Source organism: Pseudovibrio sp. JE062, assembly GCF_000156235.1.
GTDB lineage: Bacteria > Pseudomonadota > Alphaproteobacteria > Rhizobiales > Stappiaceae > Pseudovibrio.
In genome coordinates this window covers 453,826-509,312 of record NZ_DS996809.1, presented here as the reverse complement: position 1 = coordinate 509,312, position 55,487 = coordinate 453,826, and the positions used below count along the sequence as shown (strand labels likewise).

The 55,487-nt window shown below is 53.2% G+C and carries 55 protein-coding genes and 1 riboswitch (1 of these 56 running past the window's edge); of the genes, 31 read left to right on the top strand and 24 right to left on the bottom strand.

The features are described from left to right. Positions 1-29: 29 nt before the first annotated feature. Both PJE062_RS14775 and PJE062_RS14770 read right to left on the bottom strand, forming a co-directional pair. Positions 30-473, bottom strand: a complete 444-nt coding sequence (locus tag PJE062_RS14775; protein WP_008549830.1) for a VOC family protein — start codon at positions 471-473, stop codon at positions 30-32. Positions 474-964: 491 nt separating this feature from the next. Beyond that, on the bottom strand, positions 965-1,894 hold the full coding sequence (locus tag PJE062_RS14770; RefSeq protein WP_008549652.1) for a LysR family transcriptional regulator: 930 nt from the start codon (positions 1,892-1,894) through the stop codon (positions 965-967). Between the two features lie 235 nt (positions 1,895-2,129). Between PJE062_RS14770 and PJE062_RS26380 the strand changes: the two genes are divergently transcribed. Next, the gene (locus tag PJE062_RS26380) at positions 2,130-2,324 is read left to right on the top strand and encodes a hypothetical protein (RefSeq protein WP_008549501.1); all 195 of its coding nucleotides are present in this window, start codon (positions 2,130-2,132) and stop codon (positions 2,322-2,324) included. A gap of 140 nt (positions 2,325-2,464) precedes the next feature. Here PJE062_RS26380 and PJE062_RS14765 read toward each other — a convergent pair whose 3' ends face one another. The 4 genes from PJE062_RS14765 to PJE062_RS14750 form a co-directional block, all read right to left on the bottom strand. Then, entirely contained in the window at positions 2,465-2,857 is a 393-nt protein-coding gene (locus tag PJE062_RS14765; RefSeq protein ID WP_008549497.1) for a DUF302 domain-containing protein, read from the bottom strand. Between the two features lie 245 nt (positions 2,858-3,102). Continuing rightward, the gene (locus PJE062_RS14760) at positions 3,103-5,397 is read right to left on the bottom strand and encodes an FdhF/YdeP family oxidoreductase (protein ID WP_008549511.1); all 2,295 of its coding nucleotides are present in this window, start codon (positions 5,395-5,397) and stop codon (positions 3,103-3,105) included. 46 nt (positions 5,398-5,443) lie between these two features. After that, complete coding sequence (gene fdhD / locus PJE062_RS14755; protein WP_008549681.1) at positions 5,444-6,196, bottom strand: formate dehydrogenase accessory sulfurtransferase FdhD; 753 nt, start codon at positions 6,194-6,196, stop codon at positions 5,444-5,446. A gap of 30 nt (positions 6,197-6,226) precedes the next feature. Beyond that, entirely contained in the window at positions 6,227-7,072 is an 846-nt protein-coding gene (locus PJE062_RS14750) for a patatin-like phospholipase family protein (protein WP_008549989.1), read from the bottom strand. A gap of 213 nt (positions 7,073-7,285) precedes the next feature. Between PJE062_RS14750 and PJE062_RS14745 the strand changes: the two genes are divergently transcribed. Beyond that, positions 7,286-8,050 carry a LuxR family transcriptional regulator gene (locus tag PJE062_RS14745; RefSeq protein ID WP_008549802.1) on the top strand — a complete coding sequence of 255 codons (765 nt, stop codon included), beginning with the start codon at positions 7,286-7,288 and terminating at the stop codon, positions 8,048-8,050. 318 nt (positions 8,051-8,368) lie between these two features. Here PJE062_RS14745 and purD read toward each other — a convergent pair whose 3' ends face one another. Next, positions 8,369-9,649, bottom strand: a complete 1,281-nt coding sequence (purD, locus tag PJE062_RS14735; protein WP_008549970.1) for a phosphoribosylamine--glycine ligase — start codon at positions 9,647-9,649, stop codon at positions 8,369-8,371. 123 nt (positions 9,650-9,772) lie between these two features. On the opposite strand from purD, the gene PJE062_RS14730 reads away from it, so the two are divergent. Together PJE062_RS14730 and ubiA are read left to right on the top strand one after the other, a co-directional pair. After that, a complete protein-coding gene (locus PJE062_RS14730; protein ID WP_008549583.1) occupies positions 9,773-10,261 on the top strand; it encodes a hypothetical protein in 489 nt (162 codons plus the stop codon). Positions 10,262-10,332: 71 nt separating this feature from the next. Continuing rightward, the gene (gene ubiA / locus PJE062_RS14725) at positions 10,333-11,277 is read left to right on the top strand and encodes a 4-hydroxybenzoate octaprenyltransferase (RefSeq protein ID WP_083793256.1); all 945 of its coding nucleotides are present in this window, start codon (positions 10,333-10,335) and stop codon (positions 11,275-11,277) included. On the opposite strand, the gene PJE062_RS25830 is transcribed toward ubiA, so the two are convergent. Beyond that, complete coding sequence (locus PJE062_RS25830) at positions 11,274-11,882, bottom strand: DUF6101 family protein (protein ID WP_014284293.1); 609 nt, start codon at positions 11,880-11,882, stop codon at positions 11,274-11,276. The genes ubiA and PJE062_RS25830 overlap by 4 nt on opposite strands. Positions 11,883-12,199: 317 nt before the next feature. Between PJE062_RS25830 and PJE062_RS14715 the strand changes: the two genes are divergently transcribed. The 6 genes from PJE062_RS14715 to lpxK are packed head-to-tail and all read left to right on the top strand — an operon-like array spanning position 12,200 to position 17,691. Next, complete coding sequence (locus tag PJE062_RS14715) at positions 12,200-13,543, top strand: TldD/PmbA family protein (protein ID WP_008549721.1); 1,344 nt, start codon at positions 12,200-12,202, stop codon at positions 13,541-13,543. Further along, on the top strand, positions 13,530-14,324 hold the full coding sequence (locus tag PJE062_RS14710) for a 3'(2'),5'-bisphosphate nucleotidase CysQ (RefSeq protein WP_008550073.1): 795 nt from the start codon (positions 13,530-13,532) through the stop codon (positions 14,322-14,324). The genes PJE062_RS14715 and PJE062_RS14710 overlap by 14 nt, the downstream gene beginning before the upstream one ends. 49 nt (positions 14,325-14,373) lie before the next feature. Continuing rightward, a complete protein-coding gene (locus PJE062_RS14705) occupies positions 14,374-14,616 on the top strand; it encodes a DUF4170 domain-containing protein (RefSeq protein ID WP_008550012.1) in 243 nt (80 codons plus the stop codon). Positions 14,617-14,664: 48 nt separating this feature from the next. Then, positions 14,665-15,363 carry a lysophospholipid acyltransferase family protein gene (locus PJE062_RS14700; RefSeq protein ID WP_008549810.1) on the top strand — a complete coding sequence of 233 codons (699 nt, stop codon included), beginning with the start codon at positions 14,665-14,667 and terminating at the stop codon, positions 15,361-15,363. Positions 15,364-15,384: 21 nt separating this feature from the next. Further along, a complete protein-coding gene (locus tag PJE062_RS14695; protein WP_008549688.1) occupies positions 15,385-16,674 on the top strand; it encodes a 3-deoxy-D-manno-octulosonic acid transferase in 1,290 nt (429 codons plus the stop codon). Between the two features lie 3 nt (positions 16,675-16,677). Continuing rightward, positions 16,678-17,691, top strand: coding sequence for a tetraacyldisaccharide 4'-kinase (gene lpxK / locus PJE062_RS14690; protein ID WP_008549820.1), 1,014 nt, complete (start codon positions 16,678-16,680; stop codon positions 17,689-17,691). On the opposite strand, the gene PJE062_RS14685 is transcribed toward lpxK, so the two are convergent. From PJE062_RS14685 to PJE062_RS14665, 5 genes are all read right to left on the bottom strand, one after another. After that, entirely contained in the window at positions 17,688-17,909 is a 222-nt protein-coding gene (locus PJE062_RS14685; RefSeq protein ID WP_014284299.1) for a DUF2093 domain-containing protein, read from the bottom strand. The two genes, lpxK and PJE062_RS14685, sit on opposite strands and share 4 nt — an antisense overlap. Positions 17,910-18,076: 167 nt before the next feature. Next, positions 18,077-19,441, bottom strand: coding sequence for an MATE family efflux transporter (locus tag PJE062_RS14680; protein ID WP_008549987.1), 1,365 nt, complete (start codon positions 19,439-19,441; stop codon positions 18,077-18,079). 6 nt (positions 19,442-19,447) lie between these two features. Next, complete coding sequence (locus PJE062_RS14675) at positions 19,448-19,870, bottom strand: helix-turn-helix domain-containing protein (RefSeq protein ID WP_008549782.1); 423 nt, start codon at positions 19,868-19,870, stop codon at positions 19,448-19,450. Between the two features lie 146 nt (positions 19,871-20,016). Next, a complete protein-coding gene (locus PJE062_RS14670) occupies positions 20,017-21,795 on the bottom strand; it encodes a monovalent cation:proton antiporter-2 (CPA2) family protein (protein WP_008549816.1) in 1,779 nt (592 codons plus the stop codon). A 113-nt stretch (positions 21,796-21,908) separates the two neighbouring features. Then, a complete protein-coding gene (locus PJE062_RS14665) occupies positions 21,909-23,813 on the bottom strand; it encodes a monovalent cation:proton antiporter-2 (CPA2) family protein (protein ID WP_008549686.1) in 1,905 nt (634 codons plus the stop codon). Between the two features lie 218 nt (positions 23,814-24,031). On the opposite strand from PJE062_RS14665, the gene PJE062_RS14660 reads away from it, so the two are divergent. Continuing rightward, the gene (locus PJE062_RS14660; RefSeq protein ID WP_008549551.1) at positions 24,032-24,781 is read left to right on the top strand and encodes a transglutaminase family protein; all 750 of its coding nucleotides are present in this window, start codon (positions 24,032-24,034) and stop codon (positions 24,779-24,781) included. 65 nt (positions 24,782-24,846) lie between these two features. On the opposite strand, the gene tldD is transcribed toward PJE062_RS14660, so the two are convergent. From tldD to PJE062_RS14645, 3 genes are all read right to left on the bottom strand, one after another. Next, on the bottom strand, positions 24,847-26,271 hold the full coding sequence (gene tldD / locus PJE062_RS14655) for a metalloprotease TldD (protein ID WP_008550088.1): 1,425 nt from the start codon (positions 26,269-26,271) through the stop codon (positions 24,847-24,849). 116 nt (positions 26,272-26,387) lie between these two features. Beyond that, a complete protein-coding gene (locus PJE062_RS14650) occupies positions 26,388-26,990 on the bottom strand; it encodes a LysE family translocator (RefSeq protein ID WP_008549891.1) in 603 nt (200 codons plus the stop codon). Between the two features lie 142 nt (positions 26,991-27,132). Beyond that, on the bottom strand, positions 27,133-27,750 hold the full coding sequence (locus PJE062_RS14645) for a LysE family translocator (RefSeq protein WP_208982320.1): 618 nt from the start codon (positions 27,748-27,750) through the stop codon (positions 27,133-27,135). 193 nt (positions 27,751-27,943) lie between these two features. Here PJE062_RS14645 and PJE062_RS14640 point away from each other — a divergent pair, with 193 nt between their 5' ends. Further along, a complete protein-coding gene (locus PJE062_RS14640; RefSeq protein ID WP_008549990.1) occupies positions 27,944-28,522 on the top strand; it encodes a DinB family protein in 579 nt (192 codons plus the stop codon). 89 nt (positions 28,523-28,611) lie between these two features. Here the strand turns inward: PJE062_RS14640 and PJE062_RS14635 are convergent, their stop codons facing one another. After that, entirely contained in the window at positions 28,612-29,094 is a 483-nt protein-coding gene (locus PJE062_RS14635; RefSeq protein ID WP_050773929.1) for an invasion associated locus B family protein, read from the bottom strand. Between the two features lie 593 nt (positions 29,095-29,687). Here PJE062_RS14635 and coxB point away from each other — a divergent pair. The 8 genes from coxB to PJE062_RS14600 all read left to right on the top strand — a co-directional run bounded on the left by coxB (position 29,688) and on the right by PJE062_RS14600 (position 36,724). Beyond that, the gene (gene coxB / locus PJE062_RS14630; protein ID WP_008549512.1) at positions 29,688-30,611 is read left to right on the top strand and encodes a cytochrome c oxidase subunit II; all 924 of its coding nucleotides are present in this window, start codon (positions 29,688-29,690) and stop codon (positions 30,609-30,611) included. 82 nt (positions 30,612-30,693) lie between these two features. Further along, positions 30,694-32,286 carry a cytochrome c oxidase subunit I gene (ctaD, locus tag PJE062_RS14625; RefSeq protein ID WP_008549500.1) on the top strand — a complete coding sequence of 531 codons (1,593 nt, stop codon included), beginning with the start codon at positions 30,694-30,696 and terminating at the stop codon, positions 32,284-32,286. A 140-nt stretch (positions 32,287-32,426) separates the two neighbouring features. Further along, complete coding sequence (locus tag PJE062_RS14620; protein ID WP_008549593.1) at positions 32,427-33,359, top strand: heme o synthase; 933 nt, start codon at positions 32,427-32,429, stop codon at positions 33,357-33,359. Between the two features lie 23 nt (positions 33,360-33,382). Beyond that, the gene (locus PJE062_RS26555) at positions 33,383-33,538 is read left to right on the top strand and encodes a hypothetical protein (protein ID WP_008549643.1); all 156 of its coding nucleotides are present in this window, start codon (positions 33,383-33,385) and stop codon (positions 33,536-33,538) included. 9 nt (positions 33,539-33,547) lie between these two features. Then, positions 33,548-34,171 (top strand): cytochrome c oxidase assembly protein, encoded by a 624-nt coding sequence (locus PJE062_RS14615; protein ID WP_008549936.1) that lies wholly within the window; start codon positions 33,548-33,550, stop codon positions 34,169-34,171. A gap of 56 nt (positions 34,172-34,227) precedes the next feature. Continuing rightward, the gene (locus PJE062_RS14610) at positions 34,228-35,118 is read left to right on the top strand and encodes a cytochrome c oxidase subunit 3 (RefSeq protein WP_008549739.1); all 891 of its coding nucleotides are present in this window, start codon (positions 34,228-34,230) and stop codon (positions 35,116-35,118) included. Between the two features lie 249 nt (positions 35,119-35,367). Then, positions 35,368-35,664, top strand: coding sequence for a DUF983 domain-containing protein (locus PJE062_RS14605; protein WP_008549650.1), 297 nt, complete (start codon positions 35,368-35,370; stop codon positions 35,662-35,664). Then, positions 35,654-36,724: an SURF1 family protein gene (locus PJE062_RS14600; protein ID WP_008549794.1), complete on the top strand. Its 1,071-nt coding sequence runs from the start codon at positions 35,654-35,656 to the stop codon at positions 36,722-36,724. Before PJE062_RS14605 ends, PJE062_RS14600 begins: the two co-directional genes overlap by 11 nt. A 72-nt stretch (positions 36,725-36,796) precedes the next feature. Here the strand turns inward: PJE062_RS14600 and PJE062_RS14595 are convergent, their stop codons facing one another. Both PJE062_RS14595 and PJE062_RS14590 read right to left on the bottom strand, forming a co-directional pair. Then, the gene (locus PJE062_RS14595; RefSeq protein WP_008549580.1) at positions 36,797-37,282 is read right to left on the bottom strand and encodes a peroxiredoxin; all 486 of its coding nucleotides are present in this window, start codon (positions 37,280-37,282) and stop codon (positions 36,797-36,799) included. 193 nt (positions 37,283-37,475) lie between these two features. Then, positions 37,476-38,333: a protein-disulfide reductase DsbD domain-containing protein gene (locus PJE062_RS14590; protein ID WP_008549578.1), complete on the bottom strand. Its 858-nt coding sequence runs from the start codon at positions 38,331-38,333 to the stop codon at positions 37,476-37,478. Between the two features lie 194 nt (positions 38,334-38,527). Between PJE062_RS14590 and PJE062_RS14585 the strand changes: the two genes are divergently transcribed. The 6 genes from PJE062_RS14585 to PJE062_RS14560 all read left to right on the top strand — a co-directional run bounded on the left by PJE062_RS14585 (position 38,528) and on the right by PJE062_RS14560 (position 46,950). Further along, positions 38,528-39,121, top strand: a complete 594-nt coding sequence (locus PJE062_RS14585) for a YqgE/AlgH family protein (RefSeq protein WP_008549821.1) — start codon at positions 38,528-38,530, stop codon at positions 39,119-39,121. 190 nt (positions 39,122-39,311) lie between these two features. After that, positions 39,312-40,718, top strand: a complete 1,407-nt coding sequence (gene thrC, locus PJE062_RS14580) for a threonine synthase (RefSeq protein ID WP_008549679.1) — start codon at positions 39,312-39,314, stop codon at positions 40,716-40,718. Then, positions 40,718-41,989, top strand: a complete 1,272-nt coding sequence (locus tag PJE062_RS14575; protein ID WP_008549807.1) for a pitrilysin family protein — start codon at positions 40,718-40,720, stop codon at positions 41,987-41,989. The genes thrC and PJE062_RS14575 overlap by 1 nt, the downstream gene beginning before the upstream one ends. A gap of 64 nt (positions 41,990-42,053) precedes the next feature. Then, positions 42,054-42,701, top strand: a complete 648-nt coding sequence (locus PJE062_RS14570; RefSeq protein ID WP_008549877.1) for a GNAT family N-acetyltransferase — start codon at positions 42,054-42,056, stop codon at positions 42,699-42,701. 102 nt (positions 42,702-42,803) lie between these two features. Continuing rightward, entirely contained in the window at positions 42,804-45,692 is a 2,889-nt protein-coding gene (locus PJE062_RS14565; protein WP_008550026.1) for an EAL domain-containing protein, read from the top strand. Between the two features lie 229 nt (positions 45,693-45,921). Continuing rightward, positions 45,922-46,950 carry a D-alanyl-D-alanine carboxypeptidase family protein gene (locus tag PJE062_RS14560; protein ID WP_247643123.1) on the top strand — a complete coding sequence of 343 codons (1,029 nt, stop codon included), beginning with the start codon at positions 45,922-45,924 and terminating at the stop codon, positions 46,948-46,950. A 15-nt stretch (positions 46,951-46,965) separates the two neighbouring features. Here the strand turns inward: PJE062_RS14560 and PJE062_RS14555 are convergent, their stop codons facing one another. The 5 genes from PJE062_RS14555 to ispH all read right to left on the bottom strand — a co-directional run bounded on the left by PJE062_RS14555 (position 46,966) and on the right by ispH (position 50,884). Beyond that, positions 46,966-47,253: a PilZ domain-containing protein gene (locus PJE062_RS14555; protein ID WP_208982318.1), complete on the bottom strand. Its 288-nt coding sequence runs from the start codon at positions 47,251-47,253 to the stop codon at positions 46,966-46,968. A 265-nt stretch (positions 47,254-47,518) separates the two neighbouring features. After that, positions 47,519-48,448 (bottom strand): diacylglycerol kinase family protein, encoded by a 930-nt coding sequence (locus PJE062_RS14550; RefSeq protein ID WP_008549656.1) that lies wholly within the window; start codon positions 48,446-48,448, stop codon positions 47,519-47,521. Positions 48,449-48,471: 23 nt separating this feature from the next. Continuing rightward, positions 48,472-48,924 carry a ribonuclease HI gene (gene rnhA, locus PJE062_RS14545; protein WP_037036996.1) on the bottom strand — a complete coding sequence of 151 codons (453 nt, stop codon included), beginning with the start codon at positions 48,922-48,924 and terminating at the stop codon, positions 48,472-48,474. After that, positions 48,921-49,886 (bottom strand): homoserine kinase, encoded by a 966-nt coding sequence (locus tag PJE062_RS14540; protein WP_008549485.1) that lies wholly within the window; start codon positions 49,884-49,886, stop codon positions 48,921-48,923. The genes rnhA and PJE062_RS14540 overlap by 4 nt, the downstream gene beginning before the upstream one ends. 2 nt (positions 49,887-49,888) lie before the next feature. Beyond that, positions 49,889-50,884: a 4-hydroxy-3-methylbut-2-enyl diphosphate reductase gene (gene ispH / locus PJE062_RS14535; RefSeq protein WP_198136866.1), complete on the bottom strand. Its 996-nt coding sequence runs from the start codon at positions 50,882-50,884 to the stop codon at positions 49,889-49,891. A 210-nt stretch (positions 50,885-51,094) separates the two neighbouring features. Between ispH and PJE062_RS14530 the strand changes: the two genes are divergently transcribed. From PJE062_RS14530 to gcvPB, 5 genes are all read left to right on the top strand, one after another. Then, positions 51,095-51,682 (top strand): hypothetical protein, encoded by a 588-nt coding sequence (locus PJE062_RS14530; protein ID WP_008549995.1) that lies wholly within the window; start codon positions 51,095-51,097, stop codon positions 51,680-51,682. Positions 51,683-51,804: 122 nt separating this feature from the next. Further along, a riboswitch (glycine riboswitch) is annotated at positions 51,805-51,899 on the top strand. Positions 51,900-52,094: 195 nt separating this feature from the next. Continuing rightward, on the top strand, positions 52,095-53,237 hold the full coding sequence (gene gcvT / locus PJE062_RS14525) for a glycine cleavage system aminomethyltransferase GcvT (RefSeq protein ID WP_008550050.1): 1,143 nt from the start codon (positions 52,095-52,097) through the stop codon (positions 53,235-53,237). A 69-nt stretch (positions 53,238-53,306) separates the two neighbouring features. Further along, complete coding sequence (gcvH, locus tag PJE062_RS14520; protein ID WP_008549930.1) at positions 53,307-53,678, top strand: glycine cleavage system protein GcvH; 372 nt, start codon at positions 53,307-53,309, stop codon at positions 53,676-53,678. 167 nt (positions 53,679-53,845) lie between these two features. After that, entirely contained in the window at positions 53,846-55,195 is a 1,350-nt protein-coding gene (gene gcvPA / locus PJE062_RS14515) for an aminomethyl-transferring glycine dehydrogenase subunit GcvPA (protein WP_008549942.1), read from the top strand. Further along, a protein-coding gene (gene gcvPB / locus PJE062_RS14510) for an aminomethyl-transferring glycine dehydrogenase subunit GcvPB (protein ID WP_008550097.1) crosses the window boundary here: on the top strand, positions 55,192-55,487 show its start. 1,294 nt of this gene lie beyond the right edge of the window; 296 of the gene's 1,590 nt are visible here — the first part of the coding sequence; its start codon is at positions 55,192-55,194; its stop codon lies beyond the right edge, outside the window. Before gcvPA ends, gcvPB begins: the two co-directional genes overlap by 4 nt.

Here is a 55,487-nt window from a genome sequence, read left to right as displayed (position 1 = left end):
GATAGCCCTAAGACTGCTCGGCTGCTGAATTAAGGCATTTGATAGAGCCCCAAAGCGTTTCCGAATGGGTCGGCAAACTCGGAATATGTTACGACCTCAGGTATCTCCACGGCCTCTCCCGTGTCGATTTTCAGTGCTGTGCGTGCGTTTTGGCTCGCTGCCATATCCTCCACCATAAAACGGACAATAGCGCCGCTTGGCTGAGTGTCATCGACCTCAAAGACTTGGAACCAAACCCCCGGCGCTACCTTGAACTCCACAATTCCGGGAACAGGTCTGAGCACCTCTGTGTCAGGGCCAAGAAACTTTGCGTACCACGCTTCTGCTTCCGCCAGCGAAGGCACCGGCACCCCAACAGTCACCTCTTGAAACGGCTCTGCCGAAACAGCGCCTGCAAACGCAAAAGAAGCAACAAAACCCAGAGCAAACCGACGCACAATAGCGCCTTTACCCTGCAATGAATTAAACAACATAACGACTCTCCATAACATAAATATAGCTACTATACTTTATGTGCATAAAGCCACATGTCAACATCTCCTCTTTTGACCTCGAAGTTTTGAGAGTGTCATTGGAACTGAAACGCACTCCTTGAGCCGAAAGAGGTAACGTAGTCCTTTGAGATATCGAGATGGCTGGAAGGTGTAATCCCGCGCAAACGCGATGGATCAACAGGCACTAACCTTTCCGTGGCTTATGCATTGGCCAGGGAGAGGATGGAGCATGATCAGGATGGCACTACCGTAATCCCTACATGCACAAACTCATCGAATTCACCAAAATTGGCAGCATCAAGTGGGGAAGCAAAATTTCATTCACAGCTGTCGACAGATAGGTTTGATCTGCTCAGGCAAGCTAGTGCCAATGCTTGCTTGGATACAGGCCGGAAAGGATAGCTTGAGCTTCATTACGGCCATCTGTTGGAACACAGTGCTTTCTAAGTGGCTGTGTTGTACAACGCAACTTAATCTACATCTGTCCCTAATGCTGCTTCAGCTATAATCCATTGGCAAAACTGCTCAACTTCAGGTCTGCGTCGGGCTTTGGGTAGTGTAACGATATGGTAGTGTAGATCTGAGGTAACGGTCTCAATGAAGCAGCGCTTGAGTTGTCCGGAGGAAAGCGCATCCGCTACCAGCGACGAGCGAACAAGCGCAAAACCTTCGCTTCGCTGGCAGGCAGCTAACATATCAGGAAATGCATCAAATACCGGACCATATTCAATTTTGCGGCAAATCCCTTCCTCAGCGAGTGAGACACCGTATATTTGCTGAAACCAGCGCTCCCAATCGAGAACTGTGTGCCGAGCTCCAGCATACTGAAGCAATGGTGCGGCGGACATTGCATTCTGATTAGGCAAATCTTGAGCCAGTACTGGTGAACAGACAGCAAACTCTTCTTCGACACCGAGTTTAGTCGCGGATAAAGTTTTATCACCTGCTCCAAGCCATACCGCGGCATCGACTTTCCCCGAATTGAGGTCAGCCCGTCGATACTCAAGGATCATGTTCAAGCTGATCGACGGAAACAAATTGAAGAATCTTTCAAGTCGAGGTGCCAACCATTGCGTGCCAAATTCGGGTGCGACTGAAATCACGATACTCTGTGTTTTATCGGAGTTCTGTGCCTCTTTGAATGCATCCCAAATATCGCCCAATCCGGTTTCTACCTTAGGAAGAAGTTTTTGTCCGAGGGCAGTAAGCTGTACGTTTGGCCGATTGCGAACAAAGACCGGGGCGCCAATATGGGTTTCCAACTGTGATATCTGATGACTAACGGCTGTTTGAGTAAGCCCCAAAGCTTCGGCCGCGCGGGTGAAGTTTCCAAGCTGGGCGACTGCTAGAAAAGCACGAAGGCATTGGAGAGGAGGTACCGCATTAGCTGGAATTATCATGAAAATCCTTCATAGTACTTTTAAATATGTTTCATTTCCATGATCGCTGTTTACATGGGCATATGACGACATGTTCATTCTTCAGTCAATCTACCGCATCATGAGAAAATTTGCTGTTGGTCAGTTGCGAGAGCCTGTCCAGCCGTTACCTCCTGAACGCAACGACCTTCGTCGCGACATTGGGCTTCCAGAAAACTGCAATGAAACAACGCATTGGTGGGAGCTTTAATGCAACATGCTGACACCAAATCTACCCATCTCTGCAATGCAAGAATGGTTGAGTTGGGTTTCTGGCACCAAATCGTTATGGGATACTGGTGCACTCTACGAGAATATAGCAGATCAGGCACTTATTGCGCGTGCTGTTGGCGTGCTGGATTGGTCTCTGGTGAGGGACAGCAGTACGTGCGCACTTATCCGTGGGAAGTAAGAGGCAGTTCAATCCTACGGAATATTTCGGTGCTGGAATGACTTTAGGAAAGTAAAGGTTTCAGTCTTTCTAGTCTTTACATATCCAGGGTCGTTCTACAGACCCTGGAATAGACTGAAGTTTCTGACGTGAAGTCTCGACTATTGGGCAGCTTTGGAGGTCAGCTTCGCCAAAACACCGCGCATTTTCTTGATTACTGGGGATTTATCGACATCATCCAGATCCTTCATTGTTTCTTTCGGATCCTCATAAGCCAACCAGACTTGACCTTCGGAATCCTCATAGACCTGCACTTTGAGTGGTAGGAATAGACCTGCCCGCGGATCGATTTCCATCGCAGGTGTGCCAAGAGCCGGATTACCGAAAATCAGCAACTGGTTCGCTGGAATGGACATGCCAACTTTTTTGGCTCCCGCTGCATGGTCAACACGAGCAAATATGGTTGCCCCTGCCTTTTGAGCAGTAGCCTCCAGTGCATCCATAGTCTCTTGCACTGCCTTATTGGTGTTGACCTTGATAATATCTTGAGCCATGGCGGGATACAAACTTCCAAGTATTAGAGCTGAAGCCAGAAACAAACTACGCAAAGCATCATCCTTCTTGTGAAACTTATTCGACTTGGGGGACATAAAGTTAAATGCAACAGAAGCCCAACATAAACTCCAAGCTGAAGAAATGGAGACTTTCCCTTACTGGAGCGTATTTATTTAACTACGGAAATATTCTGACTACATATAAATTATTTTCACATGATCGTGCTTCTCTCAAAGCAACACAATCACCCCCGCCGACGAGATTTCGACAGTGTCACCGGAATAGCCTTGCTTGTGGGTGTGTTGGATTGGTTGCCCGTGGAGTACACCGGAACGAGTACGTTCACCTCTGGGAAATAGGAGGCGATGCAGCCCTCAGGGATGTCGTAGGGCACCACCTGAAAATCCAGCGCGCGCCGGTTGCGGCCATCCTCACTAACAGTGCCAATATCAACCTTTTCACCTCTGGAAACACCAGCACGGCGCATGTCGATCGGGTTCATGAACACCACTTTACGTCCACCTGAAATGCCCCGATAGCGGTCATTCAGCGAGTAAATGGTGGTGTTGAACTGGTCGTTGGAGCGCATGCTCTGCAATGTGAAGGTGAGCTTCGGCGCCTTGGAGGTCAGCTGGGCAGCGGTTGCCAATGGTAGGGAGTAACCAGAAAACTCAGCCTTACCGGATTTGGTCGCCCACCGGCGGTCTGCAATCGGGTTGGCCAGATAAAACCCACCCGGTGTCCGCACCTGACTGTTGAAACCGGCAAACTCCGGCAGCAATTCCTCAATCTTCTCGCGAATGCGATCATAGTTCTCAATGAGATGCGTCCAGTTCACCACCTTGTTGCCAATGGTTGCTCTGGCAAGCCCGGCAATGATGGCAGGCTCGGACATCAGGAGATCAGAGGCTGGGGGATTAACCCCGGCGGAGCTATGGATCTTGGAGAGCGAGTCTTCCACGGTCACAATCTGATCGCCAGATCGCTGCTCATCATACTCTGTGCGCCCAAGGCTCGGCAGAATGTAGGAGAGGGAGCCAGTCATCAGGTGGCTCCGGTTCAGCTTGGTCGCAATGTTAATGGTCAGGCGACACTTACGAATGGCTTCTTCCGTCAGGCCTGTATCCGGTGCAGAGCGGGTGAAGTTGCCGCCAAGGCTCATGAACACCCGCAGCTTGCCCTCATTCATCATTTTGATGGCTTCAACCGAATCCACACCCGCGTGCATTTCCGGTTCAAACTCAAACACATCCTGCAGCGCCAGCAAAAACTCCTCGGATGGATCAGAGGTAATGCCCATCCGCCGGATGCCTTGCGTGTTCGCATGCCCCGGCATCGGACAGGCGCCTGCGCCCGGCTTGCCAACATTGCCGCGAATGAACAACAGGTTCATGATCTCGCGAATGGTCGCCACAGAGTGCTTGTGCTGGCTGATGCCAGTGCCCCACGTAATAATTGGACGATCCGCCTGCACATAGAGCAGGGCAGCCTTCTCGATTTCATCACGTGTCAGACCAGACTGATCCTCAATCTCTTTCCACGGGGTCAGCTCCAGCGCCTTCTCATAACTCTCAAACCCGCCGCAGTTCTCTTCAATAAACACACGGTCGATGATGCTATGGGTGAGAATGCGTTCGTTGTCCCACGCCAGAATGGCTTTCACCATACCGCGCACAGCAGCCATATCACCGCCCAGCTTGGGCGTGAAGAAGTGGCTGGCGACGGGGCGAGAGCCAAAGCGCACCATCTCCAGCTGGTTCTTCGGATCTGCATACCGCTCCAGCCCACGCTCGCGCAGCGGATTGAAGGACACAACCTGCGCACCACGCTTGGTTGCGTCACGAAGAACAGGCAGCATCCGTGGATCCGTCGCGCCCGGGTTATGGCCAAACACAAAGATCGCATCCGCCTTGGCAAAGTCTTCCAGCCGAACCGTCGCCAACCCGCACCCAATCGCTTCCTCCAGCGCAATACCACTGGCCTCGTGGCACATGTTGGAGCTGGAAGGGAAGTTGCTGGTGCCGTAAATGCGGCCAAACAACTGGTAGAGGAAGGCAGCTTCATTGCTGGCATGCCCGGAGGTGTAAAACACGACCTCCTTGCGATCTTTAATCGCCCGCAGCTCCGCGCCAATCTCCTTGAAAGCCTCAGCCCAGGTGATCTCGTTATAGCGGTCCGTAATCCTGTTGTAGCGCAAAGGGCAGGTCAGTCGCCCCTGGTCCTCAAGGTCGAAGTCAGAAAACGTCTGTAACTCAGAGACGGTGTACTCCTGAAAGAACGACTCAGTGATCCGCTTCTCGGTCATTTCCGCGGCCACAGCCTTCACACCGTTCTCACAAAATTCGATGGAAGTTGTTTTTTCCGGGTCCACCCACGCCACACCGGGGCCAATAAATCCGTCAGGCTGGTTGGTTTTTAAGACTGTTTTGATTCCTGAAGTGAGCGACGTGTTTTGCAGCAGAGCCTGACCACAGCTCCACACGGCACCCCAGCCACCAGCGGGAGCTGTTGATTTCTTTGCAATAATATTGTCGGACACGCCGGACTCCTCAGGCTCTTAAATCGCCCACGAACTTGATGAGTCGCTAGCTGTAGCGTGTGAAGCTGTATCCACGGTTGCAACTAAACAGATTTAAACAATTCTCTCGCGCCAGCTTGACAGCCAGATCGCTGGGCGTTGCCATAACAGCAAGCGTGCCCACACGGGCGCTGACAGCCTTCTGCACCAGATCAGAGCTGCACCGGCTCGTGGTGATGACAAGATCAACCGGCTCACCACTGCGCGCACCGGCCCCAAGCGCCTTGTCCATGGCGTTGTGACGGCCAATGTCCTCACGTACAGCCAGAATGTCCTCACCACAGCACACGGCAGCTGCATGCAAGCCACCACCGTAAATGTCGTTGAGTGTCTGCTTGGACTGCATCGCTTCAAACATGGCGCTGATGCTCTCCGTTTTGGGAGCAGGCTGCGGGGAAAGGGGAGTAAGCGCACGCAACGCCGCGCGAATGCTATCAAGACCACACAGCCCACACCCGGATGTCCCGGTCAGCAGGCGTTTGCGTTTCACAGCGGTGAAGAACTGCTCGTCTTCAATCTCCAGATTGACGCTGATGCCTTCCTCGCCATGTTCATGCAAGGCAATGGACTGCACATCCTTGATACCGGAGACGATGGACTCACTGATCGCAAATCCTACGGCAAAATCTTCAAGGTCTCTGGGCGTGGCCATGAACACAGCAAAGCCCTCTCCGTTCAGCGTGACCGCGACCGGAACTTCAGGAGGTAGCTTTCTGCCGTCATTGATAGGTGTTTGCCACTCAGGGTCTACAATAGACAACCCAGACTCCACTTCTTTCTATTCTTCTTATCAGGAGATTAGGTAGTTCTCGATCTTCTGGTCAAGCTCAACCTTCACACTATTCCTTAACCCAGAGCTATCTTCCAGAATTTCCCGCGCCTTCAGGAAATCAAGTACCTGATATTGCTTGATATTCGGGAAGATGGAAAGGTCCGGTGCCCGTATTCTCAATTTTTCCTGAGAAATGGTCTGCATCAGGATCTGGGTGGCTCCGAACACACTTTCGGTCGCGCTGGGCACAGCGCGCTTCTCATCCTTCTTCGGCGTACCAACCACATCCACGGCTATCACGATGTCACAATCGCTGGGCAGCACATCAAAGGGCAGGGGGTTCACCACCCCGCCATCAATCAGCACAGTGTTGTTCAGGTGCACAGGCTTGAAGACAAACGGAATGGCGATACTCGCAGAAACCGCGTCCACCAGATTTCCTTCCGCAAAGCGCACTTCCTCTGCCTTGTAGTAGTCCGCTGCAATGGCCTGAAACGGGATGGAAAGCTCAGAAAAGTCCTGCTTCAGCACATCACCGACAAAGACTTCCAGAACACGCTTGGAATCGAACTGGCCAAAACTGGACTTGCCGCCAATCAGGTCGGCAAAGCGTTTGGGCATGCTCACTTCCACCAGCTTACCCAGCACCTTCTTCCACTCGCCAAGCGTCTCCAGTGTGTACTCCTCAAGCTGGTCACCGCTCATCCCACCAGCATATCCAGCGCCAATCAAAGCACCGATAGAAGTGCCCGTAATGGCATGAGGGGTGAGGCCCATATCATCAAGAGCTTGCAAAACAGGAATATGGGAGAGACCGCGGGCGCCTCCGCCACCAAGGGCAACGCCGATCTTGGGAGTACTCATTGAAAGCCTGTTCCTTTAATATCTATAATAAAAATATAGGTGTTCCCCTCAGCTTTCCAATTGAAAACCGAGAAGAATACAGTGATAATCACCGCGACGAACATAGATAAACAATAGATGGGCGTTGGGGCAAACATATCATTTTATTTGGCGGCAGTTGAGCAAGGCTCGGCTGGCTGATGTGTAGCGGGGCTCCAATCTTGCGGTGTTACGATGAACTATTCCATGGGCTATCCGGCGGGCTTTGACCGAAATCTCCTGCAGTTTTCTCAAGAGCTATGGAACTGTTCATCCCTACAAGCACGCTGGGAAGAACTCACTCGATTTGCAGAAAAGCTCGGTTTTGAAAAAGGCGCCTACATCATCGTGCCCAAGATTGAGGGCCGTGTAGAGGATCGCCAGCCAATCTGCTTGTCCAACCATTCGCAGGACTGGGTCGAGCACTACAACTCCCATCACTACTACTTCAAAGACCCGGGTATGGACCACCTGCTCAGCGGCAGGAAGGTTGATCAGCTCTGGACGGATTACACTGTGCGTCCCACCAGCAAGGTGGACAGCGACTTCTTCAATGATGTCCGCTCCGCTGGTCTGAAGTTCGGTGTCACGATCCCTCTGGAGTGTTCCAACAAGCATTTGGTCGGTGGGGCCAGCTTTGCCTCATGCGAACGAACCCAGCTGGGCTTCGATGCGCAGATGACCTCCAACTACCCGGTTCTGAAGGGTGCAGTGCACCTTTTCCATACCTATGCGCAAGAACCCGAAACCCTAAGCGAGTTTTTTGGTTTCACGCCGCGGGAGCATGAATGCCTGCTTTGGTTGACGGCGGGGAGGGCAAATAAAGAAATCGCCCATATCCTGAATCTCTCTGAGAAAACTGTAGAACACCACATAAAACGGGCCTGCAAAAAGCTTAGAGTGACCAACCGTACGCACGCTGTGGCCCGTGCAATGACCTTTCAGTTGCTTTCACCTTAGGCACTTGCAACTTTAAGGCATCAGGGAAAATCCCCCATTGTTATGAGTTGTGCATTTATGCATACTCACATTTGCTAGAGGTTGCACTTTAGCTCCTGCATGGCACTTTTTCGCCTCGTGCAGTTGTTTGTGGTAGTTTATCAATTTGATCTGTTGGTCTGGGCACAGGCTGTCGTGGCCCGGCCGAATAGTGTAGATAAATACAACTCCTCCGAAGCCAGCTTCGGAGGATTTTTTTTGCCCACCCCCAAGCCACAAACAAAAAGAGCGGCCCTGCAGCCGCTCCCTTCAAAACTCAAAGATCAAAGCTGAACCGGATCAGCTCTGCTGCTCACGCTCAACAGCGCGCCAGCCGATGTCTTTGCGGTAGAACCCTTCCGGCCAGTCGATTTTTTCAATCGCAGCATAAGCTTTCGCCCGTGCTTGAGAAACAGTCGCCGCCCGTGCGGTGATGTTCAGAACACGGCCACCATTGGACAGCAGTTTCTCATCAGCAACCACGGTGCCTGCGTGGAAGATCTCTACGTCCGGATCAGCCGCAGCTTCCACCAGACCTTTGATCTCAGTCAGCTTCTCATAGGAACCCGGATAGCCCTTAGAAGCCATCACAACTGTGACGGCAGGATCACTATGCCATTCCGCATCGACTAGATCCAAAGTACCTTCCGCGCAACCAAGCAGAATTGGCAGCAGGTCGGTCTTCAGGCGCATCATCAGCACCTGACACTCAGGGTCACCAAAGCGAACGTTGTATTCAATCAGCTTCGGACCGTCCTTGGTGATCATCAGACCAGCATAAAGCACGCCTTTGAACGGGCAGCCCTGCGCCTTCATATCAGCGATGGTTGGATGGATGATTTCTTTCATCACCCGGTCCATCATCTCTTCGGTCATCACAGGGGCAGGGGAGTAAGCACCCATACCGCCGGTGTTCGGGCCTTCATCACCATCAAACGCACGTTTATGATCTTGTGCAGTGGCCAGTGGCAGCGCATTTACACCGTCAGACAGAACGAAGAAACTGGCTTCTTCACCCTCAAGAAACTCTTCTACAACAACCTCGGCACCTGCATCGCCAAATGCACCATCAAAGCAGCTGTCGACTGCGTCCAGCGCTTCCTGCTCGTTCATGGCGATGATCACGCCCTTACCAGCCGCAAGGCCATCTGCCTTCACAACAATCGGAGCGCCTTGCTCACGAATGTAGGTCTTGGCAGCATCTGCGTTGTCAAAGCGGCCATAAGCAGCGGTTGGCACATTCGCGCGGGCACACATGTCTTTGGTGAAGCCCTTGGAGCCTTCCAGCTGCGCAGCCGCAGAAGAGGGACCAAACACGCGCAGACCAGCATGTGTCAGGCTGTCGGAAAGGCCGTCAACCAATGGTGCTTCCGGACCAATCACAACGAAGTTGATGTCGTGCAAACGGCAGAACTCGATGACACTACGGTGATCAGTCAGGTCCAGTGCAATACATTTGGCAAACTGTTCAATGCCTGCGTTGCCCGGAGCAACAAACAGTTCATTGAGCACAGGAGATTTTGCCAAAGACCATGCCAGCGCATGTTCACGCCCGCCAGAACCGATCAGCAGAATATTCATGAGAGGTAGACCCTGAAATTAAGAAGGGAACAGGTTCCCGAGTTGTGCGTCTAGATTGTGATGCAGCGTGTAGCATGAGTAACGCTGTCAGTAAACGAACAACAGCTCCGGAGAGACCCAAAAATGCCTCGTCCATCAGTCGAATTGCTGCTGGTTACACCGCTGTTTATGAATGAGTTCTTCGAGCTGCTGGCAAAATGGGGAGAGCAGGACACGCTCTCAGAGCCAGTTCTCTCGCTGGAAGAAACCGCCCGCCGACTGCTGGTAGACCCAAGTGTAGGGCAGGCCTGGTTGATCAGAAGCACAGGAAAAAGCCTCGGATTTGTGCTCGTCAGCTATCGCTATAGCGTGCGGGCAGGTGGCAAGGTCGGGTTCATTGAGCAGATTGCTCTGGCCCCGATTGAAGGAATAGAGCGGCTGTTGCCCTCCATATTGCATGAGCTGGAAGATGATCTGGCGCAAAAGTCTGTCGTTAAAATGGAGGTTTCGCTCAAGAAGCCTCAGGGAAAGACCAGAAAACGGTTCTTCGAAGAATTTGGCTTCTTGACGCAAAGTGTCGATCTGTTGGAAAAGACCATTCACTACGAAGAGGAATTCCCTCTTAGCTTTTAAAGCGAATATGGAGTGTGCCGCGTCATCCTGATGAGATGCGGAGAAACTCCGGTCATGACGGTGAGGTGGCAATGTTCAATACCAAAGACACTGGGCCTGTTGCTGATGCGGTAAAGCGTCATTGGGTTGATACACGTCTGCCTGCGGGCCTTCGCCCGTTTGCCCGCCTTGCAAGATGGGAACGCCCGATCGGCTGGTACCTGCTCATGTGGCCATGCTTGTGGTCACTTGCATTGGCTTCTAATGCAGCGGGTGCGCCGATTCCAAACATCTGGTATGCCATTTTGATGTTCATTGGCGCAGTGGCAATGCGCGGCGCAGGCTGCACCTATAATGACATTGTCGACAAGGACATTGATGACAAGGTTGAGCGCACGCGCTCCCGGCCCATCCCATCCGGTCAGGTCACCAGCAAGCAAGCCAAGATCTTCATGATCCTGCAGGCTCTGGCTGGGCTCATTGTTCTTCTGCAGTTCAACACCTTCACCATCATTCTGGGCATGTCGTCCCTTGCCATTGTGGCGGCATACCCTTTCATGAAGCGCATCACCGACTGGCCGCAGTTCGTGCTGGGCCTTGCATTTTCATGGGGTGCTCTGATGGGCTGGGCAGCGGTCTTCGGCAGCTTGTCGCTGGCACCTGTGCTGCTCTATTGCGGTGGTATTGTTTGGACCATCGGCTACGACACCATCTACGCACATCAGGACAAAGAAGACGACGCTCTGGTCGGAGTGCGTTCAACGGCACGTCTGTTTGGTGAGAAAACCCGTCAGGCTCTGGTCATTCTCTACGGAGCCACTGTGGTTCTGTTTGCAGGCGCATTCGTTCTCGCTGGCAGCGGTCCGCTAGCGTTTGCAGGGCTGGCTATTGGAGCCTTCCACCTGTTCAACCAGATCCGTGTGCTGGACATCGATGACGGGGATCAGTGTCTGGAGCTCTTCAAGTCCAACTCCACCTTCGGTCTGATCCTGTTTATTGGATTGGTGCTGGACGGTCTGGCTGCCTATTATCTCTAAGAGTTCCGGCGACGCAGGGATGTGAAGCGGCGAGAGCTGGCAAAAACCTTCTGCAGCTTCGTCGGCTTACCTGTCTCACGTCCCACAAGAAACCGCGGGCGACGTCCGGTGAGCGCACGCAATTTTCTGCGTGGCAGCGGCTCCCCTTTAGAACAGGTGTTCAGGCCAAGACGCGCAAGCTTGGATGTGCCATCACTGTCGATGGTCAACAACGGCAGCGCCAAAGCATCCGACCACGCTTCCCAGTAATCCGCCGTCAATTCCATATCAGTACCGGTAAGAAGGGGAATGCTCAGAGCATGATCTCGGTGCAGCAGAACCACCTGATACTCAAGCTCATCAGTGATCTCGTTGACAGTAACCTTAGCCGCGATACCTGAGTACGAACCAAGCGGGACCGACAGAGTAAGAGGCAAGCCCCCCATCTCCCGGCGGATCAGCACCTTGTCCGGATCAATGCGAATATCGGATCTGTTAACACCCGGTGTTTCAAGAAGATCATCCGGCAGGTCCGCTTGCATACGATACGGCAGCGAGACACGCACACGATTAATGTGGTTGTCATTGCTCGCAAGGCCCAAAAACTGCGATTTGTAGTTGATCACGGAACTGCCCCTCCCTCCACAGGTGTGGAGGTTTCAATTCATCTTCTTTTCAAACTAGAGGAAAATTACAGGGTAGAATCTGCGTAACTCCTTAACTCGAATGGTTAAAAAACTCTGATTTTAAAGAGGCTTAGCGAACCTCTTCCGAACTTGATAAAATTCTAACTATCTTTAGGTGGGGTCATCGGTAGGGCAGCGAACTGCAAGCAGAACCCCGCAATTTCTGCGTACAGCCCCGCGATTCTTGGCAGGTGTGCTTGCTCTTATGTCAGGCACGCCCTAAACACGAAGAGCAAGACAACAGGAGGTCCGCGCGAATGTCTGACGCAATTGCCAATTCAAAGCTTGAAGAACAGGCAGTCAGCTTGGTGGAAGCTGCAAAAGCAGCTGGAGCCGATGCAGCAGACGCAATCGCAGTTACGGGCATGTCACTGTCTGTCTCCGTGCGCGAAGGTAAGGTTGAAAACACCGACCGCGCCGAAGGCAACGACGTGACACTCCGTGTCTTTGTTGGCAAACAAGTCGCCAGCATCTCTTCCAACGCCAGTGATGACCCAGCCGAACTCGCTGCCCGCGCAGTGGAAATGGCAAAAGTCACTCCGGAAGACCCATATGCTGGCCTTGCTGAACCTGAGCGCCTCCTGAAAGAAATCCCGCAGCTGGACCTGATCGACCCACGCGAAGTGAGCCCGGATGAGCTGACCAAAACTGCTCTGGATGCGGAAGCCGCAGCACTCGCTGTAGAGGGCGTGTCCAAATCCGGCGGTGCTGGAGCAAGCTGGGGCCTCTCCGGCATCGTGCTTGCCACAAGCCACGGTTTTGTCGGTGCATACCAACGCTCCCGATCCGGTTTCTCCATGACCGCTATCGCGGGTGAGGGTACTGGCATGGAGCGCGACTACGAGTTCGATTCCCGCACGTATTGGGATGATCTGATGTCTGCGGAAGAAGTTGGCCGCATCGCAGGCGAGCGGACAGTTCGTCGCCTCAATCCACGCCAGCTGGAAACCCGCAAGGCACCCGTGGTTTACGAACCACGTACTGCACGCTCCCTTCTTGGTCACTTCGCAGGTGCAATCAACGGTGCATCCATCGCCCGCGGCACCAGCTTCCTGAAAGACAAGATGGGCCAGCAGGTGTTCGGCAAAGGCATCACCATCTCCGATGATCCTTTCAAAGCACGTGGTGGCGGAACGGCCCCGTTTGATGCAGAAGGCACCGGAGCTGAGTACCTCAACATGATTGAGGATGGTATTCTCGGTCATTGGTTCCTGGATGGTTACGCCGCCCGTGAGCTTGGCCTGACCTCCAACGGTCGTGCCCGCCGCTCCGGCTCAAGCACATCTCCAAGTGCAACCAACCTGACACTACAGGCTGGCGAGAAAACACCGGATGAAATCTTAAGAGATATCGGCGAAGGTTTGCTGGTAACAGACTTGATCGGTCACGGTGCAAACGGTGTCACAGGTGACTATTCCCGCGGTGCCTCGGGTTACTGGGTCGAAAACGGCGAAATCGCCTACCCGGTGAGCGAGATCACCATCGCAGGAAACCTCAAGGACATGTTCCTGAACCTGACACCGGCATCTGATCTGGACGAGCGATATGCAGTGGCAACGCCAACAGTGGTTATCGAAGGACTGACGATTGCCGGAAGCTAATACATATAGCCTGCAGGAAGATCTGGAGCTGCTGGTCACAGCAGCTCTGCAGGGCGGCAAGATCGCCCTTTCTTATTTTGGAAACTCACCAAAAAACTGGACCAAAGAAGGCGACTCGCCGGTATCTGTCGCAGATATCGAAGTTGACCAGTTCTTGGCTTCCAAACTGCGCGAAGCACGCCCGAATTACGGCTGGCTTTCGGAAGAAACTGAAGACGATCTAGCCCGCAAGGATCACGAAACCATCTTTATCGTAGATCCGATTGACGGAACCCGCGCGTTCCTCAATGGTCGCGATGAATGGTGCCTGTCTCTGGCCGTGGTCAAAAATGGCCGCCCCACCGTCGGCGTCATCTATTGTCCGGTTCGCGATGAGCTTTACACCGCAGTCAGTGGTGGTGGCAGTTACCTCAATCAGGAAAAAATCAGTGTTTCCGCTCGCCCATCTGTCACCGGATCCTACATTGCTGGTCCGGTCAGCTTCCTCGAAAAGGAAGGCGTAAAAAGCGAGCAGATTCGTTTTAGCCCCTATTTGGGCTCACTTGCCTACCGTTTTGCACTGGTCGCCTGTGGGAAATTGGATGCCGGTTTGGCCCGCGCCAGAGCCCGTGATTGGGACCTTGCCGCAGCGGATTTAATCATAAGCGAGGCTGGTGGGCAGTTAGTAGACTTGTCTGGATCAACGCTCTACTACAATAAAACTAGAACAAATCACCCCGGACTAGTGGCATCTTCTGCCAAATTGTTTAAAAGGCTTCAGGGAATATCCGTAGAGGATTAATCCTTACGGTATTCGGTCGGACTGTTTGTGGAGAAGGTGAGCGAACACCATGAGTGCTCAAGAAGAAAACCAACAGCTACTTCACCTCGTGTTTGGTGGCGAATTAGAAGATATCAGCAATGTTCGCTTTAAGGATCTTAAGGATCTGGACATTGTAGGAATCTACCCGAACTACGCTGAAGCACACGCAGCGTGGAAAGCAAAGGCGCAAAGCACTGTAGATAACGCTCTGATGCGTTACTTCATTGTGCACATGCACCGTCTGCTTGATCCGGGCGCAGAAACCAAGTAAGTACTGCGCCTCCCGGGAATTCCGCCCGAAACCAAATGGGCCTGTGAAATGTTGAAAAAACTCGGCAAACACCCGCTTGTGATGAAGCTGGTGGGCAATGCCATGGCGTATTATCTGCTCTTCGTGCGCAAGAGCAGTAAGTTCACTCTCGATCCTCCGAACTTCTATGAGGATCACGAGGACACTGTTCCATACGTTGTGTCCATGTGGCACGGTCAGCATTTCATGATGCCCTTTGCGCGCCCAAAAGACTGGGACGTGCGGGTGATGATTTCCCGAAGTGCTGATGGCGAAATGCAGGCGATTTGCGCATCAAAACTGGGGCTCGGTCTCATCCGGGCCGCTGGTGCGCAACGCGCCAGCCAGATCAGCAAACGTGGCGGCATGCGTGGCTTTATCGAAGCTCTACGCGCGCTCAAAGAAGGTGGCAACGTCGCTATGACGGCGGACGTGCCAAAAGGCCCTTCTCGTAAAGCAGGTAAAGGCATCGTCCAGCTGGCCAAACATTCCGGTCGGCCACTCCTGCCAGTCGCAATTGCGACCAGCCGTCATTATGACCTTGATACTTGGGATAAGGCTTCCATCAATTTGCCGTTCAGCCATATTGCGTTATGCTTTGGTGAGCCTATTCCGGTTCCGGCTGATGCAAGCGATGAACAGCTTGAGGAAATTCGTCAGCTTCTGGAAACCAGAATGAACGAAACGACTGACAAAGCTTACGCAATCGCCAAATCAGGCAAAAAATAATTACTGGCAGAACTGGGTCCCATGAGTTCAGTGATCTTCAGAGTCTATCAAGGTCTCGGTCGTCTGGCCGCGCCTCTGCTCGTTGGCTTGTACAAGCTGCGCGCCCGACAGGGCAAAGAAGATCAGAACCGCAAAGGCGAACGCTTCGGCGTCGCTTCAAAGGATCGCCCAGTTGGCAATCTGATTTGGATCCACGCGGCCAGCGTTGGCGAAGCCAATGCCGTTTTGCCGCTGGCCAAGCAGGTGGTTGATGGCGGATCGCATGTCCTGCTCACCACTGCAACACTGACATCTGCGCAAGTGGTAGAGGCATCTGCACCAGAAGGTGTGATCCACCAGTTTGTCCCTTATGATACCCGCGGCAACATCAAACGGTTCCTGAACCACTGGGCTCCGTGTCTGGCCATCACTGTTGAATCCGAGATCTGGCCTGCGACCTTCCATGAGTTGGAAAAGCGCCAGATCCCGCTGATCATCGTCAACGGACGTATGTCAGAAGGTTCCTTTGCAAACTGGAACCGTGTTCCATCCTTCGCGCACTCTGTCTTTGGCACTGTAGACTGTGTGCTCGCGCAGTCTGATGATGATGGCGCCCGCTTTAAGCAGCTTGGTGCCATCCGTGTAAAGGCGACAGGCAACATCAAGTTTGATGGCAACATTCCAGAGTGTGACCCGGTCGAACTCGCTGACTTCAAAGATCAGCTCGAAGGTCGACCAAGATGGCTTGCAGCCAGCACACATCCTGAAGAAGAAGCCGAAATCGGTATGGCTCATCTGGAGTTGAAGCAGAAGTTCGATCGCCTGCTCACAATCATTGTTCCCCGCCATCCGGTCCGGGCTAAAGAAATCCGGGAAGAGCTGGAGCAAATGGGTCTCGTGTGCACGCAGCGCTCAAGAGGCGAGGCAATCACCAATGCAACAGACATCTATATCGCAGATACGCTTGGCGAGTTAGGTCTGTTCTACCGCGTAGCTCCAATCGTCTTCATGGGTGGCTCTTTCGCTCCAATCGGTGGACACAATTTGCTCGAACCAGCTCAGATCGGCTGTGCGATCCTCTCTGGTGTTCATACTCAGAATTTTGCATGGATCTATCGCCACTTCTCTAAAGAAGAGGGCGTGCTTCTGGTGCACAATGCAAGTGATTTGGCTGCACAGGTCGAAGATTTGCTCCATAAACCAGAAGAGGTTCAGCAGCGTGCTGAGAAGGCGAAAGCTCTCGTGGAGTCCGGACGCGGTGCGCTCGCTGCAACACAGCTTGAGCTGCAACAGTATCTTCCGGTGAAACCAACAGAAATAGGGGAGGCTTAAGCTATGAACGCTCCTGATTTCTGGTGGACGCCAAATGGAACGTGGCAAGCAAAGCTCTTGAGCCCATTGGGTGCACTCTATGGCTTCTTGGCAGCACGCCGCTTCAAGTACAATCCACGTTACAAAGCCAAGCAGCCAGTGATCTGCATCGGCAATTTTACAGCTGGTGGAACAGGAAAAACACCTTTTGCACTCGCATTGAATGCACTGCTGCGTGAAGCGGGCCATACCCCAGGTTTTCTCCTGCGTGGTTACGGCGGCACCAACAAAGGCCCGCTGCTTGTGGAGCCTTCCAGTTATGCGGCTGCTGAAGTTGGAGATGAAGCCCTCTTGTTAGCTCGTCGTGGCCCGACGGTAATCTCGGCAGATCGCGCTACAGGTGCGAAGCTTCTGGAACAGCAAGACATCTCTGTCATTATCATGGATGATGGCTTTCAGAACCCGTCTCTGCACAAAGACTTTTCCATCGTGCTGCTGGATGCCAAAACCGGTATCGGGAATGCGAGATGCATTCCAGCTGGCCCACTCAGAATGCCTTTTAAGAAGCAACTGGGACGCGTCAGCCTGCTGATGGTTGTGGGTGAGGGGGATAAGAGCACACCGCAACAGGAAGCCGCCCAGCAAGCCGGTATCGACCTGATGCGCGCTGCTATCCGTCCAGTCTCAGCAGATGCACTGGAAGGCGAGCGGGTACTGGCTTTTGCAGGTATTGGCCGGCCTGAAAAACTCTTTGCCAGCCTGAAGGAAGCGGGTGCTGAGGTCGTTGAGACCATGTCCTTCCCGGACCATCACTACTTTACAAAGGAAGACGCGCGCCTGATTTTGCGCGTGGCAGAAGCGCAGGATCTGCTGCCGATCACCACAACCAAGGACTATGTGCGTTTGGATGGCCGCGAAGAGCAGTCCATTGCGCGGCTTGCAAATGTTGCAAGTGTTTTGGAAGTGGAGATGAAGATTGAAGAACCAGACGCCCTGCTTGAGCGCCTGAAACCAGTGCTTGGATCAGCGAAAGCTTAAGCCTTCAGATCATTGCTTTCATAAGCCTGCAGGGCAGCATCTGCATCCACATAGGCTTCCTGACGGGAAACACTCCAGTACTTGAGCTCTTCGAGCATAATCGTTTTGCCAGTGATCGCACACTTCACAAAGTTACCCGGTGCTTTCACCTGATAATCACCATCCATGTAGCGGATACGTGCTTCTGTTGGAATGCGCGGTTGTTCAAAACGGTTCATTATTTCTGCATCCGGAATTGTTTCATTTCTCTCTTCTTACCGCTCAAACTCTAAAAAGGCTACCGCGTATCTCCGAAAAATAGAGACGCAGTTTTTTGGTCAAATATGCCTTTTGAAACGGCAAAGCGGTAAGTCAGGATATCCTAAGCAATGAATTCTGGCAGCATTTAAGCTGCAGCCAGTTTTTCCCTGCGAATTTTCTCGATTGTCCGCCAGCACACATACTGAGCAAGAAAGGCAAAGACCACGCCACCAATGGCTTGTCCCGCCAAGACACCGTTTGCCTGATAGAAGTAAGCACCGGCAATGGTGAATGGAATAGTGCCCAGTGTTGCTCTGCCCCAGTTGAACAGCATGGAGTAGATTGGGAAACCGAGGTTGTTAAAGACCGCATTGGTCACAAACAGTGCTGCGTTGAACAGGAAGCCAGCTGCAGCAAAGGTGCAGAAGAAGAATACCAGAGAGGCACTGTCACCCTCTGCGTTGAAGAACTCAACCAGCGGCTCTTGCAGCATGAACAACAACGCCCAGGCAGCCAGCGTGTAGACCACGATCAGCAGAAGAGAATCCTTCACGATCTTGCTCAGGCGATCAAACTTTAAGGCTCCAAAGTTCTGCCCAATGATCGGACCAACAGCACCGGAAAGGGCAAAGAGCGCACCAAAGGCCACAGGGATGATACGGCCAACAATCGCAAAACCTGCAACAGCGCCATCACCAAACTGAGCCATCTCGGCAATGATCCAGGCGTTGCCTGCTGGCGTCGCGATGTTCGTCAGCATGGCAGGTGTTGCGACCTTGAATAGATCCACCGTATCACTCACAGCCTCTGAGATTTCTGGCTTGCCGATCATGTTGTGCTTCACAATCAGGATGTAAAAACCAACCCCAACCATCACCGCACGGGAAATGACAGAGGCAACAGCTGCGCCTGTGATGCCCATATCAAATCCGAAGATCAGGATAGGGTCGAGAACTGCTGTCACAAACCCGCTGGAAAGCGTCACAAACATCGCACCGCGCGCATCGCCAACAGATCTCAGCAGGGCGGAGAGGACCATGGCGCCAACAAGCAACGGCATGGAGGGCACGACGATGTAAAGGAAATGCAAAGTGTACTCGAGCGTGCGTCCGCTCGCGCCAAGCAGCATCGCCAGATCATCCAGAAACGCCAGACTCCCGGCCACAACAGCCAGTGAGATCAAAGTGGAGATGATCAACGACATACTAACGAGCCGGTTTGCACTTCTGGCGTCACCTTGTCCAATACGGCGGGCAACAGAAGCACTGGCGGCGATGGAAAGCCCGATGCCAATAGCGGAGTTGAAGAACATTACCGTACCGGCATAACCGATAGCCGCAGCCAGCTCTTCAATACCCAGCTGTGCAATGTAAAAAAGATTAGCAAAATCAACGAGGAAAATAGCAATCAATCCGACAGAGCCGGTAGATGTCATCACCAGCACATGGCGCATGGTCGAGCCATAGGTAAACTTTGCATCCCGTGCGCCGGATCTAGTTGGTTTGGACATAAAAACTCACTTTTCGCGTTGCTGATAGCAATCGCAGGAGAGGGCCTCGATGACCCTGCAATCATGTATCTTGCCGCTGGAACAATGAACCAGCATCTTTTTCAGTTCACTTTGCAGGCTTTGCAGACGAACAATCTTGTCTTCGACCTCAGTAAGGTGAGCCCGTGCGATCTCGTCTGCGCCCTCGCAGTCATCTTCCGGATGTTCCTTGAGCAGCATAAGGCTCTCGATCATCTCAAGAGAGAAACCAAGATCTCGTCCATGACGAATGAAAGACAGTCGGTTCAGGTGGTCTTCGCCGTATCGGCGCTGTCCGCCCTCTGTCCGCGGAGGTTCCGGTAGCAGCTTCTTCTGCTCGTAAAACCGGATTGTCTGGACTTTAACGCCAGCCTTCTTCGCCAGATCACCGATTGAATATTCACCAGCCATATCGAACCATAGGGATTAATGTGGACCTCGTGGGAATGCAGTGCCACAGATCACGAAATGTAGAAAAGAGGATGCAATGCACCCTCGCTCTAAATGTGCTTCAAATCAATAGAGGTCAAGAGTAGTGGGCTGATATCTTGACTAAATCAATCAGGTTTTTCTGATTTGCCTTCGTCACGCGGAGTGCGTTGATGCAGCATATCAGAACCGGCCAGATCACCACCAGCCAGCTGCATTGTTAGCCGTTCATCGTCCCGTTTGCGAACATCATCCTCAACCTCATCAATACGGTCCGCTGGCAAACCAAGGTACTCAAGTGCCTTACGGCCAAACGTGAGGCTGGACTCGAAGGTCTCGCGGATCTGATAGTCAACGCCCAGGCGGGTGAGATCCAATGCATGCGCGCGATCTGTTGCACGGCAATAGAGAGCTGCGTTCGGGAAGGCGGACCTGATCTGCAAAATGGCCTGCTTCATCACGCGGTCGTTCTCAATGCACAGCGCGATCAAGGTTGCATTCTCTCCGCCAGCAGCTTTCAAAACATCAGGCCGCGTCGCATCACCATAATAGACCTTGTAGCCATACTGACGTGCGTAGTTGATACGGTCCGGCTTGTTGTCGAGAGCAGTCACGGAAATGCCTTCAGAAGTCAGCATTTGCGCAACCATCATACCGAAGCGACCAAAGCCAACGATCAGTACGCTTGGGCATGCATCTTCAAAGGTTTCGATCTTGTTGGTGGTGTCACCATGCTTCTTCATGCGCTCGGCCACGAAATCCAGACCCACGGCGCCAAGTGGTGTCAGCAGCATGGTCAGGATCACAACGGCACTCAGGATGTTTGCTGTTTCCTCTGGCAATATGGCCGCAGCGGTCGCCGTTGAGAACAACACAAAGGCAAACTCACCACCTTGAGGCAGAGTAACAGCCACACGGAGTGCGTCAGAGTTGGAAGATCCAAACAGACGGGAGAGCCCCCAGAGCAACACACCCTTGGTGATCATAAGCAGGACCACTGCAGAAACGATGCGCTGCCAATTGGCGACAATCAAATCCAGCTCCAGCGCCATGCCCACGGTCATGAAGAACAAGCCCATCAGCATGGATCGGAATGGTTCGATATCGGCTTCCAATGTATGCCGATAACTGGATTCTGCCAACATCACACCGGAAAGGAACGCACCGAGAGCCATGGACAATCCCACAAGGCTCATCAGGCCTGCACTGCCAAGGGCAACCAGCAAGGCGGCTGCAATCATCAACTCACGGGCACCGGATGCGGTTAGAAGCTGGAAGAGGGGAGAGAGTAAGAAACGTCCGGCAAAGATCACGAAACCAACGGCGGCAATAACTGTGATCACCTGCATCGCAATGGAAGCTTCTTCCACGTCCGCTTCGGCAGGGGCAAGAATGCCGACCATGGCGAGCAAAGGCACAATGGCCATATCCTGAAGCAGCAAAATACCAAAGGCCCTCTGGCCATACTTGGTGCTTAGATGTCCACGCTCCTGCAGCATCTGCAATGCGAACGCGGTTGAAGATAGTGCAAGGCCAAGACCGGCAATCAGCGCCACCTGCCAGGAAAGGCCAAACATCAAAGCGCCCAATGTCAGCACAAGGCCGGAAATCAGCACCTGTGCTGTGCCAAGACCAAAGATGTCCCGCCTCATGGTCCATAATCGGGCGGGCTCAAGCTCAAGCCCGATCACAAACAACAGCAGCACCACCCCAAGCTCCGCAAAGCCCAGTATTCGCTCAGGCTCGTTGAAGAAGCTGATGCCATAGGGACCAATTGCCATGCCCGCTGCAAGGAAGCCCACAACCGCGCCAAGACCAAGCCGTTTGGTAATTGGAACGGCGATGACGGCTGCGGAGAGAACCACAATGGTTTCAATAAAAAACGGAGGGACGTGAGCTTCTGCCATTGGCACCCTAAAAACAAAAATTCAAATACTGAAACAGACTTTGCTGATTTCTGTCGATTCTGAGGGAAATACCTTAATTGTATCTAAGGGAAAATGTAGTTTTCCGTATAAAGCTAGTTAGATGATGGCTTATGTGTTGAAGTTTTTTCAGAATTGTCCGCTTGCTCCTTCTCCGCCTGTTTTTCAGCCTCTGCCAACCGCCGTGCAGGTTCGTTCAAAGCCGTGGATTCGGACTTCGGTTTGATCAGTGGTTTCACAGGCACTTCCGGCAGTTTGAACTGCTTGTAACCAGAGTAAAGCCCACCAACCTGTTGCAAGGCCAACAGCTCCGCATCACGGCGGCGAACATCAGCTAGAATTTCGTGGGTGTGATCCTCGTCTTCTCCAAGCTCCTCCAGTATCTCACGACCAAACTCCAGCGCTGACTCCAGTGTCTCGCGCAGCTGGTAATCCGCACCGGCAGTGACAAGTTGAATGGCATGGCGCCGATCATGAGCGCGCGCAAATATCTTGGCGAGCGGGAACTGTGTTTTGGTCATACGCACAATCTGGCTAGTCGTCTCGGCACGTTCCGTACACACTGCAATCACACTGGCATTTTCTGCCCCCGCTGCCCGAAGAACATTGAGCCGCCGCCCATCACCATAGTAGATCCGATAGCCAAAGCGCGAAGCCTCCCGAATGTGCTGGGCATCCATATCAAGAACCGTCACCGTAGAGCCCTGTGCAATCAGCATCTGGCTGGCAAGTTGTCCAAAACGCCCAAAGCCGATCACCAGCACATTGGTACGCCCGCCTTCTGTATTGGGAATATCCGGCTTCACCGGCTCCGGCCTGAGTTTCACTCCGAACCACTGTGTCAGCTTCACACTGAGCAATGTGAAGGCCATGGTGAAGGAGATAATCGCGGAAAGCAGGCTGCTTTGATGCGGGTTCAACAGGTCAACGGCAACAGACGCAGAGAAGATAACAAAACCAAACTCACCCGCTTGCGCCAGCAACCCGCCAATCTGCAAACTGTTCTCTGACGTGTGTCCGGAAACACGGGTCACAGTGAAGATGCTCAGGCACTTCAGTACCATGAGCCCAAAACTGCAAGCCAGCACCATCACCCAGTTCTGGAAGACAAAGTTCATATCAATGGACATGCCTACGGTGATGAAGAAGAAGCCCAGCAACAAGCCACGAAACGGCTCAAGATCCGCCTCCAGCTCATGCCGGAAGGAACTTTCTGCCAACATCACCCCGGCTATAAACGCCCCAAGCGCACTGGAAAGCCCAACGGCTTTCATCAGCGCTGCAGCTCCAAGCACCGTCAGCAAGGCAGAGGCTGTCATCATCTCTCTGGCACCAATGCGGGCAAACAGGCGAAACAACGGTGTCAGCAGATATCGTCCAACCGCGACCAACAGCAGCACGGTGGACGCCATAATCAATGCAGTCTCCCAACCGGGCCGTTGTCCCGTATCAATCGGAACCGGCGCCACAATCGCCATCAGGGCAAGAATGGGAACGATCATCATGTCTTGAAACAACAAGATTGCGATGGAGGTTTGCCCCATAGGAGTCGTCCGGTCCCCACTGCCTTGCAAAATGCGCAAGGAGAGGGCGGTTGAGGAGAGGGCGAGGGAAAGCCCGATTATGAGCGATTTCTGCCAGGTCAGCCCTGCAAAATAGATCGCCAGACCAATCAGAAGGGCAGAAAACCCGACTTGTGCAGACCCTGACCCGAAGATCTCACGCCGCAATGACCATAACCTGCCGGGATTTAATTCCAACCCAATCAGAAACAGCAGCATCACCACGCCAAGCTCACCGATAGGGCGAAGTTCATCTGGCGTGCTAAAGGGGCTGCCAAGATACTGCCCGATCCCCCAGGGGCCAAGAATGACACCTGCAATCAGGTAGCCCACAATCGTTCCGACCCGGATCAGCTTGGCGAACGGCACCACCAGAATCGCCATGCTCAAAAACAGCATGATGTCTGCGACAAAATCCAGTTGGTGGAGTGAGATCATGAAAAGGGGCGGCTCATTATTATTTTTGCAGGAAAAGCTACAGACCCATCGTAAATTCGGCTTCAACACAATGCAGACAAGCTAAGGCAAATCTTCAGGACCCTTAACGAACTGCAATTTCTGGAGATCAGGTTGTAGTGAAAAAAGATGCAATTTAGCTCTTGAACCTACAGTGACTAGAGCCTTTACAGTCGATTCATTCTCGATTGGAGGCGCATATGCTGGATAAACCGAACACTCAATTAGACGCCCTGCTCAAGGAAACCTCACTGCTAAACTTCCGGGCGCCAACCATCCGCAAGCTTGTCGATCAGCGAAAATGGAAGGACTTATCACCTTTTGACCGGGCAGGCGTTGTCTATGATTTTGTCCGCAACGAAATCATGTTCGGATACAACAAGGCCGACAACATCCCGGCCAGTCAGGTGCTCGCCGACGGTATAGGTCAATGCAACACCAAGGGCACACTGCTCATGGCCCTGATGCGCGCAGTTGGCATCCCCTGTCGCCTACATGGCTTCACCATCCATAAGGAGCTGCAGCGTGGTGTGGTGCCGGAGCTTGTCTATAAAATCGCACCAGAGAACATCCTGCATTCCTGGGTGGAGATCTGGCTGGAAGACCGCTGGATCAATCTGGAGGGCTTTATTCTGGATGAGGCCTTTTTGACAGCGCTGCAAAAAGAGTTTGCCCCAAACCGACAATCCTTGTGTGGTTACGGGGTCGGCACCAACTGCCTCAGTGTGCCTCAGGTCGATTGGCAGGGAGAAGACACCTACATTCAGAAAACCGGCATCAACAATGATTTCGGAATCTACGATAGTCCCGATGACTTCTTTGCGGATCATATGCAGGCGTTTTCGCCAGTGATGAAAGTGCTTTATGAAAACGGCATTCGTCATGTGATGAACTGGAAAACCAACCGCATCCGTGCTGGTAAAGTGCCAGCTATCCCATTGCGAGACTAAAGCGAACCGCAAAGAAAAAGGGGCATCACTGCCCCTTTAAAATTCTCAAGATGATCTGAAACCAATCAGGTCGCTGTGCCACCAATGGTCATCTCATTGATGCGCATGGTTGGCTGACCTACGCCCACCGGCACTCCTTGACCAGCCTTACCGCAAGTACCAATACCCGGATCAAGCTTCAGGTCATTACCAATCATGGACACGCGGGTCAGAGCATCAGGACCGTTACCGATCAACATCGCACCTTTCACAGGAGCTCCGATCTTACCGTTCTGAACGCGGTAAGCTTCTGTGCAGGAGAACACGAACTTGCCGGAAGTGATATCCACCTGACCACCACCAAAGGAAACAGCATAGATACCGTCCTCAAGGCTCTCAATGATCTCTTTCGGGTCTTTATCACCGGCTTCCATGATTGTGTTCGTCATGCGTGGAAGCGGCTGATGTGAGAAGGACTCACGGCGACCATTACCAGTTGGCTCAACACCCATCAAACGCGCGTTCTGGCGATCCTGCATGTAGCCAACAAGAATACCGTCCTCAATCAGCGTCGTGCGGCCAGTTGGTGTGCCTTCATCATCAACGGAAAGAGAACCGCGGCGCTTGGCAATGGTGCCATCATCAACAATCGTCACGCCCTTTGCGGCCACCTGCTGACCCATCAGGCCTGCAAAAGCAGAGGTCTTCTTGCGGTTGAAATCGCCCTCAAGACCATGGCCAACCGCTTCATGCAGCAAAATACCTGGCCAGCCGTTGCCAAGTACAACATCAAACGTGCCAGCCGGAGCCGGGATCGCTTCCAGATTGACCAAGGCCTGACGCAGCGCTTCATCAACTGCATGCTGCCAGCTGGTCTCTGCCACAAACTCACCAAACCCTTCGCGGCCACCAGAGCCATAGGACCCAGACTCTTGCTTGTCGCCATCTCCTGCCACAATGGAAACGTTGAGGCGAACCAGCGGGCGCACATCGCGAATACGGTGCCCATCAGCGCGTAAAATATCAACGGTCTTCCAGCTGCCTGCCAAAGAAACAGTCACCTGCTGAACGCGAGGGTCTTTCGCACGCGCATAGGCGTCAATTTCTTGCAGCAGCTGAACTTTCTCGGCAAAAGTCGGGCTGCCAATCGGATTTTCATCCGTGTAAAGCTTCTGGTTGGTGCGGGTCGGAGGCGCCGCATACGTGCCGGAATGTCCGCTTTGCACGGATGCCACAGCATCAGCCGCACGTTTCAACGCTGCTTCGGAAATGTCGTCGGAATGGGCATAGCCAGAGGCTTCACCAACAACAGCGCGCAGGCCAAAGCCTTGGCCGGTGCTGAAGCTGGAAGACTTCAGGCGCCCGTTATCGAACACCAGACCTTCGTTCTGGCTGTACTCCAGATAAAGTTCCCCATCATCGGCGCCTTTCAGCGCTGCCGCAGTGATCTGGCGCGCTGTCTCCTCGTCCAGTCCTGAGGTCTGGAGAAGATCAATCGGTTTATCGCTCATGGGTAAAACTCCGAAATAAATGGATTTGCTCTGTTGTGGCGAACAATCCGTGCACTTTCAAGGCTTACTCGTCAATAAAGGGGGAGGGAAGCCCATCGCTCCCAAGTATTTGAGGGTCAGTGCAGGAAGGCAAGCACCAAACCAGCGCAAACCAGAACCGCACCGGAAACCCGATCAAGCCTGAACTTAGCCGATGGTGCAGACATCCAGTTGCGCCAATACCCGCCAAGAATGGCAATCAACCCATCAATCAAAACCGCCATCACCAGATAAGTCGCGCCCATAAGAGCAAGCTGCGGATCGGGAGGGGAGGCCTTGTCGATAAACTGCGGAAAGAAAGCCGCCATGAACAGCAAGGACTTCGGGTTGGAGAGGCCAACCAGAAAGCCGATTTTCAAGTGTTTACGACCATGGCTCTCTATTTTGTCATGCCGCCCCGCACGTAGCCAGCTGGAAATCCCAAGAAAGATCAGATAGGCAGCACCGCCCAGCTGAATGATCTCAAATGCATCAGGATACGTGTGCACCACCCAGGAAAGACCCAGAATAACGGCAAGAATCTGTACTGCCTGAGCGATGGTCATGCCAGCCATGACAATCAATCCGGTTGCAGTACCTTCACGTGTCGATTTTGCCAGTATCATCATTATGTTGGGGCCGGGAATGGCAAGCAGTATGAAGGTTGCAGCAACAAACCCAAGATAAAGGCTGATAGTCATCATCTGGATCCAATACCCGACGCGATGTTCCTGAGGGCAGCTGGCGCAGAGCAAACTGCTGCAGGGAGATGCTCCCAACATGCATAGGTTCCACAATCAAACCCTTGGGATTTCTGCGAGAGTTTTAAGCAAGCTCTCTGTTTCATCTGAAAACCAGCAGCCCCATCAGAAAAACCCCCGCCGTCAAAAGCACGCCGCTGTTAAACCGCTTTAGTATGTCTTCAATCCGCGGCGACCGGATCAGGCGCTCCACCAATCCGCCCCCAAGAACAAGCGGCAAGTCCAGACAAGTGGCAATGAGTAGGAAGGTAGTACCAAGAAGAACAAACTGGCCGTCAACGGGGTGAGTATGATTGAGGAAATGAGGAAACAGAGCTGCGAGGAAGATGAGGGTTTTGGGATTGGCTATACTGATAGTGAAACCGGTGAGAAAATCTGAGCCTTGACCGCTGGGCTCCTGGATTTTCCCATCCGCAGCTCGCCACCTGCGGATGCCCAGATAAATCAGATAGGCTGCCCCCAAAACGGTCACAACTTCAAACACATAAGGATAGCTCACAATCAGCCAGGAAAGTCCGAAGGAGACCAATATCACCTGAATGGCTTCAGCAGCTTTCACGCCAATAAGGGTAAAGAGTCCAGCAAAAGTGCCACCGGATGCGGATCTGGAAAGAATCAGCATTTTGCTGGCGTCAGGCACGGACATAATCATTAATGTCGTGACAACAAACGCGATATAGACATGCATCGCTATGGGCACGGCTCACCTGCAATGGGCTGTTTTTTTGTTCTGACGGGCCGATGTAGCCGCAATCAATCAGAATGTGCCTTCATAAAAAACTGCCTATCGAATATAGGGTGCAAAAACCCTTTGCTCGGCCATCATCTTTTTAGGAAAACTAAGAGGGCTCTGGGTTCGATGGCGTTCTATTTCAATGTAATAAGATAATGTAATGACGACACTTCAATACTTTAAAGCACAGGCAAGGAACAACGCTTGGGCCAACTACCGGCTCCTCACCTGCTGTCAAAACCTGTCAAAAGAAGAGCTGACTGCAGAGCGAACCAGCTTTTTCCCCTCCATTTTGATGAGTTTGAACCACATCCTCACCGTTGACTGGTTCTATGTCAGCGCTCTGGAAGGAAAGCCACTCGGCATCCGTGCTTTCGATCCTGAGTACCCATTCGACGAGCTCGCACCGCTTTTCGAGGCGCAAAGAAAGAGCGATACCAAGCTGATTGGTCTTGTTAAAGCTCTGGAACTATCTGATCTTTCGCGAATGCTCGTGCTACGAGATGACAGGCCGATGAGTGAACAAGCGGACCGGATCCTACTTCATCTCTTCCAACATCAGATCCACCACCGCGGGCAAGTGCATGCCATGCTGAGCGGAACCTCCGTCAAACCTCCGCAGCTGGATGAGTTCTTCCTGGGGAATGAGTTGGAACAGGCCGCCCGTAAAGACGACTTTGCAGCTCTGGGCTTTACTGAGGCGGATATCTGGCCTGAGCCTGAAAAGCAGAAGGGCTGAGAAACGGGATCAATGCGCCCTTGAAAAGACAAAAGCCGAAGCGATCAACATCACATCGGCTTTCAGCTTACATTTAAAAGGGCAAGGGCTTATGGAAGAGCCGCAATCGCTTCTTTCAAACCAGTCAGGGAAATCGGAATACCGATGCCTTCTTCTGGTGTTTCAAAGATGATGAAGGTCGCAGTCTGGCCATTGGTCAGCTTGTCGATCAGGTCTTTTTCCAGCATCGCTTCAGAAACACAGCCGCTTGGAGCTGGCAGGCAGCGGATGAAAGGCATACGGCCAACATCTTTGCCATCGACATTCAGGCCAAGCTGCATAGGTAGCAGAACGCCCAGTGGAGCGAGAATACGCAAAACGGTTGCTTGCTGGTCAGCCGTCTTAAGAATGATCGCTGTCAGGCCCACGGTATCGCGCGCAGAATCTGTAACGCTTTGAATAAGAGCACACTGCTCGACGTTGGATCCCGGAGAAGTGGCGCAACGCTGCTGCCAATCACCAAACTCGCCCTTCAGTTCGCCGAGTGCCTGTTGCGCATAGCCTGCACCGGAAAACCCGACGGTGCCTGCCATTGTCATCGCAACTGTTAAAGTCAGCGTGCGTAAAAACTGCTTCAAAAAACCTTCCTCCAGTTCACTGGCTACGCAGTGCCTGTCTCCTCAACCAGTCGGCGAGGGGTGCTTCCCTAAAATATTGGAATACCGCTCCTGATGTCAAAGCGCAAACTGGCATTATTCGCTGTCCACTTAACTGACGGGGAAGGAGGGTTCCGACTCACTTTGTTCACGCCGAGGTAACGATCCTTTTTGCCGATAAAGTGACGATTTGGTGTGTGAAATTAGACGCGTGGATAGAAATGATCGATTTTCTTTATAGGGGAAAGTAACTAGGTGAAAACACCAGAGCGGGCTCAAAATCCCATTGCATCTGCGGATTTCTTATGTTTTTTGTCACCCACATTGATCAAAGTCAAATGATACTGCGACTTATAGTCGCTATAACCTAAGGGGAATCGCGTAGAAACCCTTATTGGGTTAATATGTCGCAGGGATTCACGCAGGTGTGAGGACTGGTCGGACGGGCCAAAGTGGGCACCCCACGTGCGTGAACAAGAAGAGGATTGCCGCTTCGGCGGCATTAAGAGGGACAGGGAGCGCAAGACGTGATGAAGCTCTTGAAGCATCACCTGGCGGCCGTTGCTGCGATTGTAGCAATTGGACTGACGGGTTTTATGGCAGGTGCGGCCAGTGCTGCACAGCCAACGCCGTGGCAGCTGGGTATGCAGCCTGCGGCGACAACAGTGATGGAAGACATTCGCTGGTTTAACGATTTTACCCTTATCATTATGGCCGGCGTGACAGTATTTGTAGCAATTCTGCTGCTCGTTGTGATGATCCGGTTCCGCAAGAAGGCGAACCCAACGCCATCTCGCACTTCACACAACACCATGATCGAGGTTGTCTGGACCGTTGTTCCAATCCTCATTCTGGTGATGATCTCAGTTCCGTCTTTCCGTTTGCTCTTCAAGCAGCTTGATATCCCTGAATACGAAATGACCATCAAGGCTACTGGCTACCAGTGGTACTGGGGTTACGAATATGCCGACGAAGGCATGGAAGACGTGTCTTTTGATGCGTTGATGATTCAGGACGACGAGCGCGCTGGCATCATGGCTGAAAAAGGCCTGACAGATGCAGAACTTCCTCGCCTCCTTGCAACGGACTACAACATCGTTGTTCCAGTCGACACCACCGTGCGTGTTCAGGTGACAGCAGCTGACGTGATCCACTCATTCGCTGTTCCTGCATTTGGCATCAAGATCGACGCCGTTCCATACCGCCTCAACGAAACCTGGTTCCGTGCTGATAACACCGGCATGTTCTACGGCCAGTGTTCTGAGCTTTGCGGTAAGGACCATGCGTTCATGCCAATCGCCGTTCAGGTCGTGACCAAAGAGCAGTACCAGGCTTGGGCCGAAGCTGCGAAGTCCGACATCGACGAAGCGAACACACTTCTCGCAAAATTGATTGCTGATGAGAAGAAGGTTGCTGCCACCGCAGCCACCGACGTGAAGGTTGCGTCCCGTTAATCGGGACCACTGATTTAGCCGAGTATGCGCGCGTCAAGGGCTGCTGCGCATACGAGCAAGAACTTTACGAGGGAGCACAACTATGTCTGCGTCTGAAACGCATGCACATGACCATCCAACCGGATGGGTGCGGTGGGTCTACTCCACCAACCACAAGGATATCGGTATCCTTTACCTGATCTTCGCGATCATGGCTGGCATCATCGGCGGTCTTCTTTCCATCGTTATGCGTATGGAACTGCAAGAGCCGGGAATGCAATACTTCGCAGATCCACACATGTTCAACGTGTTCACCACAGCGCATGCGCTGATCATGATCTTCTTCATGGTTATGCCAGCGTTGATCGGTGGCTTTGCGAACTATTTTGTTCCGATCATGATCGGCGCGCCTGATATGGCGTTCCCACGCATGAACAACATCTCCTTCTGGCTTCTGCCACCAGCATTCATCTTGCTGCTCATGTCCCTGTTCGTACCAGGGCCTCCAGGTGCAAACGGTGTTGGCGGTGGCTGGACCATCTATCCTCCGCTGTCCACCTCTGGTCAGCCTGGTCCTGCAATGGACTTTGCAATCCTGTCACTTCACGTTGCAGGTGCTTCCTCCATTCTTGGCGCAATCAACTTCATCACCACCATCTTCAACATGCGTGCTCCAGGCATGACCATGCACAAGATGCCACTGTTCGTATGGGCAGTACTGGTGACTGTATTCCTGCTGCTGATCTCTCTGCCTGTTCTGGCTGGCGCGATCACTATGCTGCTGACAGACCGTAACTTCGGCACCACCTTCTTTGAAGCTGCTGGTGGCGGTGACCCAATCCTGTTCCAGCACTTGTTCTGGTTCTTCGGTCACCCTGAAGTGTACATCCTGATCTTGCCTGCATTCGGCATCATCTCCCACATCATCTCTACCTTCTCCCATAAGCCAGTGTTCGGTTACATCGGCATGGCATACGCGATGGTAGCGATCGGTGTTGTTGGCTTCGTCGTGTGGGCGCACCACATGTTCACCGTTGGTCTGTCTGCTGACACTCAGGCGTACTTCCTGTTCGCGACCATGGTGATTGCGGTTCCAACCGGCATTAAGATCTTCTCTTGGATCGCGACCATGTGGGGTGGTTCCATCGAGTTCCGCACGCCAATGGTTTGGGCAATCGGCTTCGTGTTCTTGTTCACCGTTGGTGGTGTAACCGGTGTTCAGCTGGCAAACGCAGGTCTCGATCGCGCTCTGCATGACACCTACTACGTTGTGGCTCACTTCCACTACGTTCTGTCTCTGGGTGCCGTGTTCGCGATCTTCGCAGCCTGGTATTACTGGTTCCCAAAAATCTCCGGTTACATGTACTCCGAGTTCCTCGGAAACCTGCACTTCTGGGTGATGTTCATCGGCGTGAACCTGGTGTTCTTCCCGCAGCACTTCCTTGGTCTTGCTGGTATGCCTCGTCGTTACGCTGACTATCCGGATGCATACGCTGGCTGGAACATGGTTTCCTCCTATGGGTCCTATATCTCCGGCATTGGCGTGCTCATCTTCCTGTGGTGTGTTGCTGATGCATTCCTCAAGAAGCGTGTAGCTGGTGACAACCCATGGGGTCAGGGCGCAACCACTCTGGAATGGACACTGTCTTCACCTCCTCCATTCCACCAGTTCGAGATCCTTCCAAAGATCAAATAACTGGCCTGAAATTACCGGGGGCGCTCAATGCCCCCGGTGCTAGCCGAAGCACAAGACCCGGAAGTGCTCCAATGTTCCGGGAATGAAGCCAAGAACGCTGAAAACAGCATAGGCTTCTCCATCGCGACAGAGGTACAGGCATGACAATGCTGGATCAGACACAAGGACTTCAGGAAGACGCTACCGATCTGGGCGGTCGTGGCAGCGTTTCTGATTACATCGCGCTGCTCAAGCCGCGGGTAATGTCCCTTGTTGTGTTCACAGCAGCTGTTGGCCTTGTCATGGCGCCGGGCAACCAGCACCCCTTCCTCAGCTTCATTTCTATTCTCTGTATCGCCATTGGTGGCGGTGCATCTGGCGCGCTAAACATGTGGTGGGATGCAGACATTGATGCTGTCATGTCCCGCACCAAAAAGCGCCCGATCCCTGCAGGTAAAATCACGCGCGAAGAAGCCTTTGCATTCGGCATGGTGCTTTCTTTCGGTTCCGTCCTGACACTCGGTCTGGTCGCGAACTGGGTCGCAGCTGGCCTGCTGGCATTCACAATTTTCTTCTACGTTGTCATCTACACAATGTGGCTCAAGCGCAGCACACCGCAGAACATCGTGATCGGTGGTGCAGCTGGTGCGCTCCCTCCAATGGTGGGTTGGGCAGCCGTCACAGGCGACGTTACTCTGGTCAGCATCGCCCTGTTCATGATCACTTTCACCTGGACACCTCCACACTTCTGGGCACTGGCGCTGGTTAAAAACGGCGACTATCAGGAAGCCGGTGTCCCTATGCTGCCGGTCGTTGCTGGTGAAACCGCAACCCGTCATCAGATCGTTCTCTATTCCCTGCTGCTTCTGCCAGTTGGCATGTCTCCATACTTCCTGGGTTTCGCATCTGCCTTCTTCGGTGTTGGTTCTGCGATCCTTGGTCTGGTGTTCCTTGGCTACGCAATCCGCGTCTGGAAAGTGCGCGAAGGCGATGCAGCTAAGAAAGCAGCAATGTCTCTCTTCAAGTTCTCACTGTTCTATCTCATGCTGATTTTCGCTGGGTTGCTCGCTGAGAACATGATTGGTCTGGTCTAACGCACAACAGGAAAGAGAAGAAAATGAGCAAGCAAAAAGCAGTTCTTTCTGAAGAGCAAATCAAGACCCGTCGTGGCCGTTCTGTGGCGCTTGCAGTCACTCTGGCCGTTCTGGTTGCCATGTTTTACGTCGTCACCATCGTAAAGCTCGGCCCGGGCATCATTGATCGCCCGCTGTAAGAGACGCTGATGACTGATCAAAACTCAGAAACTGCAGAACAGGCAAAAGCGAAACGCAGCAACGCAACCGTTGTCGTGATTTGCGCTGGTGTGTTCTTCGGAATGGTTGGTCTATCCTTCGCTGCTGTCCCGCTTTATCAGCTCTTCTGTCAGGTGACGGGCTACGGCGGAACCACACAGCGTGCGGAAGAGGCATCCGAAACAATTCTCGATCGTGAGATCATCGTGAGCTTTGACGCCAACGTCGCTCCGGGTCTGGATTGGGACTTCAAACCGAAACAGAAGAAAGTCCGCGTGAAGCTCGGTCAGATGACTGAGATCATGTACGAAGCCAAAAGCCTCGCGCAGCAGGTTTCGACCGGAACTTCCACCTTCAATGTGGCCCCTTTCGAAGTAGGGGGCTACTTCAACAAAATTGATTGCTTCTGCTTTACCGAGCAACCGCTCCAGTCAGGAGAGTCAATCGATATGCCGGTCGTGTTTTTCATCGATCCGGAATTGGACAAGGACGAAAGCCTGAAAAACATCAAGGAAATCACCTTGTCCTACACCTTCTTTGAATTGCCGAAAGACGGCGAGGAAGAAACAGCTGCAGTGGCTTCTCCAAGCGACGCGGCCACTGACAAGCTTTAGGTCGCGAGACGGATCTGCTTTAGCAGAAGCGACCTTTTTGAAATGGGGAGAAAGATATGGCTGGTGCGAAGAACCACGATTATCACATTATCGAGCCAAGCCCATGGCCCTTTATCGGGTCTGTTGGAGCGTTGGTTATGGCAATTGGTGCCATTGCGTTTATGCGGATGGGCGAAGGCGGTATCAACTTTTCGTTAGACCTTTCCTACTGGAAAGGCTGGACTGACTTTCAGCCTGTCGGTTTCACATTAAGCGGTTGGGCGCTGTTTGCCATTGGTTTGGCGATCGTTCTCTACACCATGTTTATGTGGTGGCGTGATACCGTGCGCGAGTCCCGCGAAGGTCACCACACCCGCGTTGTGTCTCTGCACCTGCGTTACGGCATGCTGCTGTTCATCCTGTCAGAAGTTATGTTCTTCGTGGCGTGGTTCTGGGCATTCTTTGATGCATCCCTGTTCGCAGGTGAAGCAGCGCAGTTTGGCCGTGTTGAGCACACTGGCGGCGTATGGCCTCCACAGGGCATCGAAACCTTCGATCCATGGCATCTGCCTCTGCTGAACACCCTGATCCTGCTGCTGTCCGGTACAACAGTAACTTGGGCACACCACGCTCTGGTTCATGGTGATCGCGAAGGCCTCAAGTGGGGTCTGATTGCAACCGTAGTCCTTGGTGTTATTTTCACCATCTGTCAGGCCTACGAATACTCCCATGCAGCCTTTGGCTTCTCTGAGAACATCTACGGCGCAACCTTCTTCATGGCGACCGGGTTCCATGGCTTCCACGTGATCGTGGGCACCATCTTCCTCGCTGTGTGCATGTTCCGCGCTCTGGCTGGCCACTTCACCACCACCAAGCACTTCGGCTTCGAAGCAGCTGCCTGGTATTGGCACTTCGTGGATGTGGTCTGGCTGTTCCTGTTCGCGGCAGTTTACATCTGGGGCGGCTAAGCAGCCGGCATTAGCCAGGAGTAGGTCTGGATCTCAGGCCAAAAAAAAACTCGAAAAAGATAAGGGCGGCGCAAGCCGCCTTTTCTATATGTATATGACCTAGGTGTCTGCTGTGCGTTCTCACGGGCACCCTTGGATCCGAGGCTCCACATGAGTGAGAGGAAAAAGACAAAGGCCTTTCAAGGCCTTCCCGCTAATCCATTGTCCGCCGGCCTGCGCGGCAAATGTCCACGATGCGGGGAGGGGCCATTGTTTCAGGGCCTGCTGAAACTACGGGCGTCCTGTTCCAGATGCGATCTGACCTATGACTTCGCAGATTCTGGAGACGGACCAGCAGTCTTTGCCGTTCTCATTCTGGGGTTTATTCTTGTTGGTGGTGTGCTGTTTGTCGAGTTTGCGTATCAACCACCATTATGGCTGCATATGATCATATGGGCACCCGTCACTGTGGTGTTGAGCGTAACGCTTCTGCGCGTTCTCAAGGGCCTGTTGATCGCGTTGCAGTACAAGAACAATGCAGCGGAAGGAAAACTTGATGATCGCTGAGAGGGAGGTTGGCGATGTATCACCTGATGCAAAGCCTGCGCGCAAAAATGATGTCGAATGGCATGAGGAGCCTGAGCCGGTTCCGGAAAACCCATCACAACACACAAAAAATAATAAAGATAACGCCGTGACTGATGATCAATTAGAACATGACGATGAAGAGGCTGGAAATGCTGACGCGAGCAGGTCCAGACTCATACCGTTTCTGAAGCGCTACTGGATCCTGCACCTGTGCGCTGCAATCGGCCTGGCCATTCTAGCAAATCTGAGCTTGTGGCAGTTTGATCGGCTGGACCAAAAAGTTGCGCTGATCGAACGTGCTGAGGTGCGGGCAAAAGAAGCGCCTGTCGCCGCACCTGGACCAGCCACCTGGGAGGAGCTGTCCAGCGACGAGATCGACTACATGCCAGTCGAAGTCTCGGGGCAGTTCATCATAGGTGAGCTGTTCTACTTCGATACGTTGACCAAGCCAAACGGCCCGCTGGGAGGACAGGGGTATTTCGTCTACGCACCGTTCATCACCAATGATGGATGGACTGTGCTGGTCAATCGCGGCTTCGTCCCGATTGATCGCAAGGATTTCAGCACCCGTCTGGGCTCTGCTCCACCGCGCGGTCAGATGACCATTACAGGTCTCGCACGCCGCGCTGAAGTAGCAAGCATGTTCTCAGCTGAGCCGAACCTGAGCACCAATGAATGGTATGTCCGCGAACCAAAGGCCATGGCAGAAGCCATGGGCATGCTGGCTGATCAGACTGCGCCATACACCATTGACTTACAGGAGACAGTCAGTGTCGCCGGTGACCTGCCACAGGCGGGTGAAACGCGCATGACGTTCTCTAACAACCACCTGCAATATGCATTCACATGGGCAGGGCTGGCTCTCACCTTGGTAGGCGTCTATTTCGCGTTCCTGATCAAGGCTTGGTTTAATCAGGACAAGCCGGTCGTAAAAGACGATGATGAGGATGAAGATGACGACTACGATGCGGAAGAAGAAAAGCGAAAAGCGGATCGTTACAAGATGATCTCGGATGCTGCTCGTCGACCTCGCAGGTAGCTTTAGGTTCTTTGGGAAGACTAACAAAAAAGGGGAGCATCGCTCCCCTTAAACGTTCTTGGGTTGAGACCCTTAAAGCTGAGAGAGAATATTCTCAGCAGAAGAGATAGTAGCCTCGCCTGGAGCTTCTTCGATGTTGAGGGAAGACAGCACGCCGTCTTTTACGATCATGGAGTAACGCTTGGAGCGGATGCCCATGCCAAACGCGGATGCATCCAGCTCAAGGCTGATTGCCTTGGTGAAGTCCGCACTGCCATCTGCAAGAAACAGGATCTTATCGTCTGCACGAGTATCACGTGCCCATGCGCTCATCACAAAAGCGTCGTTCACGGAAACCACAGCGATGGTCTCAACACCCTTGGCCTTGATGGCTTCTGCATTGTCGATGAAGCCCGGCAGGTGGTTCAGGTGACAGGTTGGTGTAAATGCACCCGGAACCGCAAACAGCACCACAGTTTTACCGCCAAACAGCTCTTCACTGGTGACATCAACTGGCCCGTCTGCACTCATGGTTTTGAATGTGACAGTTGGCAGCTTATCGCCCACTTGAATGACCATGGAAAACTCCCCAATTTGCTCGTTTGAGGCGTACCTTTGAAAGTGCTTGGGCTTTCAGATCAGATACGCTCAGGACTCTGGATGACAAAATAGCAGACCCTTCCACTTAAGGTCTGCATCTGAAAAGAATCGGGCTCTAGTTGTAGCCGCGAGCTCTTCGTTTCGCAAATACAACTAAAGCCCTTAGAAAAGCTTAGTTTGAAGCTGTGGTTTGAGGAACAGAGACATTCTGCGTTTCCTCAAAGGCGCCATCTTTGGTCACCAGCGTCAGGCGAAGCTCAAGCTCACTCACATCTTCCGGCAGACCGATGTAAGGCAGCGTCCAATGGGCCTTGCCCTTCTTCACAGAAGTTAGTTTCGGCACGCCATGGTAGGAGCCGGCAGGGCCCTCAACAAAAAGCTCCGGGGCTTTTTCTTTGGCAGGCACTTTCGCGCTGATTTCAATCTGGCGTTCCTTGCCTTCACCAACAACCTTGATCTCAGGAAACTGGCTTGGCAGATCACCTTGTGCGATGGGCACCAGTGCAAACGCATCGTTGACCAGCTTGTCAGCAACTTCATCTTTCATGGTTACCGCTGGAAAAACGAGAGAAACCTCAGCCTGCCCAGGAATGCAGATATCCTTACAGATGCCAAAGGTCAGGTTTGCATTCAAAATGGCCGGACGTGCATCGTCCATCCGTTTGAGCAGCACAGGCAGCACCACTTTCTCTGAATAGATCAGAGATGTGGAAAATCCGTCTGAGTAAGCCTTGGGCGCCGGGAACATCAGCTCCGCGCTAGCTATGTTGACTGAATTAACAAAGCTGGCTTCTGTCGGGATACCGGCTTCACCCGGATATCTCCAGTAGGTATGCCAGCCATCTTCAAGGCGAAATTCAATCCCGCCGCGATACAGGCCATCAGGTGTTGGCTCGCTCGCACGAATAAGACGGACAGCACCACCTTGAACTATTACCCATTCAGACACACTTGATGACAAGGCGCTTGAAACAGAGGCGGATAGCACCGCAGCAGCGATGAGGGTCGATTTGAAGAATCTAGAAATCATAGAGTCTATTTAAACGGTCCCTTTTCGAATTCCCATTAAGATTGCCTCTCAGACAATCAATGATCCGTGAACAATCCCATGTTTTTCTCACTGATCATTGATCACCGGAAAAATCCGTGAGTACCTATAATATAATTGCCTCTACACTCAAGTAAGAGGCAATCCGTTCGAAGCATGAGGAGAGCGCCCCCAACATGTCTGGTGAAAAACCGGGTTACATTGACGGACAATATCTCATTGCCATGCCCACAATGGAGGATGGCCGTTTTGCCCATTCCGTCATCTACGTGTGCGCTCACTCTGAAGAGGGTGCGATGGGGATTGTGCTCAACCAGCCGGCCCCTAACATCACATTTGGGCAACTTTTAGGTCAGTTGAACATCATTGATGAGGAAGACGATGACCAGCTGGCCATCGACATTGCAGACCGCAAAGTGTACCGCGGTGGCCCGGTTGATGCTGGTCGTGGTTTTGTTCTTCATTCCGATGATTACTTCCTGGAAGAAACCAGCCTCAAGATTGAGGAGGGTGTTGTCCTGACAGCCACCGTAGAGGTGTTGCGTGCCATCGCAGCAGGTAAAGGCCCCAAGAAGTCCCTTCTGGCACTTGGCTATGCAGGCTGGGCGCCCGGTCAGCTTGAGGCAGAGTTGCAGGCCAATGGTTGGCTCACGTGCCAAACAGATCCTTCGCTGATCTTTGAAGGTGAAGGCGATCAGAAGTGGCACAATGCTCTTGAAATTCTTGGTATCGATCCGGGAATGCTGTCCAGCGACATTGGTCACGCATGATCTTACGTGCCTAAACGAGATTTCGCCGTGCAACTTCTTAAAATTTCTGCTATTTCCCTGTGCGCACTTGAAACACAAATGCGACTGATTTGGGAATCTGTGTTTGGGTTCCAGCTGAAAACCTGAAGAATACCAATAGGGTACGGCACGAAACTACTCTGATTCAGGTTAAGCGAGAAGGGATGTAACGGTGAGATATGTAAGTACGCGCGGCGATGCACCAGAACTCGATTTTTCTGAGGTGCTGCTCACGGGATTGGCACGCGACGGCGGTTTGTATCTACCAAAAGAGTTCCCTCAATTATCTACTGAGGAAATTTCAGGATTTGCTGGAAAGCCTTACAGCGAGGTTGCGCTCAAGGTGATTGCGCCATTCGTTGGCGACTCCATTCCGCATGACGATCTGAAGCAGATGATTGACGAAGCCTACGCAAGCTTTGCGCATAGGGCAGTCACACCTCTCGTCCAGACAGCTCCAAACACATACGTTCTCGAACTCTTCCACGGCCCGACACTCGCATTCAAAGACGTTGCAATGCAGCTGCTTGGTCGCCTGATGGATTATGTTCTTGCACAGAAGGGTGCTCGTGCAACCATTGTTGGCGCTACTTCTGGCGACACTGGTGGCGCAGCGATTGAAGCATTCCGCGGCCGTGAGCGCACCGACGTCTTCATTCTCTTCCCGGAAGGCCGTGTCTCTCCTGTTCAACAGCGTCAGATGACCACTGCGAAGGAAGACAACATCCACGCACTGGCAATCAAAGGCAACTTTGACGACTGCCAAGGCATCCTGAAGGATCTGTTTAACAACTTCTCCTTCCGCGAGCGTGTTGGCCTGTCTGGCGTAAACTCCATCAACTGGGCGCGTATCGTTGCGCAGGTGGTCTATTACTTCACCTCCGCAGTATCTCTGGGCGCACCGCACCGCAAAGTGTCCTTCACTGTTCCAACCGGCAACTTTGGTGATGTGTTCGCTGGCTATGTGGCACAGCAGATGGGTCTGCCAATTGAGAAGCTGGTGATCGCGACCAACACCAACGACATTCTGGCACGTACGCTGGAAACCGGTCGTTATGAGACACGCGGCGTGGTAGCTACCACTGCACCTTCCATGGACATTCAGGTGTCTTCCAATTTCGAGCGCCTGCTGTTTGCGGCGAACGATAAGGACAGCGCCACTGTGAAGAGCCAGATGGACAGCCTCAAGCAGTCCGGCGGCTTCACTCTCTCCGAAAAAGCCCTAGGTTTTATCAAGGAGAAGTTCTCTGCTGGTCGTGCAAGTGAAGAAGACACTGCACAGACCATCACTGATACGCTCAAAGAAAGCGGCTATTTGCTTGACCCGCACACCGCGGTCGCAATCCATGTAGCCAAAGAGCACAATGACGGCGTAACTCCGATGATCGTGCTGTCAACAGCGCATCCGGCCAAGTTCCCGGCGGCAGTAGAAAGTGCATCAGGTATCCATCCTGACCTGCCAGCCCACCTGTCTGATCTGATGGAACGCGAAGAGAAATTCTCTGTTCTTCCGGCAGATGCTCTGGAAGTTGCGAAATTCGTTGAAGGCAGTGCACGTGCCGTGAAAGCAGGCGTTTAATGGCGGTCAAACTAACAAAACTAGAAAATGGCCTGACTGTAGTTACTGATCAAATGGAGTACCTCAAGACAACGGCTCTTGGGATATGGGTGAAAGCTGGCTCCCGCTCAGAAGGTGAGCAAGAGAACGGCATCACACACCTGCTTGAACACATGGCATTCAAAGGCACCACCAAGCGGAATGCCCGCGAGATTGCCGAGGAAATCGAAGCCGTTGGCGGCGAGATGAATGCCTCCACAAGTGTTGAGCATACAAATTACTACGTGCGCACACTGGCCGATGATGTGCCTCTGGGACTGGATATTCTCTCCGATATCCTGCAGGACTCCATCATCGATGCTGATGAGCTCGCGCGTGAAAAACACGTTATCCTTCAGGAAATTGGCGCTGCACAGGACACGCCTGATGATCAGGTCTTTGATGTTCTGCTGGAAACCGCATGGCCAAACCAGCCACTCGGTCGCCCGATCCTTGGAACTCCGGAAACCGTAAACGGCTTCTCCGCAGACGCGATCCGCCAGTACGTTGAGCGCAAGTACACCGCATCCGACATGGTACTCGCCGCAGCAGGTGCTGTAGAGCATGAAGCGCTTGTAGATCTGGCAAGAGCCAACTTCTCCAAGCTTTCCAACTCTGCACCGGATGAAGACAATCTGGCTCAGTATGTGGGCGGGGAAGGCGCCATTGAGCGCGACCTGCAGGAACTGCAGATCATCCTCGGTTTCGAAGGCTTGCCTTACGAGCACGAAGATTATTACGCCGTTCAGGTGCTGGCTTCCATCCTTGGCGGTGGCATGTCCTCGCGCCTCTTCCAGGAAGTGCGTGAAAAGCGCGGCCTTTGCTACTCTGTCTATGCCTTCCATTGGGCCTTCGCAGACACTGGCTTCTTTGGCGTGCATGCTGCAACCGGACCGGAAGACGCCGCTGAACTGACAGAAGTGCTTGTCGATCAGCTGAAAGAGATCGCAAAAGGTGTTTCTGAGAAGGAAGTGTCCCGCGCTAAAGCACAGCTGCGCTCCGGCTTGCTGATGGCTCTGGAAAGCCCAGCAGCACGTGCAGGACAGCTGGCGCGTCAGGTGATGATCTACGGTCATCCGGTTGCGATCGAAGAGCTGGAGAAGCGCCTCAACGCCGTTTCTGCTGATCGATTGCAGGTGCTGGCTGAAAAGCTGTTTGCCACCGACAATCCCACATTTGTGAAGGTTGGACCGAAGGCACCTATGCTAAATTATGCTGAACTAAAAGAGCGTTTGGCTGGCATCAAGGCATAAGCCTGTTGCATTTCAGGCTACGCTTTCTGCATAATGGAGCTCTAGTTTAGAGGGGAGAGAAGCTGTGTCATTTTTTAAAACAAGCACATCTCCCCAGTCTCTTGCGACTCTGACCACCCAGCGCCTCTATCTGCGCGCACCCTCCATGGCGGACTTCGCCCAATGGGCTGATCTTCGCGCACGCAGCAGAGACTTTCTGCAGCCATGGGAACCGACATGGCCAGCCGATGACCTGACCAAGACGTCCTTTCGCAAACGCATCCGTCGCTACAATCGCAACATACGCGAAGGTTCTCACTATCCATTCTTCCTGTTCAATCGGGATACGGATGAGCTGCTGGGTGGCCTAAACCTCTCCAATGTCCGACGCGGTGTCGCGCAGGCAACCTCATTGGGCTATTGGATGGGCGCTCAGTTTGCAGGTAGTGGGTACATGAAAGAAGCGGTCACACGGGTCTGCTGCTTCTGCTTCAATGATCTGCACTTGCATCGTATCGAAGCCGCCTGCTTACCCTCCAATGAAGTCTCCAGAGCACTTTTAACAAAGGTCGGATTCTCTGAATTGGGTTACGCACCTTCCTATTTGTTCATCAACGGAATGTGGCAAGACCATATTTTGTTTGGCAAAATCCGGGATTCTGCGCCTTTACCAGCCAAAGTGCTGCCACAATCAGAGGCAGATGGGGATAAATTGCCTGTAACACATGCTTGAACCATGAAACTGGCGCCTTGACGATGTAATGATCTTGGCAAGGAATTCAGTTAATTTTTCGTTATCGTGGAGAAGCCGGTGTCAGGGACTTATTGTCAGCGCATGCAGAACGTTATTCAGGCTGTTCTGTTAAGCGCTCTCCTGCTCATTGTGGTTGCATCACAAGCTCTAGCTTTGGAGGCGATTGTCGTCCCGAAGGACGTTGATGCACTCGATCTGACCGGCTCTGTCGATATCTATCCAAACACCAGTAAAAGCATTCAGGTCTCCACCGCTCCAGATTCTGATGGCATCGTCCGCCGCATCGAGGTGCGCTCCGTTGATGATACCGCCAGCTCCTGGGCTGTGTTCGCACTCTCCAACCCGGGTGAAGAGCAGATCGACCGCTTGCTTGTTGCGCCGTACTACAAGATGACCGGCGGTGGTGTGCTGGTGCCGGACCTTGGACAGCGCCGCATCGTCTCCCTGACACCGAGTCAGGGCATCCCGCCAATCCGCGAGCGCAGCACCGAAGCCGACATCTACCGCATCACGCTGGATCCAGGTGCAAACGTAACTTTCATTGCAGAAGTGAACACCCCAAGCCTGCCGGAAATCCGCCTTTGGAAGCCTGAGGCCTACAAGGACAACATCAACGCCTATACGCTTTACCGCGGTATTGTGCTTGGTATCGCAGGCCTGCTAGCGCTGTTCCTCACTATCCTGTTTGTGGTGAAGGGAACCGTCCTGTTCCCAGCGACAGCAGCGCTTGCATGGGCTGTTCTGGTCTATTTGTGTATCGACTTCGGGTTCTGGAATTTGGTCTTCGGGCGAACGCTGGGGGATGACCAGCTTTATCGAGCGGTCGCGGAGATCAGTCTGACAGCCGCCCTTGTGGTTTTCCTTTACGCCTATCTCGGCCTTAACCGCTGGCACATTCATTACACGCACCTTGCCATTGGCCTGTTCATCACAGTGATCAGCCTGTTCGGTCTGGCCCTTTGGGACCCAACCATCGCAGCGGGTATCTCTCGTATCCTGATGGGCGGTGTGGCGATTGCTGGCTTTGGCGTCATTCTGATGCTCACCGTCCGTGGGTTTGAGCGCGCGATTATGCTGCTGCCGACATGGTTCCTGTTCCTCGCATGGCTGTTTGCAGCATGGATGGCAACAACCGGCATGCTGCAGAGCGATCTGGTGCAGCCAGCTTTGGCAGGTGGTCTCGTTCTCTTTGTTCTGCTACTCGGCTTCACGGTCATGCAGCACGCCTTTGCTGGCTCCGGTCTCTCCCACTCCGTGGTGAGCGATGTTGAGCGCCGCGCGCTGGCTCTGACAGGCTCAGGCGACATCATCTGGGACTGGGATGTGGACCGTGACAAGATTCACACCAGCGGCGGCCTTGAAGAAGCGCTTGGCATCAAGCCGGGCCTCCTGGATGGACCCGCGCGCCTCTGGCTCGAAATTCTGCACCCGCAGGATCGTGACCTGTTCCGTGGCACTCTGGATGCTGTAATCGACCACCGCCGTGGCCGCGTCAATCAGGCGTTCCGCCTCCGTGGAGAAGACGGCCATTACCGCTGGTTCAAGATGCGCGCCCGTCCGGTGCTCGGCTCTGATGGGGAAGTCATCCGCTGCGTTGGTACGCTGCTGGACATCACCTCGCAGAAGACCGCTGAAGAACGCCTGATGCACGATGCCGTGCATGACAATCTGACCGGCCTGCCAAACCGCGAACTGTTCATGGACCGTCTCGTCGCTGCGCTGGCTCGCTCCAGAGCAGAAGGCAGCGGCAACCCAACTGTGATCCTGATCGACCTCGACCGCTTCAAGCAGGTCAACGACAGCATCGGCCAGACCGCTGGTGACTCCATGCTGCTCACCGCAGCGCGTCGCCTGTCTCGTTTGATCAAGCCACAGGACTCCCTGTCTCGCATCTCCGCAGACACCTTCGCGGTGCTCATGATCTCTGAGCAGGACGCAACCCGTATTGCTTCCTTTGCAGATGAGCTGCGCAAGTCTCTGCGTACACCAGTCACCTTTGGCGATCAGGAAGTGTTCCTGACGGCGTCCATTGGTGCTTCAATCTTTGACGGTGGCCCTGAAAAAGCAACGGATCTGATGCGCGATGCTGAAATCGCACTCAACCACGCCAAGCGCCTTGGTGGGGACCGCATTGAGATCTTCCGCCCGACACTGAAGCCAGTGGCCAGCAATACACTTGCTCTGGACAACGACCTGCGCTCCGCTCTTGAGAAAGATGAGATCAAGGTTGTCTTCCAGCCAATCGTGCGTCTGTCTGATAAGACCACTGCGGGCTTCGAAGCTCTGGCGCGCTGGGAACACCCAAGCCGCGGCCTGATCCCACCATCCGAGTTTATTCCGGTTGCTGAGCAAAGCGGCCTGATCAACGAGCTCGGTCTACGTGTGATGGAAAAAGGCGCGCGTCAGCTGGCACAATGGCAACGCGAGTTTAAACACGCTCTGCCGCTGTTTGTCTCCGTAAACATCTCAAGCCGCCAGCTGCTGAAGCCTGATCTGATCAACGATGTGAAAGCTGTTCTGGCACGCACCGCGCTCACTCCGGGCTCCCTGAAGCTGGAACTGACCGAGTCTCTGGTCATGCAGAACCCAGAATTCTCCGTGCAGGTTCTTGAACGCCTGAAAGGTCTGGGTGCTGGTCTGTCTCTTGATGACTTCGGCACCGGCTATTCATCCCTGAGCTACCTGCAGCGCTTCCAGTTCGACACCATCAAGATCGACCAGTCCTTCGTCCGTCCAAACGGCCAGAGCGCACGCCCTGTCATCCTGCGCACCATCGTTGCACTGGGCCATGATCTTGGCATGGAAGTGGTTGCTGAAGGCGCTGAAACTGAATCCGACGCGCTGGAGCTGTTCCAGCTGGGCTGCGAGTACGTGCAGGGCTTCCACTTCGGTCAGCCAATGCGCGCTGCTGAAGCTGGCCGCATGCTCAAAGAGCAGTTCGCTCAGCAGGACCGCAGTAATCAGAGCTAACACGGGCTGTCAAAGCCAAAAGGCTCCGAGTGGTTACAAGGGAATTTTGTGATCACTCGGCTTTAGCAGCATTGCTGGAGAAATTTTGATCATTCACCTCTGTGTATTCTCTGAATAACTCAGGTGGTGACACACTCGAGGCAATTTTCTAAGGGCATCTGGTCCGGCTCTCTTTTCCTTATCTGAGTTTAATAGCTGCATGTTTTGTTTTGGTAATGCGTGTCGAAAAGTGCACGCCGCTCTGGGCCTGATCCTGATTTCATATGGTAGCCTCGCACCAGCAAGTGCCACACCATCCTTGCTGCTGAATCTGGACACGCAGAGTGTGCTCTATGCGGAAGATGCTGGCGATCCGTGGTATCCGGCTTCTACTACCAAGCTGATGACAGCGCTTGTCACCTTCGAAGCTCTTGCAAACAGAGAAATCGACCACGAAACGTCTGTGGTGATGTCGCCATGGGCAATGAGGCAGGCCTCTTTGAAGTCGGGCCTGAAGGTCGGAAGCGTCATGACGCTGCAAGATGCCATTTATGCGGTTCTTGTCGGGTCAGCCAATGATGTTGCCGTTGCACTTGCAGAGAGCGTTGCCGGCAGCGAAGAGGCCTTTGTGCAGCGGATGAATGCCACAGCACGGCGCCTTGGCATGACAGCCAGCCATTTTGCCAATGCCAATGGATTGTTTGATGCCACCCAGCAAACATCCGCCCGTGATCTGGCCGTACTGGCGCGAGAAATCTACCTAGGTTACCCGCAGTATCACGACGTGTTCGCCACATCGAAAGTCACCATTGATGGCAAGGCAATCACATCCTTCAATGAGTTGCTCACAAGACTGCCGGGAACCGTTGGTATGAAGACAGGCTTTGTTTGTTCCTCGGGCCGTAACATCGTTGCACTGACAGACCGGGGAGGGCAGCGCTATATGGCCGTCGTACTCGGAGCAACAACCGGGCGGGAACGCAGCGAACGGGCTGCAAAACTTCTGACTGAGGCTATGACTGGAGAGTTGGGACCAAATGGTCAACAGCTCGAGGATATTGCAAACGACCTGCAGCGGCAGCCTGAAGACATGCGCAAACGGATTTGCACCAGCCAAAGCAAAGCCTACGAAGCGCAACAGAACAAGCGCTACCCAATGGGGATCGGCAAGAACAAGAGCTACCTGAAAGCCCGCACAGAGCACAAAAGCTACAGCATCCGTACATGGAAGGTTGCGATCGGTTTTGGAAGCCCGCTGCCAACGCCTAAACCACAGTAACTCACCCAGCTACGCTCAAAGGCGAGCAGGTTTGGACGTGAACTTGATGCCTGCTTCTTCGCAGTGAAGCCAGACAATCTTGCCCGTGAACGAAAGCTTGCGGGCTGGCACCTGAATCTTCACGCTAGACCCTGAAGTCAACTTGCCCGTGTTGACCAGCAAACGGCATCCGCCATTGCTGATGTCCTCAATCACACAGGATCGGTTGAAGTTGTCTGTAAACAACACTGCAGGCCAGTGGCAGGAATGCCGTTTATGGCCTCTGTTTTCTATCTCTAAAAGTTTCGGTCGAGGCAACATCATGAGACCGCCGGCCTTTACGTCAAAAATGCAATAACTAGAATCGTTAGTTTGGAAACTTACATACGCAGTATCAACTATATATTGCGCAGATGTTAACGCGTGACCAGGTAGCGTACATTGCTTAAGCTACTCATTTCACGAGCTAAATTGGAAAAGTTTCAACTCTAAAATATGTAAGGGTGACGTGCAGGTTATAACCTGCGGGAAGCACTACGTAAATTTGAGGTTGTAGCCATCAAATGAAGCGCAGAAGGGAAAGACTGTTCTAGTTTCCGCAGATCACAGTCAGTTCACAGTCACCGACAGAAACTTCAAGCGGTGTCCCGCCAAATGGCTCTCCATCAATCTGAACAGCCGCAGCACGATAGGCTTCAATGCGAGCTGTTTTGATGGTCCGGCACTCAACATTGCGCGATTTTACCACGCTGCCAGTAAGTAAGCGGCATGCGTATTTGAAGAGCGCCCAGGCACCATCCTCTTTGAAGGTGAGTAGGTGCAACTGCTTCTCCAAAATAGAAGCCTCAGGCACCACCAGATGTTTTCCGGCGTAGTAACGGCCATTGGTGATCAATGCCATGGCGCACTGCAGTTCTTCACCATCAGCTCGCACTTTAAAGCTGCCTTTGCGGCGAGAGAACGCCAGCTGAGCAGCTATGAAGAGAGACGCAAAGCGACCATAACGACGCTTCAGGCGCAATGGTACGACATGCACCATTTCTGCATCAAAGCCCGTAGACGTCGATAGGAAAAACGGTCGCCCATTGGCATAACCGTTGTGCAGCTTCTGCGTCTTACCGGCGATGATGGCCTTGGCGATCTCTTTCGGCGCGCTCGGCACGCCTAGTTCATGTGCCAGTACGTTGGCCGTGCCAAATGGGATGATCGCAAGATGCGGCTTCATTCCACGCCCCAGCATGGCAGAGGCTGCTTCACTGACGGACGCATCACCGCCAGCAATCGCCAGAATATCCGTATTCAGGTCTGGATCAGTGCAGGTCTCGGTAATCTCACTGGCACGGTTGGTCAGCTTCAGCTCCACCTTCATCCCAGCCTCTTCCAGACACTTCACGATCTCCGTGATGCGCTGAAAGCGGAAGGACGTGGCCGTTGGATTTGCAAGAATAAGCACGCGTTTGGCTTTGCGAGGCTTCTTCTCAGGTTTATCCAGCCGGGAGCGGGGAAGCGGGCTTTCCATGCGTGCGTCCGAACCTTCCCGACTTACTTGGACTTCTGAAAGGGCTTCATACCCTTCCGTGCCAGCTCATCAGCGCGTTCGTTCTCTTCGTGTCCGGCGTGGCCTTTCACCCAATGCCATGAAACATCATGACGCTGTGCAGCCGAATCTAGCTGCTGCCAGAGATCTGCGTTTTTGACCGGAGAGTTGGAGGCCGTCCGCCAACCTTTACGCTTCCAGTTGTGCATCCACTGCGTGATGCCGTTCTTCACGTAAGAGCTGTCGGTATACAAATCCACCGCGCAAGGACGCTTCAGGGTTTCGAGTGCCTGAATAGCCGCCATCAGTTCCATACGGTTGTTGGTCGTGGCTGACTCGCCGCCGCACAGTTCTTTCTCATGCTCGCCAAAGCGAAGCAGCACACCCCAGCCTCCAGGCCCGGGGTTGCCGGAGCACGCTCCGTCCGTCCACGTCTCAACACGTTTGGTATCGCTCATTTATCCAGCCCGTATGCACTCGCATTGGATACGCCACGATGGAACCTAAGTTTGCGCAGGTATTCAAGTGGATCTTTTGGAACAACCAGCGCGCCTTCCGGCACAGACAGCCAGTCATAAAGACGTGTCAGCAGGAAGCGCAGCGCAGCACCGCGGCACAGCAACGGCAGATTGTCGAACTCCAGCTCGCTGAACGGACGCACACTGCGATAGCCTTCCAGCAGCGCACGTGCTTTTGTCACGTTGAACATGCCATCCGGCTCAAAGCACCACGCATTGATGCAGATCGCCACGTCATAAGCAAAGGCATCATTACAGGCAAAGTAGAAGTCGATCAGGCCGGAAAGTTCCTTGCCCAGATAGAAAACGTTATCCGGGAACAGATCCGCGTGAATCACACCGCTTGGTAGATCCTTAGGCCACAGCGCCTGCAACTCATCCAGCTCAGCTGTCAGCTCTTCAGCAAGGCCCGCCTTCACCTCATGCGCACGGTCGCGGCTTGCATCCAGCAAAGGCGCCCAGCCATCAACGCTCAGGGAGTTTGGACGCTTGATCTCAAAGTCAGCGCCAGCCAGGTGCATCCGCGCCATGCCTTTGCCCAGCTCAGAGCAATGCACCAGCTGCGGTTTGCGTACCCACATACCATCAAGGAATGTGACCATGGCAGCAGGACGTCCTGCCAGCTCACCCAGCATCTGCCCATCGCGATCAATCAGCGGAGTAGGGCAGTTGAGGCCTTTCCCGGCGAGATGCTGCATCAGGCCCAGAAAAAACGGTAAATCATCAGGATTAACGCGTTTTTCGTAGAGCGTCAGGATGTAATAGCCCGTCTCCGTATGAACCAGATAGTTGGAGTTCTCAACGCCTTCGGCAATGCCCTTGTAGGAGAGCAGTGCGCCAATGTTGAAACGGTCGATGAAGGCGCCCAGCTCTTCATCGGAAACATCGGTATATACAGCCATAACTATTCTGCCGCGCTTGTTCCGCTAGGTGCAGGAGCAGCCCGTAACTCTTTCGGTAGATTGAATGAAATGTCTTCTTCAGCAGTTGTAACGGTTTCCAGTGTCACATCAAAATGCTCACGGAAGGCTTCAACAATTTCTTCAACGAGGATCTCAGGAGCAGACGCACCGGCAGTGATGCCAATGGTCTTCACACCTTCAAAGTCACCCCAGAAAATCTCGGAGGCGCGCTGGATCAGGAATGCCTTTTCGCAACCAGCCCGCTCACCAACTTCACGCAGACGCTTGGAGTTGGAGGAGTTCGGCGCACCAACAACAATCATCGCATCGCATTTAGGCGCAATTTCCTTCACCGCATGCTGACGATTGGTGGTCGCATAACAAATGTCATCCTTGTGCGGCTTCGCAATAGTCGGGAAGCGCTCTTCAAGGATTTCGACGATCTCTTTGGTGTCATCAACAGAAAGTGTGGTCTGTGAAATCCAGGCCAGCTGACGATTTGTCTTTGGCTCAAATGCGCGTGCATCTTCCGCAGTCTCAATCAGAGAGACACGCCCACGCGGCAACTGACCCATTGTGCCAACGACTTCCGGATGGCCTTTGTGACCGATCAGAAGAATTTCACGCTCGCGTCTGTCATGCAAAATTGCTTCTTTATGCACCTTGGAAACCAGCGGACAGGTCGCATCAAGGAAGAAAAGATTACGCAGGCGTGCAGCCTCCGGAACGGACTTCGGCACGCCGTGAGCAGAGAAAATCACAGGACGGTCATCAACCGGGATCTCATCCAATTCCTCAACAAAAACAGCACCTTTGTTGCGCAGGCCCTCAACAACATACTTGTTGTGAACGATCTCGTGGCGCACATAAACAGGAGCGCCATACTTCTCCAGAGCGAGGTCCACGATCTGAATCGCGCGGTCAACACCGGCACAAAAGCCGCGTGGAGCGCAAAGTAAAATTTTGACCGGTGCCTTCGGGGAGGGCGTAACCTGCATGATGTATTCCTGAATTTTGACTTTGAGCAATTGAAGGATGTTGGCTGTCTCTGTCAAGAAAAAGAGTTTTTAATCGGGCATCAAGCGCTGATTTTCTCCAATATTCAGCCTGTCAGCTTCCTCCAATGTGTTTCAGGTGACTGATGTATCTCGCCATTTGCGTTTGCGGCTGATATAGAAACAAAAACTGCAGATAAATTTGGGATTCGTATGGTGGGCAATTTATTGGCAAAATCACTGCTCAAAAACACAGGACGGGCAATTCTTCTGGCAGCAATCGGTGCATCTCTGGCAGGCTGCGGAAGCTTCATGTCATCAGATGCTGAGCTGGAATCTTCTTCAGCAAATCCGCCTGCAACAGAGAAGACCTTTGATCTGTCCGTGCTTCAGGCTCCCGCCTTATGTCCCGCCTTGCAGGAACTTTCAGGAACAACCATCCTGACCAAATACCCACGCGGCAAAGAGAAGACACCTGAGAATCTCAGCTATCAGGCAATCATCACCGATTGGGCACGCACCTGTAAAAAGTCAGGCCAGAACTCAGCGATGAAACTGGGTATCGCAGGTACAATTACCCCTGGTCCGACGTGGAAAGGGGGCGAAGTACTGCTTCCTGTGCGTGTAGCAGTCACACAAGATGTGGATGGCGGAGAAAAAACAATCTACTCCAAACTCTTCAGCGTTCCTGTCACTTTAGGGGCCGGATCGCCGTCTGCGACATGGGCATTTGTGGAAGAAAATATTATTCTTCCGAATGAACCGGGACAAAATGTCGTCTTTGGATTCGACGAAAAGTAAAAAATAGGTTAGTAAGGGTTCACAGCTTGGCGTCATAGTGTCGCGCCAGCCTTTCTCAGGGGCACGTTGCAGCCGTTGAGAAGGAATACATTCGCCGGTTCTGAGAGGAGGGCTGGCGAGTGCAGAGCTGTGCGGGAGAGAATAAGCCACCCATTGGGTTATCGCCGAAGGAGCAACCGCCCCGGAAACTCTCAGGCAAAAGGACCGCATAGTAAGCAACACTCTGGAAAGCAGTGCCGAGCGCGCTATCCGTATGGATCGCACGTTAAGGCTCTCACCGAAGGAGTAATCGCTCTGGTTTTTGTAGCTGCCAGTGCGGGAAATCTCTCAGGTTCTCGAGACAGAGGGGGCGTACTTGATCATTCCACAGGGAATGGTCTTTGACGTGTACGCCACTGTCTGAGGGGACCATATGGCTGAAGCTACAGACCTGCTGAAAACACCGCTTTTCGATCTACACACCGAGCTTGGCGCTAAAATGGTGCCGTTCGCTGGCTATGATATGCCGGTACAATACCCGCTCGGCGTTATGAAAGAACACCTCTTCACCCGTGAAAGCGCAGGCCTTTTTGACGTGTCCCACATGGGACAGGCTTGGCTCGTAGGCCCTGACCACGCAACCACTGCTGCTGCATTGGAAACGCTCGTTCCATCCAACATGAAGGAACTGAAGCCGGGCAAACAGCGCTACACAGTTCTGCTCAACGATAACGGTTGCATCATCGATGACCTCATGGTGTCTCGCCCGCTTGCGGCTGAAGACGACGGACGTCTGATGCTTGTTGTCAACGCAGCATGTAAAGACAACGATTACAAAATCATCGCAGCTGCTCTGCCGGACAACGTGAAACTTGAGATCGTTGAAGACCGTGCACTCATCGCAATTCAGGGCCCGAAAGCCGCTGAAGTGATGGCCCTGCATGCACCGGAAGCTGCTGAGATGGGCTTCATGGAAGCGCGTCCACTTGAGTTCGACGGCATTTCCGTGATTGCGTCCCGTTCCGGTTACACAGGTGAAGACGGTTACGAAATTTCCATTCCTGCTGGCGCGGCTGAAGCTGTCGCAAAAGCACTGCTCGCTGATGAGCGTGTAGAACCAATCGGCCTTGGAGCACGCGACAGTCTGCGCCTTGAAGCTGGCCTTTGCCTCTATGGTCACGACATCGACGAAAATACCACACCTGTTGAAGGCAACATCACCTTCTGCATGCAGAAGCGCCGCAAAGAAGCAGGCGACTTCCCAGGTGGTGAGCGTGTGCTCAAGCAGTTGGCTGAAGGCACCGAAAATCTCCGCGTGGGTCTGCTGCTTGATGGCCGTGCTCCGGCACGTGAAGGCGCAGAAATCCGCGTGCCGGGTTCAGAAGAAGTTATTGGCCGCGTCACATCAGGTGGTTTTGGCCCAACACTCGGCGCGCCGGTGGCGATGGGTTATGTCCCATCCAAACTGGCAGAAATTGGCACAGAAGTTGAGCTTGTGGTCCGTGGCCGCGCACTCAAAGCCAAGGTAGCTGAGATGCCGTTTGTAGCACAGCGCTACTACCGCAAACCAAAATAATTCCGGTGAGGGCAGCGGGCTGCCCCAATCACATTTCAATCGACAAACGACAGTGTAGGGAACGCTTAAATGAGCACATATTTCACAAAAGACCACGAGTGGCTGAAGGTTGAGGGAGACGTAGCAACCGTCGGCATTACTGAGTTCGCACAGAGCCAGCTGGGCGATGTTGTGTTCGTCGAACTTCCAGAGAACGGCAAAACCGTTGCTCAGGATGATGAAGTAGCCGTCGTGGAATCCGTGAAAGCTGCATCCGAAGTATATGCACCGCTGGATGGCGAGATCACAGAAGGCAACGAGCTTCTTGTTGATGAGCCTGCAAAGGTAAACGAAGACCCAGAGGGCGCTGCATGGTTCTTCAAAATGAAGCTCGGGAATGCTGCACAGCTTGAAGCCCTGATGAGCGAAGCTGATTACAAAGCATTTGTAGAAACGCTTTAAGGCAAAGCGTACTCCCGAAAAGCCCGACCGGTTTTCGGAATAAGAATACGCAATAAGCCAAAAGCCGTTCAGCCCCTGCCATGTCGGGCAACCTCATGGCAGGAAATGGCAGAAGCCCTATTTGCTTTTGCTGCAATGTGCATCAGACAATCTGATGGAGAGGGAACATGCGGTATCTTCCGCTTTCAGACAACGACCGCGCCGACATGCTGGCGCGTATCGGTGTAGACTCAATCGATGAGCTATTTGCCGATATTCCAGAGGCCGTTCGCCTTGAAGAACTGACAACCTTGCCACGTCGCAAGACCGAGATGCAGGTAGAGCGTCAGCTCTCTGCAATGGCAAACAAGAATGTCAGTGCCGGATCACTCCCGTTCTTCGTCGGGGCAGGGGCGTACAAACACCACATTCCTGCTACCGTTGATCACCTGATCCAGCGTTCCGAATTTCTGACCAGCTACACCCCGTATCAGCCAGAAATCACACAAGGTACGCTTCAGGCACTCTTTGAGTTCCAGACCCAGGTCGCAAACCTGACCGGAATGGATGTTGCTAACGCATCCATGTATGACGGTTCCACCGGCACCGCAGAAGCTGTGTTGATGGCTCACCGCGTGACCCGCAAGAAAAAAGCGGTTCTCTCCGGCGGTCTGCACCCACAGTACCGTGAAGTGGTTGAAGGCGTTTCCGCCAAGCTTCCGGGCGCATCCGTTGTTGCGCTGCCTGCTGACCCAATGGGCACAGAAGACATTCTGGCTCAGATCGATGATGAAACCTCCTGTGTGGTGGTTCAGTCTCCATCCTTCTACGGTCAGCTGATTGATCTGAAGCCGATTGCAGAAAAAGCACATGCCCACAAAGCGCTGCTGATTGCTGTATTCACTGAAGTTGTCTCCCTTGGCCTTCTGGAAAGCCCAGGTGCTCAAGGTGCAGACATCGTGGTTGGCGAAGGCCAGTCCATCGGTAACCCACTGACATTCGGTGGCCCTTACGTTGGTCTGTTCGCAACCCGTCAGAAGTACATCCGCAACATGCCGGGCCGTGTTTGTGGTGAAACAGTTGATGCGGAAGGCAAGCGCGGTTTCGTGTTGACCCTCTCTACACGTGAGCAGCACATCCGTCGTGACAAAGCGACCTCCAACATCTGCACCAACTCCGGTCTGTGTTCTCTGGCATTCACCATCCACATGACCCTGCTGGGCGGTAAAGGCCTCGCACGTCTTGCACGCATCAACCACATGAGCGCTGTCGCTCTGGCGGATGCTCTGGGCGCGATTGATGGTGTTGAAGTGCTGAACTCCTCATTCTTCAACGAGTTCACCATCCGCACACCAAAGAACGCACACGAAGTGATTGAAGCACTGGCTGCAAAAGGCGTTCTGGGCGGTGTACCTGTCTGCCGTCTGGACAAGTCCGGTGGTGACATCGACAACCTGATCGTTGTTGCAAGCACTGAAGTGAACACCGATGAGGATCGTGCAGCCTATGCGCAAGCTCTGAAGGAGGTGCTGGCATGACTATGAACCATCAGGGACGCCCGACACGCGCAGGTGAAGCCGGCCCTCCAATGCCGCACCAGACCTTTACTGGTAACCGCGCACTGGACATGGAAGAGCCGCTCATCTTTGAAATCGGCCACATGGACAACTGCGGTGTGGATCTGGACGAGCCGATGGACTTCGTTCCACGCCTCGGCAACCACATGCGCAGCGAGCCTGTAGACCTTCCAGCTCTGTCCGAGCCGGAAACCATGCGCCACTATGTACGCATGTCCCGCAACAACTATGCGATTGACTCAGGTCTGTACCC

What these genes read in the sequence shown, in the direction of transcription:
- PJE062_RS14775 (WP_008549830.1), bottom strand. Translation starts at nt 473, where the DNA reads ATGTTGTTTAATTCATTGCAGGGTAAAGGCGCTATTGTGCGTCGGTTT.
- PJE062_RS14770 (WP_008549652.1), bottom strand. Translation starts at nt 1,894, where the DNA reads ATGATAATTCCAGCTAATGCGGTACCTCCTCTCCAATGCCTTCGTGCT.
- PJE062_RS26380 (WP_008549501.1), top strand. Translation starts at nt 2,130, where the DNA reads ATGCTGACACCAAATCTACCCATCTCTGCAATGCAAGAATGGTTGAGT.
- PJE062_RS14765 (WP_008549497.1), bottom strand. Translation starts at nt 2,857, where the DNA reads ATGGCTCAAGATATTATCAAGGTCAACACCAATAAGGCAGTGCAAGAG.
- PJE062_RS14750 (WP_008549989.1), bottom strand. Translation starts at nt 7,072, where the DNA reads ATGAGTACTCCCAAGATCGGCGTTGCCCTTGGTGGCGGAGGCGCCCGC.
- PJE062_RS14745 (WP_008549802.1), top strand. Translation starts at nt 7,286, where the DNA reads ATGAACTATTCCATGGGCTATCCGGCGGGCTTTGACCGAAATCTCCTG.
- purD (WP_008549970.1), bottom strand. Translation starts at nt 9,649, where the DNA reads ATGAATATTCTGCTGATCGGTTCTGGCGGGCGTGAACATGCGCTGGCA.
- PJE062_RS14730 (WP_008549583.1), top strand. Translation starts at nt 9,773, where the DNA reads ATGCCTCGTCCATCAGTCGAATTGCTGCTGGTTACACCGCTGTTTATG.
- ubiA (WP_083793256.1), top strand. Translation starts at nt 10,333, where the DNA reads ATGTTCAATACCAAAGACACTGGGCCTGTTGCTGATGCGGTAAAGCGT.
- PJE062_RS14715 (WP_008549721.1), top strand. Translation starts at nt 12,200, where the DNA reads ATGTCTGACGCAATTGCCAATTCAAAGCTTGAAGAACAGGCAGTCAGC.
- PJE062_RS14705 (WP_008550012.1), top strand. Translation starts at nt 14,374, where the DNA reads ATGAGTGCTCAAGAAGAAAACCAACAGCTACTTCACCTCGTGTTTGGT.
- PJE062_RS14700 (WP_008549810.1), top strand. Translation starts at nt 14,665, where the DNA reads ATGTTGAAAAAACTCGGCAAACACCCGCTTGTGATGAAGCTGGTGGGC.
- PJE062_RS14695 (WP_008549688.1), top strand. Translation starts at nt 15,385, where the DNA reads ATGAGTTCAGTGATCTTCAGAGTCTATCAAGGTCTCGGTCGTCTGGCC.
- lpxK (WP_008549820.1), top strand. Translation starts at nt 16,678, where the DNA reads ATGAACGCTCCTGATTTCTGGTGGACGCCAAATGGAACGTGGCAAGCA.
- PJE062_RS14685 (WP_014284299.1), bottom strand. Translation starts at nt 17,909, where the DNA reads ATGAACCGTTTTGAACAACCGCGCATTCCAACAGAAGCACGTATCCGC.
- PJE062_RS14680 (WP_008549987.1), bottom strand. Translation starts at nt 19,441, where the DNA reads ATGTCCAAACCAACTAGATCCGGCGCACGGGATGCAAAGTTTACCTAT.
- PJE062_RS14675 (WP_008549782.1), bottom strand. Translation starts at nt 19,870, where the DNA reads ATGGCTGGTGAATATTCAATCGGTGATCTGGCGAAGAAGGCTGGCGTT.
- PJE062_RS14670 (WP_008549816.1), bottom strand. Translation starts at nt 21,795, where the DNA reads ATGGCAGAAGCTCACGTCCCTCCGTTTTTTATTGAAACCATTGTGGTT.
- PJE062_RS14665 (WP_008549686.1), bottom strand. Translation starts at nt 23,813, where the DNA reads ATGATCTCACTCCACCAACTGGATTTTGTCGCAGACATCATGCTGTTT.
- PJE062_RS14660 (WP_008549551.1), top strand. Translation starts at nt 24,032, where the DNA reads ATGCTGGATAAACCGAACACTCAATTAGACGCCCTGCTCAAGGAAACC.
- tldD (WP_008550088.1), bottom strand. Translation starts at nt 26,271, where the DNA reads ATGAGCGATAAACCGATTGATCTTCTCCAGACCTCAGGACTGGACGAG.
- PJE062_RS14650 (WP_008549891.1), bottom strand. Translation starts at nt 26,990, where the DNA reads ATGACTATCAGCCTTTATCTTGGGTTTGTTGCTGCAACCTTCATACTG.
- PJE062_RS14640 (WP_008549990.1), top strand. Translation starts at nt 27,944, where the DNA reads ATGACGACACTTCAATACTTTAAAGCACAGGCAAGGAACAACGCTTGG.
- PJE062_RS14635 (WP_050773929.1), bottom strand. Translation starts at nt 29,094, where the DNA reads ATGGCAGGCACCGTCGGGTTTTCCGGTGCAGGCTATGCGCAACAGGCA.
- coxB (WP_008549512.1), top strand. Translation starts at nt 29,688, where the DNA reads ATGAAGCTCTTGAAGCATCACCTGGCGGCCGTTGCTGCGATTGTAGCA.
- ctaD (WP_008549500.1), top strand. Translation starts at nt 30,694, where the DNA reads ATGTCTGCGTCTGAAACGCATGCACATGACCATCCAACCGGATGGGTG.
- PJE062_RS14620 (WP_008549593.1), top strand. Translation starts at nt 32,427, where the DNA reads ATGACAATGCTGGATCAGACACAAGGACTTCAGGAAGACGCTACCGAT.
- PJE062_RS26555 (WP_008549643.1), top strand. Translation starts at nt 33,383, where the DNA reads ATGAGCAAGCAAAAAGCAGTTCTTTCTGAAGAGCAAATCAAGACCCGT.
- PJE062_RS14615 (WP_008549936.1), top strand. Translation starts at nt 33,548, where the DNA reads ATGACTGATCAAAACTCAGAAACTGCAGAACAGGCAAAAGCGAAACGC.
- PJE062_RS14610 (WP_008549739.1), top strand. Translation starts at nt 34,228, where the DNA reads ATGGCTGGTGCGAAGAACCACGATTATCACATTATCGAGCCAAGCCCA.
- PJE062_RS14600 (WP_008549794.1), top strand. Translation starts at nt 35,654, where the DNA reads ATGATCGCTGAGAGGGAGGTTGGCGATGTATCACCTGATGCAAAGCCT.
- PJE062_RS14595 (WP_008549580.1), bottom strand. Translation starts at nt 37,282, where the DNA reads ATGGTCATTCAAGTGGGCGATAAGCTGCCAACTGTCACATTCAAAACC.
- PJE062_RS14590 (WP_008549578.1), bottom strand. Translation starts at nt 38,333, where the DNA reads ATGATTTCTAGATTCTTCAAATCGACCCTCATCGCTGCTGCGGTGCTA.
- PJE062_RS14585 (WP_008549821.1), top strand. Translation starts at nt 38,528, where the DNA reads ATGTCTGGTGAAAAACCGGGTTACATTGACGGACAATATCTCATTGCC.
- PJE062_RS14575 (WP_008549807.1), top strand. Translation starts at nt 40,718, where the DNA reads ATGGCGGTCAAACTAACAAAACTAGAAAATGGCCTGACTGTAGTTACT.
- PJE062_RS14565 (WP_008550026.1), top strand. Translation starts at nt 42,804, where the DNA reads ATGCAGAACGTTATTCAGGCTGTTCTGTTAAGCGCTCTCCTGCTCATT.
- PJE062_RS14555 (WP_208982318.1), bottom strand. Translation starts at nt 47,253, where the DNA reads ATGATGTTGCCTCGACCGAAACTTTTAGAGATAGAAAACAGAGGCCAT.
- PJE062_RS14550 (WP_008549656.1), bottom strand. Translation starts at nt 48,448, where the DNA reads ATGGAAAGCCCGCTTCCCCGCTCCCGGCTGGATAAACCTGAGAAGAAG.
- rnhA (WP_037036996.1), bottom strand. Translation starts at nt 48,924, where the DNA reads ATGAGCGATACCAAACGTGTTGAGACGTGGACGGACGGAGCGTGCTCC.
- PJE062_RS14540 (WP_008549485.1), bottom strand. Translation starts at nt 49,886, where the DNA reads ATGGCTGTATATACCGATGTTTCCGATGAAGAGCTGGGCGCCTTCATC.
- ispH (WP_198136866.1), bottom strand. Translation starts at nt 50,884, where the DNA reads ATGCAGGTTACGCCCTCCCCGAAGGCACCGGTCAAAATTTTACTTTGC.
- PJE062_RS14530 (WP_008549995.1), top strand. Translation starts at nt 51,095, where the DNA reads ATGGTGGGCAATTTATTGGCAAAATCACTGCTCAAAAACACAGGACGG.
- gcvT (WP_008550050.1), top strand. Translation starts at nt 52,095, where the DNA reads ATGGCTGAAGCTACAGACCTGCTGAAAACACCGCTTTTCGATCTACAC.
- gcvH (WP_008549930.1), top strand. Translation starts at nt 53,307, where the DNA reads ATGAGCACATATTTCACAAAAGACCACGAGTGGCTGAAGGTTGAGGGA.
- gcvPA (WP_008549942.1), top strand. Translation starts at nt 53,846, where the DNA reads ATGCGGTATCTTCCGCTTTCAGACAACGACCGCGCCGACATGCTGGCG.